The organism is Clostridium sp. (assembly GCF_017888565.1).
Lineage (GTDB): Bacteria > Bacillota > Clostridia > Clostridiales > Clostridiaceae > Clostridium.
Genome location: NZ_JAGHFX010000094.1, coordinates 1 through 57,671 on the forward strand (window position 1 = coordinate 1; position 57,671 = coordinate 57,671).

Below are 57,671 nucleotides of genomic sequence, written 5' to 3' on the forward strand. Positions count from 1 at the left end.
ATTATTTCTATTGAATCTCTAGTGTAATTTTTCTCATAAAGTTTCTTTCTTGATATTGTTGTTTTAGTATACTCCATAAATAGATATTCCTCCCTTGTATTCATTATTATGATATATACTTATTAATTAAATTTATTACTTTTAAATAGGGTGGTTAGGTGGCAAGGTGGATGATTATTTAGAATTGATATTAAGATTAATTCTAAATAAAAATATTTATTTTAATTACTCTACCACCTAGCCACCTTGTCCACCTATTGAATAAATGTATATTTATTTTCTTTAGATGGTAATTTAGAATAGTCTATTCTAAAATTTTTAAGATGAAGTGTTCCTTTTATCTTTTTGTACTCTAACTCTTTATTCAAAACTATTTTTGAAGCATTAGTTAGTCCCTTCCAAAATCTTTGTGGTGAATCAGTACCTCTAGCAGAGATATTCTGACCTTCAATCCACAACTTGTACCCATCTAAAATTGCTTTTTTAGTTTCACTCACTCCTTCTTCATATATTAAAACCTCTTTAAAGTAAGCTTCTATTGGGTTTTGTTCTTCTTTATAGGCTTTAGTTACCTTTTCAATTGCTTTGCACTCTGTAAACTTATAATCATTCCTTATAAGCCTTTCAGCACCTTCTAATGCCCAATTAAGTATTCCACTTAATTCTTCACTAACTTTTTCTGGTAAATCTTTATCCATCTCATCACATTTGAACACTCTATTAAATGGTATTATAAGTATCTTTCTATAATATCCATGAGTATTATCTAATGTATCTGGTAGCGTATTTAATAGAAAAATTAGCTTTATATTAGATTTAACATTAATTGCTTTCTTAAACTTTCTAGAAATATTTATTGGGTCACCACTTATTAATGCTTTTAAGCTTTCTGTACTTATAGCCCCTCCTAGTTCATTTTCATTTGCTATATTAAGGCTCTTGTCTACAATACCCTCAATACCAAATTTTTCTGAGAACTTAGATAGTGGTATATTACTAACATTCTTTCTTCCAACAAGGTTTGTAAGAATTTCAGCACAAAAACTTTTACCATTAGAACCCACACCTACAAAGTAAAAAGCTCTCTCCCCTTTAGTATTATTTATTAATACATATCCAAATATTTCTTGAATACACATTAATAATTCTTCATCATTACATACTATTTCTCTAATAGCCTTAATAAATTGGGGACATACTGCTCCTTTTACAAAATTCACTGGTGACTTACTCATGAATAAGTGATTTTTATTGTATGGTACTAACTCTTTAGTTTTTAAGTTATAAACACCATTATTCAAAGCAATCAACGAATCATCAACTATATCCCCATCTAATCTAGGTATTTCTCTAATAAGACCATCTAAAATATCTTTTTCATAGTACTTCTTCCAACTATCTGGTATAGCATTATTCATTAGATATCGTAATATTGTACCAATTAACTCCTCATTTAGCTCTTCATAAATTCCTTCCTTCTGATTTAAGACCATTAAAGAACCATTTTTAACAACACACTCTAAAACTTGCTGTAGATAACTAATACATCTATTAGTATTTAACTTCAATTTATTTTTATCATCATAGAAAAATCCTATTGTTGTAGCTTTGTTATGTTTAATTAATCCTTTTAGCTCATTAACTAATACATCATCATGTATTATATCTATATCAGATTGAGATAATTTTTTATAATTAATAGTAACTCCATCAATTAAAGTATCAACTATAGATGAAAATAAATTTTCATCTATAGTATCACAATGATACTTCAACTCTTTACAAGCCTTCTCATCACCTCTTTCCTTAATAAGACTAATCAATGTAGTAAGCTTGTACAACGAAGCTGGACACTCCTTAATTATCACAATATTTTTAACATATTCCATAACTATGTCCTTAACTTTTTTTCTTATCATTGTCATTCCTCCTTAGTCAAACTTTCTTTCTACTATATTGGCATATATCTTGCCATCATCAGTTACATTGTGCTTTATTGTAATAACGCATCTTCTTCCTTCCCAGTCATTAATGTTAATCTCCTTTGGAATATTTCCTTTATATAACTCTAATAAAAACTTGTAGCATTTAGAGTTTTCAGCCTGTGAAATCATAAACTTTTCTTTTTTCACTTGCTCTGTAACCCCTACTGAAACACTATAAGTAATCTCAAGGAAGTCTCTATAACCCCAATCAGTTTTGCATTCATTTAAAAAGTCTACCTTTTTAATTTCTGATTCGTGGTTCCCTTCTTCTAAAATTGGAATAGTCTTTACAGTACCTAGTACCTTTTCACCATTTGTAAATATCATTTCTTATTCCTCCTTCTATTTGCACCAATTATTACTTATTGAAGTCTCAACAATAACTGGAATATCTCTAATAATTTTTTTCATACCTTCAATCATACAGTTTTCTAAAACCTCTTTAGCTTCTTCAGCATCATCAGTAGGTACTTCTAACAGTATTTCATCATGCACTATAGCAACTAACTTCCATGTCTCTTTAATACTATTTACAAGTAATGCTAATGCTTCTTTTAACCCTTCAGCTGCTGAACCTTGAATAGGTAAATTTAATCTTTGTGTCATTGATAAACTACCACCTTGCCACCTTCTTCCACCTATTGTTTTTATATAATCTGCTCTTAATAAAGCATCTTGAATTGCTCTAACTCTTGGATATACATTAAGAAATTTAATTCTATATTCTTCTGCTTCATCTAAAGTAACATCTAGTCCTGACTTTCTTAAGTTCTTTTGAATACCATAGGCAGTAATACCATAGATAATTCCAAAGTTTAAGCTTTTAGCGACTTGCCTTTCTTCATTAGTTATCTCGTCTAATGGCTTTTTAAAAATTAAGCTTGCTGTACCTCTATGTAAGTCAACTTCATTATTAAAGTAATTCATTAAAGTTTCATCTTTAGAAATACTTGCTAGAACTCTTAATTCAATTTGTGAATAATCAGAACACACTAACTTATATCCATCTTCTGCCACAAAAAATTCTCTACTATTTCCTGGCATAGCTTGAAGTGGAGGATTATTACAAGACATTCTCCCAGATTTTGCACCAATCAATCTCCAATCTGCTCGTATCCTTCCATCATCATCAATAGAAGATTTAAGCTTTTCTCCATATGTTTTAATTTTAGTTTGTAGCTTTCTATACTTTCTAATGAGTTTTATAACCTCATGTTCATCAGAATACTTTGCAAGTTCATCATCAGATGTTGAATGTAGCTTTATACCATACTCTGCAATAGCTTCTACCAATTGTTTTGGTGAATTAAGATTAAGTTGTGAATTATTCAATAGATTTCTAATAGTAGATTCAAGCTCTTGGATTAATTCTCTATCCTCATCTAATCTCAAATTCCATTTATTAAACTCCATCTTGATACCATTGTTTTCAAGCATTATAATTGCAGACAAAGCTCTTCTTTCTCTTTCATAGGTCATCCATAGGTTCTTACTAATAAGCAAAGCTTGTAATCTATAGAATAAATCTCTAGTGTTTTCAACATCTTTGATTGCATAATCAATATGCTTCTGAGTAATTTCTTCTTGCCAATTATCACTATGTTGCATAGACTTATCCATATCTACTCCTAGATATTTTTTAGTCAGCTCCTTAAGACTTAGCTTTTCTTCACCAAGAACTTGAGCCATGAGTAATGTACAGTGATAGTTGTTAACTTCACATCCATTATTAACTAAGTATTCAACATCAAACTTAGCATTATGGAATACTTTAAGAATATTACTATTTTTTAAAAGACCCCTAAAATCATCGTCTATAAACTTCCTATATGAAACTTTTTCATTACCAATTGCTGAAACTACTAACTTAATTACTCCACTCCTAGGATTTAATGAATCAGTTTCTAAATCAATAAATGCTATTTTAGTCTTATCCATTGTATAACCTCCCCTTAATATCTACATCTTACATAAGTTTATTCAAATTCTTTTTTGGTAGATGTCATTTGCTACATCCTTATCTTAACTCGAATCCAAAAAATCTTTATCAAGTTAATGTAAACCTTTTCTGGTGAATTTTTAGATATTTTTTAAAAAAAATAAGAAATACTCAAATATTCTTGAATATTTCTTCTATGTTTATCTTTTAGAATTTACTTTCTTAACATTATCTACAATTTTAGCTAGTTGATATTGATTTATTAAATGTATCGTTTTACTATATAACTCAACATCTTTAGCACTATAATCTTTCTTAATTTTATAGTTATTTTGAAACTCTCTTATTTTTTCATTTTGATTATATATTTTTTTAAATTCTTTAATATCATTAGGTGTAAAAAATCCATATCTTGTAATGTCACTACCCAGAAGTTTCATTTTTTCCTTTATTCCATTAACTAGCTTCTTATCAACCTCTTGAGCTTTTTCATAATAGCTTACTTGATTTTCAATTGCTTCTAATGTTGCTAAGTCCTCTCCAATTACCTTTAATGCCTGCTTTATACTTTTATTCACTAACTCATTAATAATTCTAACCTCTGATTCAAATTGTTTAATAGAATACCTAGAAGTTTTATCTATTGCATTATACAGCTTATTAGATAAGCTTTCTCTTATGGTTAATACTGGAACGGTTGTTAAATGTACTACTGAATACACAATGTATTTAACCTTATTTTCTTCAGTATCAAGTTTATTAATATTTTTAAATATTACCTTTCTCAATTCATACTGTTGCTTTCTTTCTAATTTATAGTAATAAATATTTTTAAATTCTTCATCCATAGTATCTATATCTTTACTTAATAATGAATGTATTTCATTATAGTTTTTATCTGTCATAATGTTCACTTTGTTTCCTCTTATTTTTTTATATGCTTTTTCTGCTTCCTTAGCTTCATCTATACCATCTAATTTAGCTCTCCACATACTATTTAACACTTTCATTTCTTTAATACTATGTACTCTTATTTTTTTCCCCTCATAATTCTTACGCTTAGATATTCTTATCCCTGCTTGCTTAAAAACTTCTTTTTCAATAGTTGCATTAGAAAAATCTGTTGTCATCTTATCATAGAATTTTATGAAATCATCACACCCGTCTAACATTTTAGGATTATCATAAATGTCATCATAATCCAAGCCCCCCATTTCTTCATCTGTAAATTCATATATTCTAGCTGCTGTTTGTTTTAAATTTACTTTTTCTGCTTTATAAACCATTAAGTATGCTATTATATAGAACTTCAAAAATTTTTCTATCTCTTTAAAATATACCCTATCTATATAGCCCCTATATTGAACTTCATTATATTTCATCATTCCTTCAATATATTCATATACATTCCTACATTTAAATTGGTAATCTTCTTCCAAATTAATATTTGCTTTTAGAAACTCTACTACCCTTTCATGATTTATCATTCCCTCAACATATTTCACTATGTCTTCATTCTTATACTCCATAATCTCTACTCCTTCTTAAATATTTCAAAAACATACATATACTAGGTGACATAGGTGGAAGATATTTTTATAACTATCCTCCACATATCCTTCTTATGTTTTAAATTTTATAAAATTTAATCAAACTTTAATAGAGTATTTATTAAATATTTATCAGTTATTACCTCTAATACTATAACTACTATTTGTATTATTAAAATGACCTTAATCATTATCTCTCCTACATAACTAATTTTTAACATATGCATAATAATATGCTTGTTGACGTTTTGATTCAAACATTTCCTCTAGTTCATCTACTAAAGCTAAAGTCATATCTAAATCTTTAATCAATGTTTCTTTTATAGCATTATCATCTACCTTCTCCACTAAAACCTCTAGCTTTTCCACTATAACTTCATCAATTTTATTATACTTTTCAATCAACTTAGTTAGGTTATTCACAAACAATTTATTTAAAATTTTTGCTTCATTTTTTAGCATAACTTTACCCCCTCTTCCCCCTATAATAAAAGCACAAAAAAATAAAGTCTTAACTTACTCTATAAGTAAATTAAGACTCTATAGCTTTTAATTTACTGGTTCAGTTGGTTTAGCACTTCCTGGGTTAAACATATACGTCATTCCAGCATCCCTTATATAATCAAATGGTATTGATGTTTTATTATACTCTTCTTGCATTTCTTCCATTGTTAAGCTTTTATTTAAATGTGGTACAAAATATCTTGGTTCAGTTCCTTGTTGTGCTGCAAATTCCTCTGCTTTTTTATTATTCTCTTCTCTTAAAGCATCTTCTTGAGCTTTTTCTTCTTTAATTATAACGTCAAATCCCTCATTAACCATACGTAATATTTCTTCAACTTTGTTTCGTTGTCTTACTGGTAACTCAAAATAATATTTCAAATTACTCACCATATCTCTGGCTTTATTTAATGTATCTCTATCTTTACCTGATAATGCTAAATTCTCTGCTTCTTTTAAAACTTCATCAAATTCTTTTATGTAATCTTCTCTTGCTTTAATTTCTTCCCTAACTTTATCAACATCAGCTTTTAACTTTTCATATTTCTTATAATCATTATTCATCTTATCAAGATATTCTTTTGCTTTATCTATATTATTATATGAATATAATTGCTCACTAGCACTTTGATAACAAGTTACTATGTTCCATAGCTTATCCACCTTTTTATTATTACCTTCAACAACACTACCTAAATCTGTTCTTGCATATTCATAGTCACCAGCTTCTATTGCTTTAATACTGTTTTCTATCATTCTTTTTTCTTCATTATTTCCTTTTCCTATAAAACCAACTACAATAATTGCTATTATTCCTACTACAATTAAAACCTTTTTATTAACGTTAATTTCTCTACCCTTTATCTTCATAATATCTAAACTACTCCTTATTTCCTTTAAATTTATTATATAGATAGTACCCTATATAACCTATTACTCCTATCATTAAGGCTAGTCTTATTAAGAACCATAGTACAGAAAATACTCCTCCAACTAATCCTCCTAGGAAATTAACTATAAAAGCTCCTACTATACAACATACGACCCACATAGTTATCATAGCCCCAAATCCAAAATGTATAATATCAAAAATCTTATGTAGTAATATAAATATCCCTGTTCCTACTATTAAAGTAACTATTACTGCTATAACGCTTGTTAATCCACCTGCATCAAAAATATTCATTATTTCTTTTCTCCTCTCTCACTTTTGCTTATTCCATTTTTATTTATTACTTTTTGTAGCCAATTACATGTGTATCCTAATTTCCTTGATATCTGCTTTAAGTTCTTACCATTATAATTCTTATTTAAATAATCAATTATATATTTATCTGAATATAGCCTCATTGGAAAAGTTACCTGCTGACCTTTATAATTCTCATATACCTTTAATGTTATCTCATCCCCTAGAACTTCAACCATATCTTTATAGATACCTCTGTAATTTTCACTTCTTCTACTCATATCCTTCTTATCCATCATCTCCTTTTCTATCCCATTCAATATTACCTCCTTTAAAAATTTTTCATAAGATTGAAAAAACAAGTGATTTTACAATAGAAAATCACTTGTTTCTAATTAGAATTTATAACTTTTAACTGTACTTACTCCTTTCTTAATAATCGTCTATATAAAAAAGAGCTAATACTTCTTTTACTAGAAATATTAACTCTTTCATCAAATTTATAATATATATTTAAACATTGTAGTAAAAACAGTTGATTTAGCCTTGATTTACAGCTTTTCAATTTTAATGCTACTCTTATTCATATTTTATGTAATCTCTATTTTCTGCTATGTTATCATAGCTTTTTAAGGTATTTCTCCAACTGAATGGCTAGAATTATCTATTACTTTTTACATCTCTTATTTTCAACCTAATTTAATACAAAAAAATTTACCTCTATCTCAGTACAAACGTTTTATTTACTTTAGGTGGATAAGGTGGAAGATATTTTAGAAAAGTATTTTAGTTCCATCAACTTGAAAATTACTATTCTACTCTCTCTTCCACTCTGCCCCCTTTGCCCCCTGTTATTCTTTAGCTTTAATTAATTGCTCTACTTCTTATTTATTGCTTCTACAGAAGTTGCTACAACTGTTAGTATTGTACCAACTACTTTTATTACTGTTACAATATCCATGACTTTCTCCTCCTATCTTTTATAAGTGTATATATATGAATAAGTATCTAGTACAGGGATTAACTTTATTACATATTTACCTTCTTCAAGCTCTATATATACTAAAGTTTCCTTATCATATCCTGTACCATTGCATAGCTCTACAACTTTATTAAAGTCCTTTATCAATATAAACTGAATGTAATTTAGTTCTTCTTGTAACTTCTTTAGGTCTATTTCTTTTTTATTATTTAGCTCTCTTATCAGCTCTCTTGGATTCCATTGATTAGCTAGTTTTCCATCATAGAAATCAAAACGAATTACTCCTAGAAGCTCTTTACTATCATAATCAAAGGTCTTTTCTATACTTAATTTCTTCATTTTTTCCTCCATCACATCAATATTCACTAGGAAATAACATAGTAGAATATTCTTCACTATCAATTACATAGATTTTATTTTCATTACCTATTTCAACATCTTCTAGCTCTATTATATGTGTTTCTTTATGCTCTGGGACTTCTTGACTCTGCTTAATTATCACTTTATTTCCTTCTTTTCTTAGCTTGAAGACTTGCAAGTAATCTAACTCAACATTTCCTTCATCTTTCAACTTATCAATCATAGACCACATTATAAGTTGTAATCTTATATCAATTTCCTCATTTATTCCTCTAGTTACATATCTATTATTTTTCTTGAACATATTTTTCTATCTCCTTTTCATTACAAGTTTTTATAGTTATCTTTCCTCTTCTTATTAAACCTACACATAGAATTCTTTTCATTACCCTTTTCCTCCTAAAAATAATAAAAGCCTTAATCACTACATCAATAGTAATTAAGACTTTATACATTACTTATCTCCTCTTTTAACATCTTTATAAATTCCTCTGAAAATACTTTATTCTTTATTGATTCTTTTATTAGCTCTATTAGTTCTAGTTCTGTAACATCAAGACTTCTTGGAATGTAAGTTTCATCACCTCTTCTAGTAGACTTATAGACACAGAATCTTACTTCATTTCTTTTTAGCTCTTTGATATATATCTTTTCTATTGTATATGTGTATTCATTATCTCCAACTTTGCCTTGATTTATTATCTTACAGTACTTAGTTTCCTTGATTATCTTACCTTTCAATTAATCACTTCCTTTTTTATGAATAATCTATTACAATAATTATATTAGCTTTTTATTAATATAAATTATTGGATGTGCTTTTTCATGGAAAAACCTTTTGTTGATGCTGACGAAATGACATACTTTATTTTCGAAAAATGTAAATATTTAGGCTATTTAGCCTCTAAAGAATTAATAAACCTTATATTGGATTTAGAAGTAGATTTCTTAGAATCTAAAGGTTTAGTTACATATACAGAAGATTAAGAGGTTTTAACTAACCTCTTTATTCTTCGTTATTCTAATAAAAATTTAGAAAGTTTTTCGGTTGTTACTACTAGAATTGAAAAATCACTTGAAAGTAAGTATAAACTTGAAGTGTAATTCGTTCCATTTGAAACCTCAATCACATCAGTATATTCTGGTATTAAACCTTTTAACTTATCTACCTTCAACATTTTAATATCAATGATATTTTCTGCTATAAGTACATATCCACCTAAGTCATTATCTACCTTTCTATCAACTCCATAGTTATCATTTAATATTTCTATATCTCTTTCTATACTTTTAATAACTTCTGTGTCATAGCATTTTAGTTCTTTTAATTGTTTCTCTGAATAAATCTTCTTCATTATACATTTCTCCCTTCTAAATATAAAAACTCTTACCTGTATCTCTAAATACAAGTAAGAGCTTTACTATACTAAACTTTTATAAAATTCTATTTTTGGTGCATTGTTATTTATTAATAAATTTAACTTTTCGTATGTTGAATCATATAAGTTATTATCTTTAGCATATTTAATTACATCCTCATAAGATAATTCAAAAATATTATCTGTTATACTATAGTAGAAATCATCATTCATTACACCAAAGAAGTACTTAACTGCATCTTCATAAGTCATTCTTGGCATATCTTCTAAATCACAATTTTCATCTGTATAACATCCATTTCTATCGTTCCATTGTAAAAATTCTGTTATTAATATTTTCTTTTTTTCTGTATTCATTTTTCTTATCACCTATCATATAATATATATTTAATATTTTATTTATAATTAATATATATATATATTAAAAAACTATTACTTTCTATATTTCGTAATCATTTATAAGTAATTCACTTATTCTGTTCCAATTAAACCTTATTCCTTCTCTCTCAAAGAAATATCTTTTATTTTGATTATATATCAGCCCCAAATGATTCCAAAGTTTTGTTTCATCTCTAATATATGACCCTTTTGCATTTGTTGTTATTGCTGTTGGTTTTCTCTTCCCTATAAACCCCTTACTCTCTAAATAGGAATCTAAACTAATAAAATACTCATTTCTTTTCAACGAAACTATATCTGTATCTCTTTGAAAATTTTCAAACTCATGGATTAATTGCAAGTGTCTTCCATCAATTAGTATTAAATATGTTAAATAATCTATGAACTTTTTACTATTTGCCCCATAAATTTTCCCAATAGTTAGCAATTTGTATCCTTTAACAGTTAATCTACCTTCACTTTGAGACCATAATCCTAAGTGAAAAAGTGATATTTTATAATTTTGTTTTTCTGATTTTTTTGATGCTATGCTATATTTCTTTGTTCTAGGTGTTCCATCCCACATTTTAGTTTTTTTTGAAACTAACATTTGATAAAATTCTTCATAAACAAAATTTGTATAAATATCCCCAACTTCATCATTGTACTTATCTGCCAACCTCAATAATTCATATACTTCATAATGACTTGCATCTCTCCAAAAACACCAAAATGTTTTTGTAACAGAGCTTTCTCTCTTGTTAATAGGAGTTGAACCTCTTTCTGTATCTATCGACTTTAATAATCTTATTGAATCTGAACTTAAATCATCTTCATCATATTCTATAAGAGATATAGGTAAATGCTTAAATTCATCATTTTCTAAAATATTTAATATATATTCACATATCTTAAATCCATCATCAGCATATTTAGGTAAAATCAATCCTGAATAATCATGCTTTTGTAAGTATGCTATAGCTTGTCCTAATCCAGTTAAATATTCTCTCTTATTTTGTTTTGGTGGCTTAAATTCATTAGCATATGTTACTCCTTTAACATTATCTGCTAATACATAATCAGGTCTAGGCCAATCCCAGTCTCCAACTCTACATATATCTGATGAAAAAATTTGTTTCCACTTATCTTTTTCTGCTCTAACATTATCCAGAAGCACAGAACCTATAAATGATGCTAACTCATCATGTGTTTTTCCCAAAAAAATCCCCTCCATTCATACTATACAATATTATTATACAATATAAATGATGGGAATTATTTAATCAAAATAAATTTTATAGATATTTCTTTATATTTTTAGCCAACTCATATGCAAGCTTTACAGGAACTGCATTTCCTACTTGAATACATTGATTTTGTCTACTCCCATAAAATATAACATCGTCAGGGAAGGTTTGTATCCTAGCTGCCTCTCTTACTGTTAGGCTTCGATTCTCTGTAGGATGTAATGGAAATGCATTATGTCCCGGCACCATTGTAGAAGCAGGATAATCTCTATGCAATCTCTTGTATACATGACTAAAATTTTTCACTTTATTATCTTTAAAGTCAGCCCTAGCACCATAAATAAGATGTTCTGGCATTCCATCCTTTGGTAGGCCACTGCCCTCTGGTATATATTTCATTCTTTCTTTAACAATGGGTTTATGATTCATAGGAACATGATTCTCAATTTTATTCTCCTTACCTACTAAATCCATTATCGCATTACCTACAGTTATATAATCATTTTTATTTTCTATAATTTGCTTTGGAAAATCTACATCTATATCAATATCATTCCTTATTCCCATAAAGAAAACCCTATATCTAAGTTGAGGAACTCCGTAATCAGCAGCACATAATACCTTGCAATGTATATTATGATACCCTATATTTTCAAATTCACTTTTTATTATTTCTCTTAACTCTCCATTATGAGAACTTAATAATCCTTTTACATTTTCCATTAAAAATATCTTTGGCTGTATCACTTTCACAAATCTTATAAATTCAAATACTAACTCATTTCTTGGGTCTTTAACTATTCTTTTCCCTATTGTAGAAAATCCTTGGCATGGTGGTCCACCTATTATTACATCAATACCTTTATAACTCTTTAATTCATCATCTGTTATTTCTCTGATATCTTTATTAATCAATGGTACACTAGGATAATTCAATCTATGAGTTTCTATAGCTGGCTCCCACTTTTCTACAGAAAAAACTGGCTCAAACCCAGCATCAATAAATCCTCTTAAAAAACCTCCAGCACCTGAAAATAAATCTATAAATCTAGGTTTACTTTTTCTTTCCATAATATTCATCTAGTCCCTTCTTTATATGTTCAGCCCAAGCTTTAGCTAATAATGGCGGTACTGCATTTCCGACCTGCATACACTGTTTATGTCTTGCTCCTACAAACTCTAAATTATCATCAAATGTTTGAATTCTTGCCGCTTCTCTAACTGTAAGACTTCTATGTAACCATGGATGTATTGGAAATGCATTGTGACCTGGTACCATTGTTAAAGATGGCTCATCTCTGTGTAACCTTTTAAAAGTATTCCCAAAATTTTTTCTATATAATTCTGGTGGTAATTCATCTTCTGGTAATCTCCCTCCCTCTGGGATATATTTATATCTAAGTATATTTTTTTCTTTATGATTCAGAGGGATATGATTCAGTATCTGATTTTCTTTTCCAGCTAAATCACCTATTGCTTCGCCAACAGTTACATATGGATTATATAACATTCCTTCTCCATGAGTTTGCTCTGGTGGCTTCAATTCCATATTTATTCTATTCCCAAAAATAAATACTCTTTTTCTACGTTGAGGAACTCCATAATTAACAGCATCTAATATAAAAACATCAAATTTATAACCCATTTCTTTTTCCAATTTAGTAAATTCATTTTTTATCATTTCAAAATATGAACCATTATCTAATGTAAGTAATCCTACTACATTTTCCATTAGAAAAACTTTAGGTTTTAATATTTTTAACACTCTAATATACTCTTTAAATAATAAATTTCTTGCATCTTTTTGCCTTCTTTTTTTCTCATCTGCAGATATTCTAGAACCTATTGTAGAAAACCCTTGACATGGTGGGCCTCCAATTAGAACATCTACTTCTTCTCCATTAATATACTTATCTATAGTTTTTTTATCTAAGTCTTTTATATCACCATGTATAAATGGTATCCATGGTGTATTTTTCTGATTAAACATGGCACAATCTTTATCAAAATCAGTAGCTAACATAGTTTTATATCCAGCTTTTTCAAAGCCCAGATGAAAGCCACCCACTCCTGCAAATAAATCAACTATTTTATATTCCATTTATCTTCACCCTACTGTCTTATTATTTTTAAATTCAGAAAATCCTTTTCTAGATTATACAGAACTAATGTTCTTTTGTAAAGCAATTACTTTTTACCTATTCAACATATATTCGACATTATTTATTATATAACAAACAAATGAATATACCAACTACTGTAGGTATATCCCTTTCCCTATTATATTCAGTTTTTATTGAAAACTTATTACCATGTGATATGCCTCATTAATTCTTAACTATAAAATATAATAACCCTCGACAACACAATCTGTATTGTCGAGGGTTTCATGGTGGAGGCGAGGGGTATCGAACCCCTGTCCGAAAGCAGACCAGCCTGACTTTCTACGAGCGTAGTTTGTGACTAAAATTTCGGTCCTTAGTTCGCTCACAAACAAACTCCTAATTCCCTAGCTTCATGAATACCCCTTTAGCTCAAAGCTTTGCTAAACTTCGTTTCCCACTTCAATGACACCAGTGATCCAGAGCGTGGGCACCCTGGGCTGATGAGCGGCTATATTAAGCTGCTAATGCAAAATTGTCTTCTGCGTTTATCTTTAATGCATACTTTATTATCGAGGTGACATGCTTGCCTCGGCTCGCTTATCAAACCCATCTTACCCCCGTCGAAGCCAAAACGCCCCCAGGTTAAGAATTAGTTTAACGCGAAATATTCAATTTTGACTACGTGTAAATTATATATTATATAGATTTCTATGTCAACTTAGATTTAATCCTTGCTTACCATAATTTTCTTTTAAATTTTTAAAACTTATAATTAGATTATCACTATTAATTTAGAAATAAACAAACTAACATCAAAAAGAAAATCAAGCTTTTCTTATAATCTAAATTTAACTTTGTATAATACATAATTTCTACATACTTATATTATAACAAATTTCACTTAATTTAAACCTAATCTTATTAGCATTAAGGGAAAAAGCTTCTTATATTACTATTTTTATAATTAATTTCTTAGTAAAAAGTAGTTATATATAAGTTTGCTTATTTTGTAACCAATTTCTAAATAATATTCTTCACTGTAATAGGAAACCTATATAAACACTATTTCCATTGTCCCGGTAATATTAATTTTTTCATATAAGAAAATTACTTATCAAATTCTTCTACCTTCTCTGGATTTAGATTTTCAAATACTTTTGATTCAAAAAATTTTCCATGTACATCTTCAAGTCTATATAGTATTAATTCTATCATTTTTTCATTTCTTAATTATTATCAGCAGGATAAACTACTCCAATTTGCTTTCTTGCCTCTTCAATAACTTCAACCACATTTCTAGAAACTTCTAATGAATTAATCTTAGATTCTCTTTCTCCATTTTTAATTAAGTTAACAAATTCTTCTACTTCATAGCACATATTTGCTTCTTTATGTTCTAATGTTAAATCTTCTTCTCTACCATCTCTATATATTATTTTCACATTATTAAATGTATTAATTCTGTCTATTATAATGCTACCCTCTTCCCCTTGGATTTCTGATGGAAGATATGAATTACTTATCTTAGAGTATATTACAACTCCCTCCATATCATCATATCCAAAGACAACGCTACCTTCTCCATCGACTCCAGTTTCTAGCATTATTCCATTAGCTTTTACTGTATTCGGCTTTCCAAAAAGATTCACCATTGGTGCTATACAGTAAACTCCTATGTCCATAATAGCTCCATTTGATAGTTCTTTCTTAAAAGCATTTAACACTTCCCCAGCCTTATATTTATCATATCTTGAAGAGTATTGACAGTAGCTTGCAAAATACTTTCTAACCTTACCAATCTTATGAAGATTATCTTTAATAACTCTAAAGTTTGGAAGTAATGTCGTTTTCATTGCCTCCATTAAGACAACATCATTTTCCTTTGCTACTTTTATCATTGCATCAGCTTCCTTGGTATTTGAAGCAAAAGCCTTTTCTCCAAGCACATGCTTTTTATGATTTAAAAACAATATAGCTTGCTCAGCATGCAAAGAATTAGGTGAAGCTATATACACAGCATCTATTAAGTCACTCTTAGCCATTTCCTCTAAGTCTGTAAATATATTTTCTATATTAAACTTATTCGCAAACTCCCTTGCTCTTTCTTCAGTTCTTGAATAAACAGCAGATATATTTACACCTTCAACTTCCCTTGCTCCAGCTATTAACCATTCAGTTATAAAATTAGTTCCTATAACACCAATATTAATCATTAACTATCCCTCCAACTCATTTATACCTTTTATTTGCTCATTTCAATTATATATTATATTACTAATATTTTCTATCAAGACTTAAACTCTCAATTATGTATTAACCCTATACTTTAACTTTTCATAATTCAGCTTGTTTGAATTATTTCCTTAACCATCTATTACCAATTATCCATTGCATTTATGCTCATCTGAATTATTCCCTCAATTCTTTCACCTTTTAACTCTTTAATTCTTCACTTTTCATAATTCAGCTTGTTTGAATTATTTCCTTAATTCTTTCATTTTTTCATTATTTCATTTATCATAATATTTTTTTTCTAACTGCACATACTACTATTATTAAATTCTTGTATTTTATAATGTGTATTATTTTAAAAGACGAGAAAGCTTGATTATATTTTATATGGTCACTAATAGGGAGGTTTTTCATATGCGAAATATCTTTAAAGATATAGATAAAAAAAAGATATTAAAAGCAAGTAGTTATATACTGTTTCCAATTTTTCTTATAAGTAATTTTGTATTTTTTATTTCTAAGACCTCAAGCTCATCTTTTGTTCCTTCTGTATTTTTTAGTGAAGTATATGAAGGTGAACCAATTGCAAATGTTGGTACCTTTATAACAGATGGTGATGAAAATTTAGAATCTTCTATAATCTCATTTTTGAATGATTTATATAGTACTCGTAATAAATCTTTTACTACTGGTAATGTTGAAGATCTTTATAAATTTTATGATACTTCTCAAACCTTTAGTAGTTACTCATTAAAGCATGAGTTTAAAAGGATTGCTTTTTTAAGGGATTGGGCAAGTGCAAGAAATATAAGCTTTAAAAATATAGAATCTACACCTAAAATATCATCTTTAAAAGAAGAAGATAACACATATAGTCTAACGTTAAGTGAAGAATATAAATTTGATTACATATACAATGATGCAGCTGAAAAAGTTAATAGCTTTGGTGTTTCTTTAATACATACATTAGAGCTAAAAAAATTTGGCAACTCTTTTATAGTTAGTAAGGATTACTATCAAGATTGCTTTGAGGGTGGTCTAGACGAATATGATTTTAATTTAACTGAAAAGAATATTCCAATAACTAAATATAGGGCTTATAATTTAAACTTTAAAATTAATTCCACGCCTGAAAATAGCTCTACTTATAATAGAAACGCCGCTGTAAATTATGCTGATAAGTATTCTGGAATATCTTTTTCAACTAACTTAGATAGTAAATATAATTCAAATTATTATACTTATGTTGCTGGCTCTGGAAATTCTACTAATTTTATATCTCAATGCTTAGCTGATAGCCTTGAAGGTGGTGGGATACCACAAGATAAAGATTGGTCTTATAAATTTAATGAATCTAAAGGAGTAATGGCAAGCGAAACTTGGGTTAATTCTGCTAAACTTTTAGAATATCTTCTATCTAGTAATAAAGCATTTATAACTTTTTCAGGATCTTTTAATGAAATTTTAGATAGTATGTCTACAGCAAGTAATGAAATAAACCTAGGGGATTTAGTTATATATAAGCAAGGTGATTATATTGAACATAGTGCTATAATCACAGGATTTGATAATGCTGGATATCCTTTAGTTAATTCTAATTCTATTGATAAGTTTAAAATGCCTTTTGATTTAGGTTGGAGCAATGATACTTCTGAATTTTACATAGTTTCTTTAAAATAATTTATTAAAATAAAATAGGCTAAAGTTAAATTTAAATTTAACTTAAAGCCTATTTCTCACATTATAATTTTAACAATTGGACTTTTTAACTTTTATTTAAGCAAATCTTGTAATGTATACCTTGAAAATTCATGAAGAAATGCACTTAAAGATTCACTCATTATTCCTTTTAACTTACAGCCTGTAGTTATAAATGGGCAGCAATCTTCCTTACTAAAGCATTGTGCAATATTTAGGTTATCCTCTGTTATACGAACAACTTCACCTAAATTTATATCTTGAGGCTCTAAGCCTAACTTTAATCCACCAGTTCTACCTTTCATAGATATAACTAAATCTGTTTTAGCAAGTTTGTGTATTATTTTCTTTAAATGATGCTCTGAAATCTCTAACTTTTTTGCTAACTCTTCAACAGTACATAGCTTGTCTCTATTCTCAGCTAAATATACTAAAGCTCTAAATGAGTAATCAGTAAATTTTGATAAGTACATGAAAATTCCTCTCTTTCGTATAATTATTGTAATAACCCCATTAATAATTTATAGTAACCTTTTATATGGTATAAAAATAAACATTTATATTTAAACAATATTTAACCTTTATCTTTATATTTTATACAAAGATTACTCTATTGAATTATACTATATTTCAACCTAAAATTACTCAAAAAAATGTACAATATTTACATTTATTTAACAAAGTTTATTATTTATTAACATAATCAAGGATTACTATATAGGAAAAGAGTTATTTCCTAACATATTAGACTATCAAGCCTAATAAATTTCATCGAAAATAACTCTTTAATATTATTTACTTAAATATTCATCTATAGCCTCAGCTGCCTTTTTACCAGCTCCCATTGCTAAAATAACAGTTGCTGCTCCAGTTACAGCATCTCCACCTGCATAAACTCCCTCTTTTGTTGTAAGTCCATGTTCATCTGCAACTATACATTTCCACTTATTAGTTTCAAGACCTTTTGTTGTTGATGATATAAGTGGGTTTGGTGAAGTTCCAAGTGACATAATTACTGTATCAACATCCATAACATATTCTGAACCTTCCTTAACTACTGGCTTTCTTCTTCCTGATTCATCTGGTTCACCAAGCTCCATTTGAACACATTTCATTCCCTTTACCCAACCATTTTCATCTACTAAAATTTCTGTTGGATTAGTTAATATATCAAAGATTACACCTTCTTCTTTAGCATGATGTACTTCTTCAACTCTTGCTGGAAGCTCAGATTCACTTCTTCTATAGACAATATGAGCTTCTGATCCTAGTCTTAAAGCAGTTCTTGCTGCATCCATAGCAACATTTCCGCCACCTACTATAGCTACCTTTTTTCCTACCCTAACTGGCGTATGATATTCTTCTTTAAATGCCTTCATTAAGTTTACTCTTGTTAAGAACTCGTTTGCAGATAAAACTCCATTTGCGTTTTCACCTGGAATTCCCATAAACTTAGGAAGTCCTGCTCCTGATCCTATAAATACTGCTTCAAATCCTTCATCTTCTATAAGCTCGTCTATAGTTATAGTTCTCCCTATGATAACATTAGTTTCAATCTTCACTCCAAGCTTCTTTATATTATCAATTTCAGCTCTTACTACATCATCTTTAGGTAGTCTAAATTCAGGAATTCCATAAACCAAAACTCCACCTGGCTCATGCAAAGCCTCAAAAATAGTTACATCATATCCCTTTTTAGCTAAATCTCCTGCACAAGTTAATCCAGCTGGACCACTACCTATAACTGCTACCTTTTTATTTTTATCTTCTTCTCTCTCTGCTAATTCTACGTTATTTTTTCTTGACCAGTCTGCTATAAATCTTTCTAACTTACCAATTGAAACTGGCTCTCCTTTAATTCCTAATACACATTTACCTTCACATTGACTTTCTTGTGGGCATACTCTACCACAAACAGCTGGTAATGCGCTATATTTAGCTACTTCTTTAGCTGCTTTTTCAAATTCTCCACTTTTCATGTATTCTATAAAACCTGGAATATTTATTGATACCGGGCATCCATCTACGCATTTTGGATTTTTACAAGTTAAACATCTATTTGCTTCTTTTATTGCTTCTTCATCTATATATCCTAAACATACTTCTTCAAAGTTTTTTGCTCTTACTTCTGGAGCTTGTTCTGAAACAGGTATTCTTTTCATTCTATCTTGCATATTCATAACTATTCCACCTTGCATCCACAACCGCCGTGATTATGAGTGTCCCCTTCTTCAATTTTTAGCTGAGCTCTTCCTTCTTCACTCTTATACATTGCTTGTCTTCTCATTGATTCATCAAAATCAACTAAGTGTCCATCAAATTCTGGTCCATCAACACATGCAAATTTTACCTTTCCTCCTACAGTAACTCTGCATGCTCCACACATTCCAGTTCCATCTACCATTATTGGATTTAAGCTTACTGTTGTTGGTATATTTAATTCCTTAGTTAGCATAGCCATAAATTTCATCATTATCATAGGCCCAATTACTATAGCATGATCATATTTATTACCTTTTTCTTCAACTAAGTGCTTTAAACAATCTGTTACTCTACCATTAAATCCATATGTTCCATCATCTGTTGCTATATATAAATTGCCTGCAACTTTTCTCATTTCATCTTCTAATATTAATAAGTCCTTAGTTCTACTACCAACTATTACATCACAAGCAATACCATTTTCATGCATCCATTTAACTTGAGGATATACCGGTGCTGCCCCCACACCACCTGCTATAAATATTATGTTCTTATTTTTAAGCTCTTCTAGGTCTTCATGTATAAATTCACTTGGTTGTCCTAAAGGCCCAACAAAATCACTTACATAATCTCCTTCTTCAAAATTAGCTAATTCTTTTGTCCCTCTTCCTACAGCTTGGAATACTATAGTAACAGTTCCTTTAACTTTATCATAATCAGCTATTGTTAGAGGAATTCTTTCCCCTTTTTCATTATTTTTAATAATTATAAATTGACCTGGCTTAGCAGATTTAGCAACTCTTGGCGCTTCTATATCCATAAGATATATATTGTCAGTAAGTTCTCTTTTATTAACTATCTTATACATGATTGTTCCCCCCTGGCTTATTTTCATATCAATCTTATCTTACCATTTTTTAAATATTCACACAATTATTTAATGTAAATATTGTTATTTATTAGTAAATATTGTTTTTTTGATTGCATTGTTTTATTAATCATCTTATTTTTATTTACTATCTTATTTTTATCTAAATTATATTTATTTACTTTCTCAAATTAAGGTTACCTCAAAAAGAAAATTATTTCAGTTTAAGATAACCTAAAAAATCAATCTATTAACTTATAAAACTTAAAGTATTTTAGAAATTAACTTTAGTTCCATAATATGTGCATTCAAATAATTTTTCCATTGTTGCATCGTCAATTTCTCTTGGATTAGATCCAGTACATGCATCTAAAACTGCATTATGAGAAATAAACTCTAGATTAGCTTTAAAGTCTTCTTCTGTTACTCCATATTCTTTTACTGTATGTGGAATATTTAACTCTGTATTTAAATCATTAATCATTTCTATTAATGAATCTGTTAACTCTGTATCATTTTCACCTTTTAATTTTAATGCTCTAGCTATGTCTGCATATCTATCTTCACATTCAACTCTGTTATATTGAATTACAAATGGTAAGAAGATTGCATTTGCACATCCATGAGGAATATGGAATACTGCTCCTGTCTTATGAGCCATTGAGTGAACTATTCCAAGTAGTGCATTAGAGAATGCCATTCCTGCTAAGCATTGAGCTTCATGCATTAAATTTCTAGCTTCCTTGTCTCCATTGTATGAAGCAACTAAATTTTCTTTAACCATTTCAATAGCTTTCATTGCTAATGGATCTGAGAAGTTTGATCTTAATGATGCAGTATAAGCTTCTATAGCATGAGTTAATGCATCCATTCCAGTATGTGCTACAAGTTTAGCTGGCATTGTTTGTGCTAAATCTGGATCTACTATGGCAATATCTGGAGTTATGTTAAAGTCTGCTAGAGGATATTTAATTTTTGCCTTATAATCTGTTATAACAGAAAATGCTGTTACTTCTGTAGCTGTACCACTTGTTGATGGAATTGCTACAAATTTAGCTTTTTGTCTAAGTTCAGGTAATCCAAATGGAACAACTGCTTGTTCAAAAGTAAAGTCTGGATATTCATAGAAAATCCACATTGCTTTTGCAGCATCTATTGGTGATCCTCCACCCATTGCAACGATCCAATCTGGCTTAAATCTTCTCATTGCTTCTGCTCCACTCATAACAGTTTCTACTGATGGATCCGGTTCAACTCCTTCAAAAAGTTCAACTTCCATTCCTGCTTCTTTTAAATATGTTTCAACTTTATCTAAAAATCCAAAGCGCTTCATTGAGCCTCCACCAACTACAACAAATGCTTTCTTTCCTTTTAATGTCTTTAATACATCTAATGATCCTTCCCCATGATATAAGTCTCTTGGTAATGTAAAACGAGCCATAATAATACCTCCTAAAATTTATATAATTTATTTCTTACTTATTTACATAAATATAATAAGCAAAACTCATGCCAAATGTTTTTTATTTAACAATATCGTTAAAACATTAACCTTTATGCAAAATCCTAAAATACTCAAAATAAAAATGTCCTAAAATAAAACAGTTTATTTATTTATCACTGTTTTATTTTAGGACATTGTCTTATTCTGTTACATAATTCTATATCTCAATCTTATACTTTTTAACTTTAAGATAAAGAGTATTTCTACTTATTCCTAAAGCCTTTGCTGTTTTAGTCATATTATATTTATTATGTTCTATAGCGCTTCTTATTGTTACCTTCTCAATTTCCTCTAAGTTAAAAGTTTCTTCTTTTAACTCATCTGAAATAATATTTTTGCTATCTATATCTAATATTTCATTTATTTTTTCTTCTGATTCTTCTAATATATCATCTGATAACTCTCCATTTAAATTCACTATATTTTCTATACAGTTTTCCAATTGCCTAATATTTCCCGGCCAATTATATCCTTGTAATCTATTAAATAAATCTTTAGTTATCTCAGGAATTTCCTTTTCTAATTTTATTGATTTCATACTAAAGAAATATTCTATAAGCTTTCTTATATCGCCTTTTCTTTCTCTAAGAGGTGGTAGTTTTATTGGAATAACACATAATCTATAATATAAATCTTCTCTAAAAGTTCCTTTTTTAACTTCATTCTTTAGATTTTTATTTGTAGCTGCTATTACTCTCATATCTACAGGAATCTCTCTGCTACCTCCAAGTCTAGTGACTCTCCCCTCTTGTAATACTCTAAGTAGCTTTACTTGCATATCAAGTGGCATTTCGCCTATTTCATCTAAAAATAAAGTTCCACCATTAGCAAGTTCAATTTTCCCTATTTTCCCGCCTTTTTTTCCTCCAGTGAAAGTTCCATCTTCATATCCAAAAAGCTCACTTTCAATTATATTAGCAGGTATGGCTCCACAATTTATAGCGATAAATTTATGATTTTTTCTTATACTATAATTATGAATTGATTGAGCTAATATTTCTTTACCTGTCCCACTTTCTCCCTGGATTAATACTGTTGAAGGGCTATTAGCTATAATCTTACAATTTATTATAACATTTTTTATAGCATCGCTTTCTCCTATAATATCATTAAAAGTAAAAAATGCTCCTGTAAAATTATTTTCTTTATTATTTTCTTTTAACTTTGTTAAAGTTGCTACAATCCCAATCGTTTTTTCGTTACATTTAATCCCTTTAAGAATTATTTCAGTTTTATATTTGCTTGCATGGCTTAATTTTATTTCTTTTGTTATAGTTTCATTATTATTTGATATTCTGTCTACTATGTTTTGAAAATTTGGGATTATATGATTTATATATTCATTAATTAAATTTTGATTTCTTTTATCTAAAATATTTAATCCTAATTCATTTATATTTATAATTTTTCCATGTATATCAATAATCATTATTCCTTTATCAACATTTTCTATGACAGTTTTCATATAATTATAGGTTTGATTTAAGATATAATTAGTTTTTACTCTGTAAAGTTCATTTTCTATTGCGGTGACTCCAAAAATAACTAACCCTAAGGTGTGGGGATGCTTCATATTACTTTTTCCAGTTAAATTTAAGGTTCCTATTATTTCGCCCTTACTGTTATGAATAGGAGCTGCTGAACAAGTTAAGCTTTGAAATATAGTGGCATAATGTTCATTTGCAGTTATTTGAATACATCTATTTTCTGTTATAGCTGTCCCCATTGCATTTGTCCCTATATTTTTTTCATCCATATAGGCACCAACTTTTAAATTTAATTTCTCTAGTTCATCTTTAATAGCATCAGCGCCCTTTATGTAAAGTATGCATCCATTATTATCTGTTAAAATTATAATAAAGTCATTGTCTTCTACAGACTCTACTACCATATCTATATATGGCTTAGATATTTCTATTAACTCTTTATTTATCTCTAGTACCTTTTTAAGTTTTTCTCCATTTAACATAGTCTTTGAATGATCACTACTTTTTTCAACTCCGTAATCTTCACTTCTTTTATGGGAGTTTTCGATTAATAAACTTTTATTATACATAGCACTATACCTCTTGACCCTTTTTTCTTTAATTTTTATTCCATATAATATAAGTTTACTATTAGATTGATAAATTTTCTACAAAATAATAAGACTATAATCTTATTTTTATAAAAAATTAAGATTATAGTCTTCTAAAGTTGCTTTTTTATTAATATCTTGTAGAGTTTTTTAATTGTCTTTCTATATCTCTCTTATGAGCTTTTTCTAACATAGAATCTCTCTTATCGTAATTCTTTTTACCTCTGCATAAACCAAGTGCGACCTTTACCTTACCATCTTTTAAATATAATGATAATGGTACTAAAGTAAATCCTTGTTGTGATACTAGTCCTGCAAATCTTGATATTTGCTCTTTATGAAGTAAAAGCTTTCTTTCCCTTAACGGATCAACATTAAATATATTTCCTTGTTCATAAGGACTTATATGCATACCTTTTATTGTAATTTCACCATTTTCTACATCTGCATAAGATTCTTGTAAATTACATTTTCCTGCTCTTATTGATTTAACTTCAGTTCCAACTAAAGCTATTCCAGCTTCTATGGTTTCTTCTACAAAATAATCGTGCCTAGCTTTTCTATTTTCAGCTAATGTATTACTATTTTTCTTCCTTACCATACTCTCACCACTCATTTAATTTTTCTTTTAGTATAACAGAATATTTATAAATTGTGAATATAAAGGCTACGATAACTAGATATGCTTATTCCACATATTCTATTTATCTTCGCCAACTTATGTTTATCATTTAAATTAATAACTAAAAAGTGAAACAATTTAGGAAAAATCACTAAGTGACTTTTGAATAGAAACTGCTTCGCACACTGTTTTTTTAATTTTGTGTAGCAAAAACATCTAAACTTTTCATCGATAAATTACTTCGCAATTTATTACAGCTCTTCATTATCCTCTTCATTATCTTCATTAACTAGTTCGCTTTTCATTTCATCTTTTGCTTCTTGAATTTTCTCACTAAGTTTTTCGCTTGGAACTATTTCTTCTTTAGGTTGTTCTTCTTCAATTAAATCAAAATATACTTCTCTATTATCTATATCAACTCTAGTACACTTAACTTTGATTTCGTCTCCTAATCTATATACTTTTTTAGTTCTTTCACCAATTAAGCATAAATGAGCTTCATCATAAATATAGTAATCGTCATCTAAAGCCGTTATATGAATTAATCCCTCTATTGTATTTGGTAGTTCTGCAAATAAACCAAAGGATGTAACTGAAGATATAATAGCTGAAAACTCCTCGCCAATTCTTTCTTGCATATATTCTGCTTTCTTTAAATCATCAACTTCTCTTTCAGCTTCTTGAGCTAATCTTTCCATTTCTGATGATTGTTTTGATGCTATTTCAACTATATTAGTAAGTCTTCCTGCTCTCTTTTCATCTATCTTTCCGTTTAATTGCTCCTTTATAATTCTATGAATTTGCAAATCTGGATATCTTCTTATTGGTGATGTAAAGTGACAGTAATACTTAGCTGCAAGACCAAAGTGTCCTACACATTCTGGTGAATATTTAGCTTGCATCATTGAACGTAATAAAAGAGTACTTACTACTGTTTCTTCCTTTTTACCCTTTACTTTTTCTAATATATCTTGAAGAGCTCTTGGATGAGCTTCTTGACCCCATCTTACGATATAACCTAAGTTATATACAAACTCTTTAAATTTTTCTAATTTTTCTTCATCTGGCTCTTCGTGAATTCTATATACAAATGGAAGATTAGTCCAGAACATATGCTCAGCTATTGTTTCATTACATACAAGCATGAATTCTTCTATTATTCTATTTGCAATAGCTCTATCATAAGGCTTAATATCTACTGGTTTTCCTAAATCATTTAATATTATCTTAGATTCTTCAAAGTTAAAATCTATAGCTCCTCTTTTTATTCTCTTTTCACGAAGAATATTACATAGTTCTTCCATAGCTTTAAAGTCATCTACTAAGTAATCATATCTTTTTATAAGTTCTTCATCATTATTTTCTAAAATATTTGTTACATCTGTATATGTCATTCTTTCACTAGTCTTAATAACTGATTCTTCGATTTCATGTTGAATTACTTTTCCATTCTTATCAATAACCATAAAGCAGCTTAAAGCTAATCTATCTACCTTAGGATTTAATGAACAAATACCATTTGATAATTTCTTAGGTAACATTGGAATTACTCTATCTATTAGATATACTGAAGTACCTCTTTTTAGTGCTTCTTTATCTAGAGGATTCTTTTCTCTTACATAATGAGATACGTCTGCAATATGAACTCCTAATCTAAATTTGCCATTATCAAGTCTTTCTATTGAAACAGCATCATCTAAATCCTTAGCATCTTCGCCATCTATTGTTACCATTCTTAAATTTCTAAGGTCTTTTCTTCTTGCATATTCTTTATCTTCTATTTCCTCTTCAATGTTTTCTGCATAATTAAGAACCTTTTCTGAGAACTCTTCTGGTAATCCATACTTCTTAATTATTGTAAGAATATCTAATCCCTTATCTCCCTTTCTACCTAATACTTCTTTAACTATTCCTTCTGGACTTCTTCTTTTATCTGCCCACTTAACTATTTCGCAAATTACTACATCTCCATCTTTAGCTCCATTTCTATCTTTTTTTGAAATGAAGATATCTTGATTTAATCTTGTATCTTCTGGAACTACAAAGCCGAAGTTTCTACTATCTTCATAAACTCCTATGATTTTATTATTAGATCTTTCTAAAACTTCTCTTACTTCCCCTTCTCTCTTTTTACCATTTAAATCTTCTCTTGTTATTTGAACTAAAACCTTATCTCCATTCATAGCTCCATTCATAGCTGAACTTGGAATAAAGACATCCTTTTCTCCTTCTGTCTCAGGAAGTAAGAATCCAAATCCTTTTTGATGCACTTGTAACTTACCAGTTATTAATCCAAGTCTTTCAGGCACACCAAACTTATCTTTTTTAGTTCTAACAATTAGACCTTCTCTTTCCATTGATTTCAAAACCTTTTTAAAGGATTTATATTCATCAGGATTTATATCAAATACTGCAACCAACTCTTGGATATCCATTGGCCTGTATGCTTCCTCTCTCATAAAACTTAATAACGTTTGTTTAATTCCCATATATACGTTTCCTCCATATACTTTAAATCTATTTTAATCTTGCTCTTTTGATAGTTTATATATTTATTATATGTAAATTCTTAAATCTATATAATTTATAAAACTACAGAACATATATAATTAATTCTTTCATTTTCTATAATTCAGCTCGTCTAAATCATTTTCTCAACTTTTCACTCTTTATTTTCACTCTTCACTATTCTCTAGTTTATCCATCTTCTCTTTATATTACACAACTTCAAAGTACTTTCCTATTCACCTTACTAATTTTCCTATAAATGATTTAATTACCAATATATATTAAATCAAAAAAATGGACATTCAACAACCATCATTGTCAATTGTCCACACCAATTATCAATTATAAATTATCTCTTAATGCTCTGATTATTGTAGGTTTATCCTACAAGCAACCCCTTCTCCATAACTCAGCGAAGGTGAATTATTTCTTATACTATTTCACGCTTTTTTTCTTTCACTTTTCCCATTTATCTTAGGCAATATTCTGCAAGTACAGTCTGTAACTCATAAATGCTCAAGCTACTATTAAATTGCTTTTCTATTGGCAGAGCTGTTCCTGAAATCCATATCTTTAATTCTGCATCTAAGTCAAAATGTCCAGCAGTTTCAATGCTAAAATGAGTTATTGATTTGTATGGAATTGAATGATATTCAGTCTTCTTTCCTGTCATTCCTTGCTTATCAACTAAAATAAGTCTCTTATTTGTGAAAATAAACATGTCTCTTACTAACTTATAAGCTTTTTCTATAGTTTCAGTTGATGTTAATATTTTTCCATATTCCTTTTTTAAAGCTTCTAAATTAACTTCTGAAGCATTTCCCATTAATCCATTAAATATACCCATAAAAACACTCCTTCTATTTTAAGTAGCAAATAAATATAAAGAGCTACCTATTATGAAAAGCAGCTCTTGTTATAACATTATATTAAGTTTAATACTACTGTATTCACAGCAAATAAAGTCATTGTTATAATTGTTACTTTTAATAACATAGCTTCCTTTGTTCTAGCTTTATTCTTTGAAAAGAAAGTTTCATTTTTGCTTCCTTGAATAAGTCCACTTAATGCATCTGTTTTACTTGGTTGTAATAATACTGATACTATAATTGCTAACCCTAAGATTACTTCTAATACTAATAAAACATCTTTCATTTTTATATACCTCCCATGGTTACTCAAAACGGTCATATTTACATAACTTTATATTATCATATTAAATGACACATTACAAGTCAATAGTTACAAAATTCTACCTTATAAAAAATAAGGATAAGATTATAAAATCTTATCCTCATTTATTAAAGTTTAATTACTTCTTAATGTTGAAGAATGCTTTTCTTCCTCTGTATTCAGCTACATCGTCTAATTCTTCTTCAATTCTTATTAATTGGTTGTACTTAGCAACTCTTTCTGATCTTGCAGGAGCACCAGTCTTGATTTGACCAGCATTAACAGCTACAACTAAATCAGCGATTGTTGTATCTTCTGTTTCACCAGATCTGTGAGAAATAACTGCTGTATAACCAGCTCTGTTAGCCATTTCGATAGCATTTAAAGTTTCTGTTAAAGTACCGATTTGGTTTAACTTGATTAGGATTGAGTTACCAACTCCCATGTCGATTCCTCTTTCTAATCTTTCAGTGTTAGTAACAAATAAGTCATCACCAACTAATTGAACTTTCTTACCTAATCTTTCAGTTATTAGCTTCCAACCTTCCCAGTCTTCTTCAGCCATACCATCTTCGATTGAGATAATTGGGTATTTGTTAACCCAGTTTTCTAAGAAGTCAACCATTTCAGCTGCAGTTAAAGTTTTTCCTTCATGTTCTAATACATACTTTCCATCTTTGTAGTATTCTGATGAAGCAGCATCGATAGCAATGAACATATCTTCTCCAGCTTTGTAACCAGCTTTAGTTATAGCTTCTATAATAACTTCAATAGCTTCTTCGTTTGACTTAAGGTCTGGAGCAAATCCACCTTCATCACCGATAGCTGTTGAATATCCTTTATCATGTAGTGTTTTCTTTAATGTATGGTAAACTTCAGCACACATCTTTAATGCATCGCTAAATGTCTTAGCTCCAACTGGCATAACCATGAATTCTTGTAAATCAACTGAGTTATCAGCATGTGATCCACCATTGATTATGTTCATCATAGGTACTGGTAAAACTTTTGCATTTACTCCACCTACATATTGGTATAATGGTAAGTCTAATGACTTTGCAGCTGCATTAGCAACAGCAAGTGAAACACCTAATATAGCGTTAGCACCTAATTTTGCTTTGTTTGGAGTTCCATCTAATTCGATAAGCATTTTATCTATATATGGTTGATCATATACGTTGCATCCAATTAATTCTTCAGCAATTGTATCATTTACGTTTTGAACAGCCTTTAAAACACCTTTTCCTAGGTAGTTATCTTTATCTCCATCTCTTAATTCAACTGCTTCATACATACCAGTTGATGCTCCTGATGGAACTGATGCTCTTCCTACAGTACCATCTTCTAAATATACTTCAACTTCTACTGTAGGGAAACATCTTGAGTCAAGAATTTGTCTTGCTACAACGTCTACTATTTCACAATAATTTTTCATTACTTTTTCCTCCTTATATTTGAAATGTTTAATTTCCTTCACCTATATCTATACCTTTATATTATATCTTATGGATAATAATTTATTCATAAATCGACATATATCTAGGTTTTTATGAAAGAAATAACATTTTCTAGCAACTAATAATCATTATCACATTTTCATTATTATTATACCACTTTGACCATAATTTTCAATATTTATTTGTTTGTGTAATCATTTAAAAGTAATTATTTTTACTTTTAATATTTTATCTATTGTAAATTTTACTATTACTACTTTACTTTTTAATATTATATATATATTAAAATAATTTAACTTTGAAATTTTTTTTACAATCCTTATTGTTATATGATAAACTATAACTATCCATTTAAATTTCTCCTTTTGATTTTTAATTAGTACCGAAAGTAATTGATTATCAAAAGGAGTTTTTTTCATAATTGTTTTAATCTTTATATATCCCAGTATGAAATTCTTTAATAAAATAAAAAAGAGCCTGTCTAGACTCTCTTTACTATAATTCATCATTTTGTAAGTATTGATTATATTTCTTTTCCCACTCTCTTGCAGTCTTTTTATCAATTAATCTAATATCCTCTAAAAAACTTTCTAAAACTCCGATTTTATCAAGTCCCTTCATTAGGTGCCTTGGATAGTGTACCTTTCTTTTATAGCACTGTTTTGGATCTATAACCATAACCTTATTATCCCTTGTTATGTAAATATCTCTACATCTAGCATCTAATTTAGTGAACTTAAGTCTTTTAAATTCTTCTATTAAATAATATAGATTTTCTGCAATTTCATAATTAAAACCTTTTTTCTTGATATAATGATCTAACCTATGTCCTTCAACTTTATCTCTCACTATATAAAACTCACCTATATTATATACCTTTGGAAAATACTTAGATCTACTTACTTTTTTAAGTATCTCCCCTTCTTCTTTGCAACATTTCGATTCTTGAAATATCTTTACTGCTTTATTATCAGGTAGTTCATAAACAATACCATTATGACCCTCTCCAAGAAAAACAGCTCTCTTAAAAAGCTCTTCAGTTTCAGCATCAAAATTTGCTGAATAAGAATAAGTCCTAGCCATATAACTCTCTCCTAAAAAATGTTATCATTATATATTATTATTTATATTCAAATACTATTACATGTTTCTGGTTTTATTTACCAAGAAATGCCTTTTAATAAAAATATATAATTTTTTAATTTATTTATAAAAATATTCATTTTATACAACCACCCTATGGAAATATACCCCATAAGTTATATGTAATGATCTTATACATAGATTTATAATTATTCGTTGTTAGTCTCTTTTAGCACAGCAAGTTAACCAAGACTTTTACACAGTAGCTCTTCCATATATTAATAAACCCATCTACTTAAGACACCCTTTAGTAGATGGGTTTTTATATTAAATCCAAATTTAGAACTCTACACTTTACTAATTATTCAACTAGTATTTCGTGAACTAACATTCAATTAGTGTAAATTACTTTTAATAATTCTTCATAATTTCACGTAGGAGAATTATTTCCTTAATTTTTCATTTTTTCATTATTTAAATATTACCGTTTCTGGTTTTACAGTGTCTCCATAAACTGGTGCAAGTGTTACATCATAAGCTTCTTTAAAGAATCCTTCTTTAATAAGTGTATCTATTTCATTATTAACCCATTCTAATAACTCTGCATTTCCTTTTTTAACAGCTGGAGCTATTGCATCTTCTTCTCCTAGACTTGAAATATAAGTGTCATAACCTTCATTTTCTCTTGCCCAAGCAAATAATAAAGTATTATCATGAGCTAATGCAGCTCCTCTTCCATCTTTTAATGCAGCAAATGTTTCAGTATTTTGTTCAAATTTAACTAGTTCAATATCAGGATAATTCTTTGTAAAATAGCTTTCTGCTGTTGTTCCCTTATTTACAAGTAATTTCTTACCTTTTAAGTCATCTACTGATTTTATCGGTGCTCCATCTGGTGAAACCACTCCTAATGAAACCTTCATATATGGAGTTGCAAAATCTACTTTTTCTTTTCTTTCTGGTGTAACTGTAAAGTTAGCTAAAATTATATCAACTTTGTTTGATTGCAAATATTCTACTCTATTTGCAGCTTCAACTAATACAAATTCAATCTTATTTTCATCCCCTAATAAATCCTTAGCTAATCTCTTTGCTAAATAAACGTCATACCCTTGGTTTGCTCCTTTTTCGTCTACATAACCAAATGGTGGCTTATCGCTAAATACTCCAATTCTTATTTTTCCAGCTTCTTTAATTGCATCTATTGATGACTTACTTTCTTCTGATTTACTTCCACATCCAACTAAAGCCCCCAATACTATTACTAATGTTAAAATTAATGATAGAAGTTTTTTCATTTTATTTACCCCTTCCTTTTTATTATTTATATAAATCAAATGACGATAAAAAGCTTTTTGCTCTTTCTGTCTTTGGATTTTCAAAAAACTCTTTTGGAGAAGATACTTCCACTATTTTACCTTCTTCCATAAATACAATTTTATCTGCTACATGTTTTGCAAATTCTAATTCATGAGTAACTACAACCATAGTCATACCATTTTGAGCAAGTTCTAATAATACCATTAAAACTTCTCTAACCATTTCTGGATCTAAAGCTGCTGTAACTTCGTCAAAAAGCATTATTTCTGGATTCATACACAAAGCTCTAACTATTGCTATCCTTTGCTTTTGACCCCCTGAAAGTTCTCTTGGATAAGCATATTTTCTATTAAACAATCCAACTCTTTTTAAAAGTTCATCTGCCTCTTTTTCAACCTCTTCTTTATTTCTATTTTGAGCTTTAGTTGGCCCAAGCAAAATATTATTTATAACATTCATATGAGGAAATAATTCATAGCTTTGAAAAACCATTCCTATCGTTCCTCTTACCTTTTCAAATTCTACCTCTTTACCTAAAATCCCATAATTGTTTAAGATGATTTCTCCTTCAGTTATATCTTCCAATCCATTTAGACATCTCAAAAATGTACTTTTACCACAACCTGAAGGTCCCAAAATTACTACTACTTCGCCTTTTCTCACTTCTAAGTCTATTCCCTTTAATGCTTCTATTTCCCCATAACTTTTCTTTATATTTTTCACTTTAAGCAATATTTCTTCACTCATAAAATCCCCCTAATTTAGTTTTTTCTCTAAAGCCTTTGCTCCCAATGAAATTGGAAAACAAATTAAAAAGTATATTATAAGCAATAATCCATAAATCCAAAATGATGCTAAAGGCTCTGTTAAGACTGTTCTTTCTATAATTTGCTGTCCAACTTTAACTAAATCAACTGAACCTATTAAAGTCATTAAAGTTGTTGTTTTAATCATTCTAGTACTTAAATTTATAATACCTGGCAGAACTCTTCTTATACTAATTGGAATAATAATATACCTATAAGTTTTTATCTTGTTTAAAGATAAAGCCATGGCTGATTCATAATATATTTTAGGAATAGAAGTAATTGCTCCTCTTACTAAATCCCCAATTTCTGCTGTTCCCCATAAAATAAAAACAATATATCCAACTATTGTGGATTCTAAATGAACATTTAAAAGTGTAGGTACTCCAAAATAAAACAAAAATAACCACACCATTAATGGAATCATTCTTATACTTTCTAAATATATAGCTGATATTACTTTTAAAATCTTTCTTTTACTTGTCATAATTATTCCAAATACGAATCCTAATACTGTTGATAAAACAACAGATACAATCGCTATATTTAATGTTACTAGTAACCCCTCCATAAGCCTTTTCATATTGTCCACATTAAAAATTATATTATTGCCCAAATTCTCCATGCCTTAACCTCCTCTCTAGAATCCTACTGATTATTGAAATCGGAAGTAATATTATAAGATAAAATATCACAACTAATATTAATGCTTCATTTGTTTTATAATACATCCCTATAACATCCTTAGTAACAAACATAAGCTCTGCAACTGCTATCGAACCTATGATAGATGTTTCCTTTACTAAGAATATACAATTTGCTACTATAGATGGAATTGATATAGAAAAGCTCATTGGCATTACTATATATTTTAGAATTTGTTTTTTACTTAATCCTAAAGCTTGTCCACTTTCTATCTGTGATTTAGCAACTGCATCTACTCCTCCCCTAAAGGATTCTGCCATATAAGCTCCACCTAAAAATGATAAGCCTATTACCCCACAAGCAAATCCACTTAACTTTACTCCAAGCTTAGTTAATCCATAATAGAGAAAGAATACTTGTATTAAAAGCGGTGTATTTCTCGAAAATTCTATATACCCTTTAGATATTACATTTAACCATTTTATATTAAAATATCTGGCAATTTCTATTATTACTCCAATTAAAATAGATACGATAATCGATATAACTGCTAATTTTATAGTTACAACTGTTGCTTGAAAAAAATCTGGTAAACTACTAATAATAAAATTGAAATCTAGCTCCATAAAATCCCCCCAAATCTTAAAGCCTTAATATACACTTTTTTAATATTAAATTTCCTTAAATTTATCAAAAGTCATATCGGATTTAAATATAGTACACTTAAGGAAATTTATATACAAAAAAACTCCCTCCCTTATACTTTATAAGAGACGAAGTTATACTCCGCGGTTCCACTCTAATTGAACATAGTTCCACCTTAATAACTCGCTATAAACGGCGATCCGTTAAAATGCTACTAATATTTCACACTTTAAACTCCGAAGTGCACTTCATATATTACTTTGCTAAAGGCTCTCAGCAATTCCTTCTCTCTGTAAGCATCATTAATACACTACTTTCTTCATCTTAGCTTTTCCTACTATTCCGATATGTTTAATTCAATTATACTCTTTTGGTTTTATTTGTCAATATGTATTTTTTATTACTACTATTTTATTTGTAGAATTTTATTCTCATTTTTTTATTTCTAATATTTTTATTTCTAATATTTTTATTTCAATGTATGTTTATAGAATTAAATTGTTCAAGTGTATAGAATAAATTTTATAAAAAGTTATCTAAATAATAAACTTTTCTATAATTTCTACCAAAAATAAAAAAGTTGCCAAAAGGCAACTCTTTATTTAAAATTCATTGTTTTTATGGGGTTAAAAACAAATTGATTAATCTTTTATCTTTGATTTCCTATAAATACTACTCCTAAAGTTCCAGGTCCACCATGAGTTCCTATTACTGCACCTATAGAATTAATAATAACATCTTTAACTTTAACTTCCTCAAGTATCATTCTTTTTATATCTTCAGCATCTTCTAAACAATCTGCATGACATATAAATATTACTTGATTCTCTGGATTTATTACTTTTTCTTTTAATTGTTGAACTAAAGATTTTAAAGCTTTTTTTCTTCCCTTTATTTTATCTCCTGGAATAACCTTTCCATCATTATCTATTTTTAAAGTTGGTTTTATCCCAAGTAATCCTCCCACTGCTGCTACTGTACCTGAAATACGTCCCCCTCTTTTTAAGTGATTTAAATCATCTACAGTAATTGCATGAATAACATTCTTTTTAATAGATTCTATATACTCTACAATTTCATTAATATCTATATTATTTTTTATCATTTCATTTGCTTTATAAACTAAAGAACCTTCTCCAACAGATACACTTAATGAATCAATAACTTTTATATTTGCATTTGGATATTCTTCTAATATCATTTCTTTAGCAGTATAAGCACTATTATAAGTTCCACTTAATGCTGAAGATAATCCTATATAAATTATCGACTCTCCTTGCTCTACATACTTCTTAAATACTTCTAAAAAAGTTCCTACATTTACTTGAGTAGTAGATGGCATTGCACCTTCTTTTATCATTTTATAAAAATCTTCATGCTTTAAAGTTTGTCCTAAGTCATCAGGTATAAATTCTCCATTTATATTAACCATAAGTGGTACTACTTCTATATTATTTTCTTTTATATAATTTAAAGATAAATCACATGCCGAATCAGTTATAAGTTTAACTTTCATAATATTCAACTCCTACAAATACTTTCGTTTTAGTAATTGATATTATACCGTCAAAACTTTTCATTGTCAAATCCTTTGAATATCAAAATATTTTACGGATATATATTATCTTTATTGCTCAACCCCAAAAGGAAGTCAGCAAAGGATAATATATATCTCTAATATACTAAACAATATAATTCTTTAGCTCTTAAATTTATAAATTTCTTAGGTATTTTAAATTAAATAAACTATGCATACATAATAACAATAATTAATAAATTTTTTTAATTACTAAACAGTTCCTTACTTAGATTAGTGCTAAAATTTATCCTATGTTGTCTTAAGTTATTGCTAAACATTATACTTTTCTTTTCTGGTTCAGTATAAGGAATTCTAAAAGGATGATTATAATGCATATAATTTACTAGATTTGCTCCAGCTAAAGTTTCTTGAGTAATATCTATTTTATAGAAAATATACCCTCTTTGTTTTTGAGATTTATAAGGATAACTTATAGCACCTGTAATTTTTTCTTCTTGCCTTTCATCTCCAAATATATCCGCACTTGTAACCATTCCTCCATTTAACCTAGGTATTTCGGCTGAATAATTAATTCCATCTTTTTCATATAATAGTATTCCATTAACAACTTCTAAAGGCCAGGTATTACTAATTTCAAAACCATCTTGCCAATAAGGACCTTCTTCCCCCCAGTTAAAATATTCAATTGCATACATTTCATTATCGTTAAGTTCAAAAAATATGGTTGTTACTTTCAAAGTTATTACATTATCATTTAATATAGAATTAAATTGTAAGTCTTCATTAAAAGCTTCAATATTTATAAAGTTTTTTATTTTACTAATATCCTTATCTTCTATATCTTTAACAATATCAATTGGAATTCCTTTATCAATCAGCATATTTCTAACTCCAAACTCCTTAACAGCAACAACTTCATTTGAATCTAGACTAATATGATTAGAAAATATACAACACACTCCAACTACAAAAGTGCAAAATAGCATATATGCCCAAATAAGTTTTTTCTTATTGAATATTTTAATTTCATTTGAATATATATAATCAATATCTTTAAGTTCATAATTTAATTTATATAGAGACCTAAATACATAAAAGTAATAAATAATTATCGGGATAGCTATAAGCCAAATTTGTCCTAATTCTGTTAATGCACAAATAATTATTACAACTTTCCATATAATTATCTTCAAAATAGGATCCTTTTTAGGTATAACCCCTTCTCTATGAAAAACCTTCTTTATCCCTGATCTAAAAATAAAAAGAAAACTTAATTGAAAAATTGTAGACATAACTGCTAATATACTACTATTTTTAAAGTTAACATTTAATGGCGTATTCAAATATATCAAATTTAATACTTGTAGTATCATATTTATTATTGAAAATATCCAAGCTAAATTAAGAGCTTTATTTTCTTTTCTCAAATTACAAAATCCAATATATAAAAGTACTGCTCCTATTAAAGGCAAAATATATTCCAAATACAAAAAATCAAAAGTCATTATAGTAACCATAAAACCAATTGTAATGTTTTTTATAGACTCTTGCCAAAAACACTTTAAATCTTTTTCTTCTAAAGCTATTGAACCATCATTAAAGTACTCTTTATCCAAATTACTCATTCCCTATACCCATTTCCTCTAATTTTTCTATTTCCTTCTAAATTAACATTAATATTAATAAAAATTTAAATAAACTCGACACTTACATTAGTAAATTATATCATATTTTCCTAAATAAATTGTTACCTAATCTTTTAATAATAAATTCTAAAATAAAAAGCGTAGCATTTTGCTACGCTTTTTATTATTTATTTACTATTAAACATTCTCCAGTCATTTCTTCTGGTTTTGAAAGACCCATTTCATTTAACATAGTAGGAGCTATATCTGCTAGCTTACCTTCTTTTAATGTTCTTCCTTCAGTTCTGTTTGAAACCCAAATGAATGGAACTGGATCTGTAGTATGTGCTGTAAATGGATTTCCTGTTGAGAAATCAATCATAGTTTCTGCATTACCGTGGTCAGCAGTTATAAATAAAGTTCCGTCTTTTTCTAGAATCTTATTTGCAACCTTTCCTAAGCATTCATCTACAACTTCGATAGCTTTTACAGCTGCTTCCATTACTCCTGTATGTCCAACCATATCTGGGTTAGCATAGTTTAGAATAATCATATCATACTTATCTTCATTAATTCTATTAATTAATTCTTCTGTTACTTCATAAGCACTCATTTCTGGCTTTAAGTCATAAGTAGCAACCTTAGGTGATGCTATAAGAGCTCTATCTTCACCTGGATTTTCCTTTTCAACTCCACCATTAAAGAAGAATGTAACGTGAGCATATTTTTCTGTTTCTGCAATTCTCAATTGATTTAATCCATTGTTTGATACATATTCTCCTAAAGTATTAGTAATACTTTCTGGTCTGTATGCAACATGTACTCCTTCTAAAGTCTTATCATATTGAGTCATTATAACAAATGTTAAGTTTAAAGTTTCTCTCTTAAATCCTGCAAAATCTTTATCATTTATTGCCCTAGTTATTTCTCTAGCTCTATCTGGTCTAAAGTTAAAGAATATTACTGAATCTCCATTTTTAATCATTCCATTTGAATCTACAACAGCCGGTAATACGAACTCATCTGTTTTATTATCGTGGTATGATTTTTCTATTGCTTCTACTGCTGAAGCTGCAATTTCACCTTTTCCAAGTACCATTGCATTGTAAGCAAGTTCAACTCTTTCCCATCTGTTATCTCTATCCATTGCATAGTATCTTCCTGCAACAGTAGCTATCTTACCTACACCAATTTCTTTCATGTAGTTTTCTAGCTCTATTATAAAATCTTTTCCTGATGATGGTGGAACGTCTCTTCCATCCATGAAGCAGTGAACATATACATTTTGTAATCCTGCTTCTTTAGCTAGCTTTAATAATCCTTTTAAGTGATCTATATGTGAGTGAACTCCACCATCTGATAATAATCCCATTAAGTGAAGTGCTGCATTATTTTCTTTAGCATTGTTAACAGCAAGAGTTAATGCATCATTTTTGAAGAATCCACCTTCACTAATTTCTTTAGTTATTCTAGTTAATTCTTGGTATATAATTCTTCCTGCACCTATATTTAAATGACCAACTTCTGAGTTACCCATTTGTCCATCTGGTAATCCAACATATAATCCACTAGCTTGTAATTGAGTGTGTGGATATTTTTCCATTAATCCACTAAAGTTTGGTTTATTAGCTGCTTCAACAGCATTTCCATCTGACTTTGGAGCTATTCCAAAGCCATCTAATATCATTAACATTACAGGTTTCTTCGCCATAATTCCCTCCAAATTTTTATCAAAATCTATATTTGACAATATTCTAATATTATCTTTCTTAATTTATATCTATATTATACTATAATTAGTGACTTTAAACAATAAAAGCACTGATGAGGTAAACCTTTGCAGAGAATTATTTTAATCCCCTAAAAAGCATTTTATTGAATATTTTCTAAAAATTTAAAAAATACTCTTCTATTGCTTATTTTTACTATATATTTATATATTTTAAATTATTTTTAATTATTATAAAAATATATAGTTTATAGTATTTTTATAATAAAAATACGTAAGTAGATAAACTACTTACGTATTTATTAATATTAATAATTAACTATTTGTGAGAAATCAGCAGCTACTAAGCTAGCTCCACCAACTAAAGCACCATCTATGTCAGACATAGCCATTTGATCTTTAATTGTATTTGGCTTAACTGATCCACCGTATTGAATTCTTACTTTATCAGCAACTTCTTTGCCAAACATTTCAGCAACAACGCCTCTGATAGCCATTATTGTTTCATTAGCTTGTTCATTAGTAGCAGTTTTACCTGTTCCTATTGCCCAGATTGGTTCGTAAGCAATAACTACTTTTTCAGCTAATTCATTTGATAATCCTTCTAAATCAGCTTTAATTTGAGCTCCAACAACTTCATTAGTTGTTCCGTTTTCTCTTTGCTCTAAAGATTCTCCACAGCAAAGAATTGGAGTTAAATTATGAGCAAATGCAGCTTTTACTTTCTTGTTTAAAGCTTCATCAGTTTCATTGAAGTATTCTCTTCTTTCACTATGTCCTAAAACAACATAGCTAACTCCCATAGCTTCTAACATTCCTGGAGCAACTTCTCCTGTGAAAGCTCCTTTTTCTTCAAAATGCATGTTTTGAGCAGCAACCTTAATATTTGATCCTTCTACTGCTTTTAATACAGCATCTAAACAAACAAAAGTAGGGCATACTACTACGTCACATGTAGCATCTTTTACTAATGGCTTTAATTCTTCTATAACTTTTACAGCTTCTGCCGGAGTGTAATGCATCTTCCAGTTTCCTGCTATTATCGCTTTTCTCATTTAAATCACCTCTTATTTTTAATGGGAAGAATGAAGAAATAAAAAATTCTTTCATTTATAATTAAAAGTGTAACTTTTAATTACTTTTATTTTCATTCTTCGCTTTTTCAATCCAACTTTGTCTGGATTATTTCCTTAATTATTCCATTATAGTTAAAAGGGCAACTTCTAACTATAACTTCCATTTCTCTATTTTTTCATTAAATAAATAAACTTTTTTTATTTATTATTTAAAGCTTCTATTCCTGGTAATGCTTTTCCTTCTAAGAATTCTAATGAAGCTCCACCACCTGTTGAGATGTGAGTCATTTTATCTCCGAATCCTAAGATATTAACAGCTGCAGCTGAGTCTCCTCCACCGATAACTGTTGTAGCATCTGCATCAGCCATAGCCTTAGCAACTGCTATTGTTCCTTTGTTGAAGTTTTCGAATTCGAATACTCCCATTGGTCCGTTCCATATAACTGTTTTAGCATCTTTAATTGCATCAGCATATAAAGTTTCTGTCTTTGGTCCGATATCTAATCCCATGCTTCCTGCTGGAATATTTTGATCTTCTGTAACTACTGGTTCAACATCTTTAAATTCTGCAGCAACTCTGTGGTCAACTGGTAATAAGAATTTAACTCCTTTTGCAGCTGCCTTTTCGATCATTTCCTTAGCATATTCAATTCTATCAGCTTCTACTAATGATGATCCTACTTCGTATCCTTGAGCTTTTAAGAATGTGTAAGCCATTCCACCACCGATGATTAATGTATCAACTTTTTCTAATAAGTTATTTATAACAGCTATCTTATCTGAAACTTTAGCTCCACCTAATATAGCAACAAATGGTCTAACTGGATTGTTTACTGCTTCACCTAAGAATTTTAATTCTTTTTGAATTAAGTATCCACATACAGCTGTATCTAAGAATTCAGTAACTCCAACTGTTGAACAGTGAGCTCTGTGAGCTGTACCAAATGCATCATTTACAAATATATCAGCTAATGAAGCTAATTCTTTTGAGAATTCTTCAACATTCTTAGTTTCTTCTTTTCTGCATCTTGTATTTTCTAATAATACAACATCTCCATCTTTCATTTCTGCAACAGCAGCTCTAGCATTTGCTCCTACAACTTCTTCGTCTCTTGCAAACACTACTTCTTTGTCTAGCATTTCGCTTAATCTCTTAGCAACTGGAGCTAATGATTTTGATGCATCTTTTCCTAAGTGTGAGCAAAGTATAACTCTAGCTCCGTTATCAATTAAGTACTTAATTGTTGGTAATGCACCATTTAATCTATTTTCGTCAGTTATAACACCATCTTTTAGTGGCACATTGAAGTCACATCTTACTAAAACCTTTTTACCTTTAACATCTATATCTTCGATAGTTTTCTTATTAAAGCTCATTGATTTCACCTCTTAAATTTATTTCATTAATCTATAAAAAATATAAATTAATAATTTCTGTTAATTTAAAATTGGTCTGGCCTCATAGATTTTCTATAAAACCAGACCAACAATTAATGTTTCTTTAATTATTCATTTAACTATTTAATTATCTAGTTACGAAGTATTTTAAAGTTCTGATTAATTGGTTAGTGTATGACATTTCATTGTCGTACCAAGCAGCAACTTTAACTAATTGCTCATCTCCAACTGTCATAACTTTAGTTTGAGTTGCATCGAATAATGAACCGTAAGTGATTCCGATTACGTCTGATGAAACTATTTCATCTTCAGTGTAACCAAATGATTCGTTAGCAGCAGCAGCCATAGCAGCGTTGATTTCTTCTACAGTTGTTTTCTTGTCTAAAGTTACAACTAATTCAGTTAATGAACCTGTAGTAACTGGAACTCTTTGAGCACCACCATCTAATTTTCCTTTTAATTCTGGAATAACTAAACCAATTGCTTTAGCAGCTCCAGTTGAGTTTGGAACGATGTTAGCAGCAGCAGCTCTACCTCTTCTTAAATCGCCTTTTCCGTGAGGACCATCTAATGTGTTTTGGTCATTAGTGTAAGCGTGGATTGTAGTCATGAATCCTTTTTGAACCCCAAACTTGTCGTTTAATACTTTAGCCATTGGAGCTAAGCAGTTTGTAGTACATGAAGCACCTGAAACAACTGTTTCAGTACCATCTAATATATCATTATTTACGTTGTAAACAACAGTCTTGATGTCTCCAGTTGCAGGAGCTGAAATAACAACCTTCTTAGCACCAGCTTCTAAGTGTAAACCAGCTTTTTCTTGAGAAGTGAAGAATCCAGTACATTCTAAAACTACGTCAACGTTTAATTCTTTCCATGGTAAGTCAGCAGGATTTCTTTCAGCTGTAACTTTTATTTCTTTTCCATTAACAACGAAAGCTCCTTCTTTAACTTCGATATCTCCGTTGAATCTTCCTTGTGAAGAGTCATATTTAAATAAGTGAGCTAAAGTCTTAGCATCAGTTAAGTCATTGATTGCTACCACGTTGAATTCTGGGTTTTCAATCATTAATCTTAATGCTAATCTTCCTATTCTTCCAAAACCATTAATTGCTACATTTACCATTTGCAATTACCTCCTAAAAATAGTTATATTTAAAATTTTAAAAATTTTAAGCTTGTTTAGTGTGTTCCTTAATAAATTCTACAATTTTTCTACCAGCTGCTTCGTCTGTTATTAATACTGCATTTTGATTTTTCATCATTGTTGCAATAATAGCATCAACTTTATTTTCCCCAGCTGCTACAGCAATATGTGTGTTAATTTTTCTTGCTTCATTAATATTTATTCCAATTGAAGTATTTTCTGAAACTACTTTGGAATCTTTGTTAAAGTAACAACCAAAAGCTTCACCAACAGCTCCAAGAGATTTGAGTTTATTAAAGTCTTCTTTTGAAACATCTCTTTTCTCTGCCATAACTAAAGCATCACCAATACCATAAATTAAAATATCAGCTTTATGTATATTATCTATAACTTCCTTTATTTCCTTTTCTTTTAGTAAAGTATCTAAAAGTTCTAAACTAAGATTTTCAGGAAGATGAAGCAATTTATAAGCACCATTTAACTTTTTCGCTAAGGATGCAGCCAATGTACTAGCTTGTATTTCAACTTTTCTTCCCATACCTCCTCTTGCTGGAACTACGAGAATATTTGAAACATTATTTATCTTAGGTAATGCCTCTACAAACTCTTTTATAGTATTTCCCCCAGTTATAGCTATTATATTATTATCCTTAATAATCGCTTTTAGATAATTAGCTGTAGCTTTACCAAGTTCTTTTAAAATTATTTCGTTTGTTTCTACATCACCTGGAACAATTATTACATCTCTTAACCCAAGGAAGGACTTAATATTTTCCTCAATATCTGATAAACCTTTTATTTCATGAATGAAATCTTTAAGCTTATCCACCACTTCTTGTCCCTCTTTGGTAACTGTCATTCCTGGAGTATTAATCTCTATCAAATTTTGTGATTTCAAAAAACTTATTTCAGTTCTTACGATTCTTTCTCCAAGATCTAACTGATTGGCTAAAACACGTCTTCCGATAGGCTGATTGTAATATATAGTCCTAAGAATGCTATATCTTTTCTCTAGGACTTCTACAAGTTCAGGAACTATTTTTTTCTGTAAAGACAATATTTCCTGCACTTTTAACCCTCCTTTGGTCTAAAAAGGTCCCGCATATAATTTATATGTCCCACATTTATTATTATAAAACACTTCTATGAATTTTAAAAGTACTTTCTTCAAACTTTTCTAAAAGTTTTACAAGTTTTTAGCATTATAGCTTTATATATCCTACAAAAGTATCATATGTAAGTTTACTTATTACTATCTTTCTCAAAATCAATTATACCTACATGTATCTACTTGAGAACTGAAGGAAATAACTTATAAGAGAAAGCTAGCTTTTATTTTAAATATATTTAATATATAAACAGCTAGCTTCTCTATTATAAATTCCCCTTTATAATCCTTTTTTATTCTATTTTTTATAATCCTTTTCTGTTCTATTTTCACTCTTTTTTATAATACTTACTTTACTCTATTCTCTTTCTTTTACTTGATGATTTTATACCTATTTCTTCCCTATACTTTGCTACTGTTCTTCTAGATATATTCAAACTCTTCTTATTTAATTCATCACATATTATTTGATCTGATAGAGGTTTCTTCTTATCTTCAGCATCTATCATTTCTTTTATTTGCTTTTTAATGTTAACTACAGCAACATCTTCACCATCGCCTTGAGATTTACTTAAGCCTGTTGTAAATAAATCCTTTATTTTAACAGTTCCAAAGCTTGTTAATATATATTTGTCCTTTATAGCTCTACTCACTGTTGACTCGTGAATCCCAAGCTCTTCTGCCATTTCTTTCATTGTCATTGGCTTTAAATATTTTTGTCCTTTATCAAAATACTCTTTTTGCTTCTCTACAGTTTTTTCTAATATTCTAAGTAAAGTACTTTTTCTTTGTTCTATACTTTTTATTAAAAACATAGCACTATTCAATTTTTCTTTTACATAATTTTCTGTATTTTTATCTTCCTTATTATTTAAGATATCTTTATATATATTGCTTATTGATAATCTTGGTATAACTCCATCATTCATAATAACAAAATATTGTCCATCAATATTTCTAATTGCTGCATCCGGTATTATAAACTTAACCTCATCTCCTGTATAAAATCCCCTTGATGGCTTTGGCTCTAAGCTTTTAATTATATCTCCTAAATCTTGAGCTTCTTTTGGAGTAATTTTTAAGTTTTTTGCTATAACACTATATTTATTATCTGCTATTAAATCTAAATATTCATCTATTATTATTTCCAAGTTATCATCCAATATTCCCATCTTTATTAGCTGTATCTTTAGACATTCTTTCAAATCCCTAGCCCCTATACCATCTGGCTCTAAATCTTGAAGTATCTCTAATGACTCTTGTCCTAAATCAATTGGAATATTTAGTTCTTTACATATATCTTCCAGAGGCATGTCCAAATATCCTCTGCTATCAATATTCTCAATCATATATGATACTATTGCCTTTTTTAATTCATCTTCATCACTTTCAAGTAATTGTTCATGCAAATACTCTGTTAATGACTCTTTTTCTGATATAAAATTAAAAGGTGATATGTCTTCATCCTTATTATAATCTCCATAACTTTGAGATCCATAATTATCGAACTCTAAGTATTTTATCATTTCTTTATAATCTATTTTATCTTGATAATCCTTATTTTCTTGAACAAAATCAAAATCACCTTCAAGTATTGGATTTTCTACAAATTCATTTTCTATATATTCTCTTAAATCATAAGTTGACATTTGTAAAAGCTTTATAGATAACTGCATTTGTTGGGTCATTATTAATTTTTGCTCTTGTGTGAGATTTAAATTAAAATCTAATTTCATAAAGTACACCTTCATTTCCAAAACTATGAACTATAACTTTTACTTAATATACTAGTATTAAGGATAGTAATCCTTAATACTAGTATAAACCTTAAGTAAACGTTATATCAAGTCATTATTGTACTTTAAATTCTAATACTTCTTCTTTTATCTTAGGAATTTCAAATTTTTCTCTAATTACTTCACTTTTATAATTATTTATTAATTTAATAGTTTCTTTATCTAATATTGACTCGTTCATAATTACTTCAATAGTATTTTCTTTTAAACCTTCATTTATTTTATTAACTTCTCCACTCTTAAACATTCCATCATTTGCCTCTGATATACTTTCATAAAGAATATCATCAAATCTAATTACTAAAGATGCAAGTGAATTATCTTTATAATCACTATAAACCTCTTGTGCATTCATACCGCTATTAATTACATACTTTCCTTTTTCCTTAGCTGCTTTAAAAACCCCTTCTGAAGCTCTACCTGCAGCTGTTAGAATAACTTCACAACCTTTATCATAAAGTTCTATTGCTTCCTCGTATGCTAAATCAATATTTGCACAATCTTCAACATATCTTACATTTTCTCCTGATAATAACTTTGGTAATGCTTTTGAATTAGTTACTTTAACTCCTGCCATATACCCTGATAATAATAATTTATTTCGTTCATTATCTTTAATAGCTATATAACCAACTTCTTTATTAGAGCTTCTTTTTCCCGCAATAGCTCCTACCAAAAATCCACCCTCTTCATATTTAAAATCCACATTTTGTACATTACTTTCTCTTATTTTATTTGTAGTAACTACAAACCTCTTGTCTCTATAATTGGTGGCAGCTTCATTAACTATATTTTTAAACTCTTCACCAACTACAATTATTAAATCATTACTTTTAGCTGCTTTTATAAATTGCTTTTGAAAATTTGCCTCATCGTCTTTATCTATTTCTATAGTAGTTAATCGAATATTATCTTCTATAATAGATTTATTTATTCCATTTAACCCTAATTGATTAAGCCCTTTATCTTCTAAGCAACCTTTATTAACAACATAAGCTACTTTTAATTTATCTAAATCTATTATGTGACTATTGAGAACTCCACAACCTGTAAGCATTAAAGTTAAATATATGCTTAGAGTTAGTAAAAATAGTTTTTGTTTTTTCACTGAAACCACCTTCCTTTTTACTTTATGTTACCCAAATAAATATATAAAAATTCAGTTTGTATTTTTGTAAATAAAAAAAGATAAAGAATTTAATCTTTATCTTTTTGATTTAATATTAAAAATTATTTATTGTTAAAAATTATTTATTATTCCACAAAATCATTTTATAACCTTAGAATTTTAACTTTAAATTTTAATTTTTAAAGTATTCATGGATACTTTAAACTTATTTACTCATAAAAAACAATCCGCTTACTTTTGTTCCAGAGTGTATTCCAACTGCACAACCTGGTTTTGTTTCAATATATTTTATATTGTTATCAACTAAATATTTCTTAAGTTCACCCTTCATTTCTGGGCTTTCTATTTCAATTAATATAACTGGTTCATTTTTATCTGGATTACTTGATTCATAGTCTGATATTATTTTCTTTAATGCTTTTTTATTTCCTCTTACTTTATCTTTTGCAGTCATCATCCCATTTTCGAATCCAATTATAACTCTAAGACCTAATGCAGTTCCAATTGCACCTGCTGTCTTTGATATTCTTCCGCCTCTAACTAGATTTTCTAATGATTCAAAGCATAATGATGCATTCATTTTAGGTATCATAGTTAGTAATTCTTCCTTTATATCTTCCGCACTTAAACCCTTATCCCTGAGTTCACAAGCCTTTAGAACAAAAAATCCTTGAGCAGATGTTATAACTTGTGTATCTACTATAACTATGTCCTCAGACTCAATCATATCTTTTGCAATACATGCAGAATTATATGTTCCACTCATATTAGATGACATAAGTATCGCTAAAACTTTATATCCTTCATCTAAATGCTTTCTAAAAATTTCTTCAAATCTAATAGGAGTTATTTGTGCTGTTGTTGGAAGTATTTTCTCTCTTTGTATTTTTTCTTGCATTTGTTCTAAATTAATTTCTTCTCTATCAATATAACTTTTATCACCAAAATTAATTAAAACGGGTATAACTTCTATATCATTTTGTCTAATTAACTCTTCTGGAAGATCTAAACAACTATCTGTTAATATTTTTATTTTTTCCACTTCTATTCCCCCTAATTTATTTCATTTCAGGAAAACCTATTTGCCTTAAAGCTTCATATGTAACAATTGCAACTGTATTTGAAATATTTAAGCTTCTAGTACTTGTTTTAATCATTGGCACTCTTATTCCTTCATGATTGTTATGTACTTCTTCTGGAACTCCTGAAGACTCTCTACCAAACATTATAAAATCTCCTTCTTTAAATGAAGCTTCATCATAATGCACGCCACCATGAGTAGTTGCTAAAAAAATTCTTTCATTTCCATATTTTTTCATAAATTCTTCATAGCTTTCATGCATTTCAAGCTTTAATTCGCTCCAATAATCTAATCCAGCACGTTTTACTTGTTTATCATCTATCTTAAAGCCCATAGGTTTAATTAAATGTAGTGTTGAATTCGTCAAAACACAAGTTCTTGCAATATTGCCTGTATTTTGTGGTATTTCTGGTTGGTATAAAACTATATTTAAATTCAATTTTCTTACCTCCGATTAAAAAAGCAAGATGAAATCATCTTACTTTAGTAAAACTATATAAAAAATGATACTATATGAAACTTCATTAGTCAAAGTATTTAGTATTTATTAACAGAATATTTTCTTTATATTATATACAAAATACTATCATCTCCAAATGAGCTTTTAATTCTTTCCGCAAAAAAATCTTTTATTAATTTAATTTCTTCATCTTTATAAATATATTTTCCATATCCAAATTGACCATATTTAAACTTTCTCATTTCTTTATCCATAGGTAGTGTAGAATTTTTGTATATTTCTAAAATATTATTTTTAGCTCTTTCAGTAAATCTATGGGATATTACTTCAAATTTTATATCCTCACCTTTAAATTCGCTTTCTATTTTATCTAAAAGTTTACTATAATCTTCCTTCCAAGTATCATACAAAAATACTGGAGCTATTATAAATCCCACATCATATCCATCATTTCTAACTCTTTTAGCAGCTTCTATTCTCTTATCTGCACTATCAGTTCTATGTTCGTATTTTTTTACTATCTCTTGTGAGTTTATGCTAAATCTAATTGTCGTATGATTATTATGCTGTAGTCCTATAAATGGTTCTACTTCTGAATACTTACTAACAAATCTAAAAGCAGTATTATCATTTTTCCCAAAGGCCTCAATAGCTTTACTTAATCCATGGGTATAAACTTCTACAGGAATTGGATCTGAAGTTGCTGAACCTTCAAAAATAGTTATGTATGGTAATCTTTCATTTGCATATTCAAAAGCTCTACTTAAAATATCCTCTATATCTACATAAATTTTAATATACGGCCTTTTACCTAGCTGTGTATTTAAATAGCAATACTCACACATTCCCATGCATCCACTAACTAGAGGAAGTTGATAGTGTGCAGAGGGTTTGCAACTTTGAAATTTAGTTTTCCCTTTGACCCCCACTACTAATGTCCTCTTACCATCAAAATATTTTTTTACATCATCATCCTTAGGTCCATTTACTCTTCCTGTCTTATTTACTTCAACCGTTATTCCTTGATTATTAAATCTCTCAAATAATTCTTTTCCCAACTGAAAATTTAACGCTTTCTCCTCGAAAACTACTCTTTGTGGTATAAACATAATATCACCTCGTAATTATTATGCTTATATAAAATCTTTAAATACTTTTTATATCTAAAGTTTAAAAAATTTTTTTATAGCTTTTTCCACCCCATTTTCAATATTAGTATCAGTAATGTAATCTGCTAATTTTTTCACTGGTTCTATTGCATTTCCCATAGCAACTCCAACTCCAGCATATTCAATCATAGATAGATCATTTTCATTATCACCTATACATATAATTTCTTCTCTTTTAAAACCATAATAATTTGCTAAGGCTTTTACAGCATTCCCCTTAGATGCACCTTTACTATTAATTTCAACGCTTCTTTTTCCTGCGCCATAATATACTATACCATTAAAATTATCTAGCTGTTTTTTAACTTTTAAAATTTTCTCTGGTTTTATTGAAAAAGCTATACATTTAGTTATTTTCCCATGATTTTTTCTAAAAAAGTCTTTCCACTTATCTATATTATTTATAACATAATAATTTATTTTTAAATTATCATATCCTATTTGCTTTGTCATATATAATTTGGTTCCAAGCTCTGTAATTTTATTACTACAATATATACTATCTAAAGTATAAAAATGAAAATACATTTTCATTTCATATAATTTTTCAACTAATTTAATACATTCCTCAGTTTCTATCGGCTTTTCATATATAACTTTGTTTGTATTTTTTTCTCTAACAATAGCTCCATTTGCAGCAATAACAGGTGATTCAACCCCCAAAAGATGTGAGTAATAGGCTGCATTATTATAAATTCTTCCTGTAGTTACTACTATTTCCACACCCTCTTCGTGAATTTTTTTTATTATTTCTTTACTTTCTTTAGATATTTCTTTTCCTTTACCTAGTAAAGTTCCATCCATATCAATACAAACCATTTTGTATTCCATAAAATGCTCCTTTATTCACCTTTTCATATTATTATAATATCATTCTGATGTATTTTCGACAATAAGCTTAACAGCTTAATAACATTTATTATTCCTATTTAATACAAAATAATAAAAAAAGAATGGATTAATAAAATGTCCTTAACATATGGGCCATTTTATTAATCCATTTTCTATTATTGATTTGGTTTTTGATCTCCAGCCGGAGCTTGTGGTTTATCAGTTGGTTTTTGAGGTGTCTCTTTCTTTTTAGTTCCTCTTTTTATAACTGTATCTGTTGTTAAATAAACATCTGTAGCTATAAACTCTCTATCAACTTCAACACCATTTTCATATGTTATTTGATAAGAGCTTGCCTTATATCCTGGCATTCCATAAGATACAACTTTTTCAGTGCCTGCTTCCATAGTTGGATCATCTTCATACTTAACTTCTGGATTATATTTTTCATGAACTTCATTTACAAGTTCATAAGTTTTTCCACCCATAGCTTCTACATTACCATATATATTAAATGAAGCTGTTCCTCCTCCTACATATCCTTGAATATAAACTGGAAAATCATATGAGTTCTTAAATTTATAATCTATAACACCATTTGCAACCGTTGCATCCAATCCAGGTTCTGAATAAGAAACTGTTAATGAGTGATTCATCCTCTCAGTTGATCTTAAGTTTGCTCTCATTGCTGCTCTATAAAGAGTTGTTGATATCTGACATATTCCTCCGCCGTAATCCGGTACAATTTCATTACCAATATATGTATTAGCTTTTTCATATCCCTTGTCTGGAGTTGTATCTCCAATTAATTCATTATAGCTAAACTCTTCTCCTGGCATTACAATTGTTCCATTAATAACTTGAGAGGCAATCTCCATATTTTTAACTCTACCATCTCCAGTATCTTTATAACTACTACTATAGCCACTTATCTTTCCAGTTATTTTATTTAAATCCTCTGCTTTTACTTTTGCTTGTTCTTCTTTTAAATCAAATGTTAATTCTACAATGCTAGTTGGATTTCCATTAATATTTTCTATTAATTTATTATGAAGTTCTTCTTCATCTATTTTCTTTCCAACAACTTCTGGTGTAACAACTATGTTTCCTGAATTTATTTCAATAGTAGCATCTTTAGGTGCAACATTTACTTCTGCCCTAACTTTTTCCTCAAAAGACTTTAAACTTTCTTCATCATATGTAATCTTAGCTTCTATGTTAATATCATCATTATTTTTAATTAATGAATTTTTAGCAAACATTCCACTATCTTTGCCGTAATTAAAAGCTTCTTCTGCTATCACTTCTGTGTCATACTTAGGATTTATTTCACTATAGGGCAATTCTAACTTCTTGTCACCAACCAAAACACTTAACTTCTTGTCCATAATAAGACCTGATAGTTTTTCATCTAAAGATTCGATAGCTTCTTCTTTACTTAAGCCACCTAAATCAACACCATATACACTAACTCCTGGATAAACTTTATTTTCCCATGCTGCTACTCTATTATTTACTGAAAAAATATAACCTATGATTCCTACTATAACTACTATAGTTATAGTTATTGCAGCTATTATTGTATTTTTATTTTTAGGAGATATTATTTTTTTCTTATCTTTTTTTTGTTCCTCCAACTGCCCCACTCCTTTTCTAAATCAGCATAATAAAAATTATAAAAATAATACTTTTTCCTATAATTATAGTATTACTATATCATTAATATTATATTATATTCTACAGTTTATTTTAATATATTTATATGAATAAAATAATTCACTTTAATTAAATACTTAACAAAAAAATTCATATTTTTTTATCAAATAAGTATAAATAATTAAAGCCTATAATATTATAATTAACTTTAATATTATAAGCTTTTTAAACTAATTTTATTTCTAATATTTTAATATTTTAATGTAAACCATACTATACAGTAACTCTACTTCTAATCCTTGATGTTTCTCCATCATAGTCAAAAGCTTCTATAGTTACATTTACAGGTGAAGTTGTTTTAACAGGTAATTCGGATAATCTTATTTGGAAACTTGTGTCGTCTTTTCCTACTGTTCCTATCCAATATCCATTTACAAAAATATTGTATCCTAATAAATCTACATCATCATTTTTTCTCCATGAAACCTTTAATAATCCACCTTCCTTAACAGCTCTTAAATCTCTTACTTGTCTTGGCTGCATAAGTAAATCTAAATTATCTGGTCCCCAATTGGCATCAACAGGATTGCCTACTCCATTAACAACTTGCCCTTCACTAAACTGCCATATTCTCCATCTTGTCCAACCACCTAAATTAGGAGGATATGGTGGATTAACTGGAATATTTGTATACATAGCTATCCATAAAGGCATATTTTTAAGTGGTTGTGATCCATTTGGTAATTTAAAATCATCATATAGTTCTATAAAAAAAGCTCCTGTATATAACATTAGTCTTCTTCTAGTTTTTCTCTCGAACCTCTTCCTAAATCTATCTACCCAATCAATTAATGCTTTTGTACTTATTTTGTTATCTATAGGTGCTTCAACGTCTACTACTGGAAATAAATCTCCGTAATCTTTTTCTCCAAAACCTTCCTGTAATATGTCTATGAAGTCATCACATTGGGAATCTGCAGTAGTCAAATCATACGAAGGTAAAGCATAATGATATGCTCCTACTGGTATTCCATAATCTCTAGCTGCTTTAGCAAATTCTAAGAATCTCCTATCAACTCTAAATCTTCCTGACCCTGAACCTGATGATCTCAGATACAAAAAATCTATTGTTCTTGCTAGAGTTTGAAAATTAACATCTTGTGTATATTCATTTATGTCTATTCCAAATCTACTATTAGGGTTTTTATTTTGCATTTTTCCTCCAAGAAAAATATTCTCTATATTAGTTTATTACGCTTATTCCTAAAGGTTACTTGTATTTATTATCTAATTACTTTTAACTTTATAAAGAAGCTTACATCATTACCAACGCATTCAGCCCATATATTACCATTATGCAGATCTATTATATTTTTAGATATGGCAAGACCTAGCCCGCTTCCTTTTGTATTAGAGTTTCTTGCTTCATCTACTCTATAAAACCTATCAAACAATCTTTCTACTTTTTCTTTCGGTATATGTTCCCCTCTGTTTCTTATAACAATATTTACAAATCCATTATTTTCATATGCAGATACTATTACATTTCCTGGCTTAAATGAATACTTAATTGCATTTGAAAACAGATTTTCAAATACTCTAACCATTTTCCCTGCATCGATTTCTACCATACATTTTTCATCTACAAACTTTTTAACTACTTCTACTTCGTTTTCTTCAAATACAGGAATATATTCTTCTATTATTTGAGATAGAAATTCAACTATATTTACTTTGTTTTTTTCTAAAACTATTCCTTTATTATTAAGCTTTGTATATTCAAATAAATCTTCTATTAATTCCTTAAGTTGATTTGATTTGTTAAAGGCTATATTCAAATACTCCTTCATCATATTCTCATCTTCATATTTGCCATCTTTAACAAGTCCTATATATCCCATTACAGAGGTTAAAGGAGTTCTTAAATCGTGGGAGACATTTGTTATAAGCTCACTTTTAGTCTTTTCAGCTCTTCTTTCTCCTTCAATTCTATTTTGTATTTCAGATGCCATATTATTTATATTTTCAGCTAATTTCTTTATTTCATCTTTTCCCTTTTCTTCTATCCTATATGATAAATCCCCATTTGATATAATTCTTAACCCTGACGCTATTTCTTCTATATACTTCATTTTCTTATTTGTTACTATAATAAATACAGATATAAACATAATAACAGCTAATACTAGCGCTAAAAATGAATTTTCATCTACATAATAGTCATATGATATATAAGGTACAGGTATCTTTGAATATATAAGATAAGCCCTATCTGATCCTATATTTACTGGATAAAGAAATACTCGTTCACTTCCGTCTTCTGCTACAGAATTGCTTTTATCTATAATTGCATATATATCTAATTTTTCTTGAAATTCACCATTAACCTTAAATAATATTTTTCCATCTAAATCAGTCAAATAAATTTTAGCTTTTCCATCATTATATCTATTTAATACTTCTTTTATTTTCTCTTCTTCTTTAATGCTTTCTATTTCATGGCCATATTCTCCACTTAATTCCTTTGCAATAGAGTTAGCCTGTGATTGAACTTCTCCAGTATCATATTCAAGATTTGTTATTGTTTTATTTTTCGATAAGACATTGTTAGCAAATCCATAAAACATAAAAGCTGCAAAAAAACATATAGCAAAAACAAGCATTAATTCAAACCTTATACTTTTTTCTATTCTCATATAGATCCACTCTAAAGTTTCTCTAATTTTAATTCCTAACCTTGAATTATAGAATTTATAAAAAATTTTTAAGATTAAGTTTCTTATCCCCTTTATCAGCCCAACTCTTTCTTTCTTAACTTTCTCTTTTTTCGTTTTCTTTTTACCTATCAATTTTATAGCCTACCCCCCATACAGTCTTTATGAACTTTGGCTTTCTTGGATCCTCTTCTATCTTTTCTCTTACCTTTCTTATGTGCACCATAACTGTATTATCAGACTGCATAAACTCCTGCTTCCAAACGCTATTATATATATTTTCAATACTAAATACTTTTCCTCTGTTTTCACCAAGTAAAACTAATATATCAAATTCTGTTGGTGTAAGCTTTATTTCCTCGCCCTCTTTAAAAACTTCATGAGTCTCTAAATTTATACTTATCTCATCAATTTCTAATACATTCTCTTGCTTAACTACTAACGCTTCCTTAGCTAATGTATTATTGAATCTCTTATATCTTCTAAGTTGTGATTTTACCCTAGCTACTAATTCTAATGGATTAAATGGTTTCGTTAAGTAATCATCAGCTCCAGTATTTAATCCCAATATCTTATCCATATCCTCAGACTTTGCAGATAACATTATTATTGGCATTTCTCTTTCTTCTCTTATTTTTAAACAAGCTTCAATTCCATTCACCTTAGGCATCATTATATCTAAAATTATTAAATCCACATCATTATTTGAAAGGATGTTTAATGCTTCTTCACCATTTTCAGCCTTTATTGTATCGTATCCTTCACCCTTTAAATATATATCTATTAAATCTCTAATTTCCTTTTCATCATCAACTATTAATATTTTCTCTTTACTCAAAAAAATCCACTCCTCTCTACTTCTAAAATTAGTTTACCATAAAAGAAGAATTCTTTTAATTTACACTCTCACTGTTTATCTATATTTTAGTTAAAATATCTTAATTTTAAACTTTATAATTTCTTAAAAAAACCTTAATATATCAGTACCTATTAATAAATAATTCTGAAATATTGTTGATATAATTTTATGTACATAAACAAATAAATAAATTAGAAATTAATAATTTTAATAATAGAATTTATTAATAAATATATAGATAAATTTAATTAATAAGAAATATATAATGATAATTTTTCAAAAAATCACCTTAAACAATTTTAAAAATTAATATCTAATTTATATACAAATCTTATTTGCTATTAGTCTATTAAGATTTCATAATTAGCCCTCTGAGTAAACATCTAATTACTCATATATGTTTTTTATTACTATGGTAATCTGTTTTAAAAAATTGTTGTTTTCAAAAATTAATTTCAAAAATATCACGCTTCCCTGATTAAAGTTTAAATTTTATGTTGAAAATTTAAATATATATATTATATATATATTTATTTTAACCTTGGTTCAAATAACTTTTAATTAAAGGAGATAAAAATATGGGAGTACCATCCGCACTATGTATTTATAATAATAATAATAATAATAATAATAATAATAATAATAATAATAATAATGGTGATAATGATGAAACTAATAATGAGATTAATGATAAATTTAAGCAAGTCGAATCATATCTTAATGAACTTTCCATAATTGATATTCTAAAGGATAAGAAAATAACAGCTTGTCCTAATTGTAATTCTAATAATTTTATAAAGCATGGAAAATATAGGGGACTACAGAGATTTAAATGTCTCAATAAAGATTGCGGTAAGACCTTTTCTCAAAAAACAAACTCCTTATTCAGCAATTCAAAAAAGCCTTTGGAGCTTTGGTTAAAATATTTAATTCTCATGAATAACAAATTTTCTTTAAGAAAGTGTTCATCTATTTTAGGAATCAATTTAGCTACTTCTTTCTATTGGAGACATAAGTTCTTAATCACTCAAATATCAAATAACTATAATGTATTAAAAAATTATATAGAAGTTAGTAAAATAATTATTAAAGAAAATTTTAAAGGGGATAAAAAGGCTAAGTATTATAATAAAGAAAATATCTTTATAGCTTGCGCAATGGATAGTAACAAATCACTTATTTCAAAAGCAATTAGTAGAAGAACCATATCTTTAGTAGCTATAAACAAAAATTTTACTCAAAACATCGATAAATCTGCAATTATATCTGCTTATAATGATAGGTACTTTGATATCTATGCAAAAAATCATAACCATACTGTCTTTCCACTATCATCACAAGTTATTTTAAATGTAATTAACCAGTTAGCTTCAAACAATCTAACGAATTCAAACGTTTTATCAATAAAAAATATAAACAAAACTTTACCTTCCAATAGTATCTTTATACATACTTTTTCCTTAAATATAAAAAGATGGTTAGTAAGATTTAAAGGTGTTGCAACTAAGTATTTAGAGAACTATTTAAATTGGCATATACTTGATTTCAAAAATGATTATAAGATTTATTCATTAAACCAACTTTTACTATTTAAAAACTTATCTTTAAAATCAATTTATATAAAAGTAAAAAGCTTTCCTAACTATAAATTAATATATCAGTATACTTCAACTAATAACTGTTGATTTTTTACTTACAATGCTGTAATTATCTTCTCTAAATATTTAGTCGGAGTATTCATTCATTTTTTTATTTTTATGTAAAACAATTGTATATTAATTCATTGATTTAAGATATTTCTACATTAATTTGAGATATTTCTTAATTTTCTAAAAGTACACTAGTAATAAATAATAAACTTTTTTAAAACAATTTTTTAAATTAAATAATACTCTATCCCA

52 protein-coding genes, 1 other RNA gene and 1 other annotated feature are annotated in these 57,671 nt (G+C 28.5%); of the genes, 3 read left to right on the plus strand and 50 right to left on the minus strand.

Going from position 1 to position 57,671, the window contains the following annotated elements; genetic code table 11:
- Positions 1-254 precede the first annotated feature (254 nt).
- The 11 genes from J7M87_RS17830 to J7M87_RS17880 form a co-directional block, all read right to left on the minus strand.
- A complete protein-coding gene (locus J7M87_RS17830; protein WP_195624329.1) occupies positions 255-1,919 on the minus strand; it encodes a phage/plasmid primase, P4 family in 1,665 nt (554 codons plus the stop codon).
- A gap of 12 nt (positions 1,920-1,931) precedes the next feature.
- Positions 1,932-2,312: a hypothetical protein gene (locus tag J7M87_RS17835; RefSeq protein WP_195624330.1), complete on the minus strand. Its 381-nt coding sequence runs from the start codon at positions 2,310-2,312 to the stop codon at positions 1,932-1,934.
- A gap of 15 nt (positions 2,313-2,327) precedes the next feature.
- Positions 2,328-3,923 carry a DNA polymerase gene (locus J7M87_RS17840; RefSeq protein WP_195624331.1) on the minus strand — a complete coding sequence of 532 codons (1,596 nt, stop codon included), beginning with the start codon at positions 3,921-3,923 and terminating at the stop codon, positions 2,328-2,330.
- A 201-nt stretch (positions 3,924-4,124) separates the two neighbouring features.
- Complete coding sequence (locus J7M87_RS17845) at positions 4,125-5,453, minus strand: hypothetical protein (protein WP_195624332.1); 1,329 nt, start codon at positions 5,451-5,453, stop codon at positions 4,125-4,127.
- A gap of 228 nt (positions 5,454-5,681) precedes the next feature.
- On the minus strand, positions 5,682-5,936 hold the full coding sequence (locus J7M87_RS17850; protein ID WP_111928397.1) for a hypothetical protein: 255 nt from the start codon (positions 5,934-5,936) through the stop codon (positions 5,682-5,684).
- A gap of 87 nt (positions 5,937-6,023) precedes the next feature.
- On the minus strand, positions 6,024-6,845 hold the full coding sequence (locus tag J7M87_RS17855) for a hypothetical protein (RefSeq protein WP_195624333.1): 822 nt from the start codon (positions 6,843-6,845) through the stop codon (positions 6,024-6,026).
- A gap of 10 nt (positions 6,846-6,855) precedes the next feature.
- Positions 6,856-7,161 (minus strand): hypothetical protein, encoded by a 306-nt coding sequence (locus tag J7M87_RS17860; protein ID WP_111928395.1) that lies wholly within the window; start codon positions 7,159-7,161, stop codon positions 6,856-6,858.
- Positions 7,161-7,481 (minus strand): Mor transcription activator family protein, encoded by a 321-nt coding sequence (locus tag J7M87_RS17865; RefSeq protein ID WP_243278466.1) that lies wholly within the window; start codon positions 7,479-7,481, stop codon positions 7,161-7,163. The genes J7M87_RS17860 and J7M87_RS17865 overlap by 1 nt, the downstream gene beginning before the upstream one ends.
- 653 nt (positions 7,482-8,134) lie before the next feature.
- Positions 8,135-8,482 (minus strand): hypothetical protein, encoded by a 348-nt coding sequence (locus J7M87_RS17870; RefSeq protein ID WP_195624334.1) that lies wholly within the window; start codon positions 8,480-8,482, stop codon positions 8,135-8,137.
- A 16-nt stretch (positions 8,483-8,498) separates the two neighbouring features.
- Positions 8,499-8,807, minus strand: coding sequence for a DUF960 family protein (locus J7M87_RS17875; RefSeq protein WP_195624335.1), 309 nt, complete (start codon positions 8,805-8,807; stop codon positions 8,499-8,501).
- Positions 8,808-8,950: 143 nt separating this feature from the next.
- On the minus strand, positions 8,951-9,244 hold the full coding sequence (locus J7M87_RS17880; protein WP_195624336.1) for a hypothetical protein: 294 nt from the start codon (positions 9,242-9,244) through the stop codon (positions 8,951-8,953).
- A gap of 84 nt (positions 9,245-9,328) precedes the next feature.
- Between J7M87_RS17880 and J7M87_RS17885 the strand changes: the two genes are divergently transcribed.
- A complete protein-coding gene (locus tag J7M87_RS17885) occupies positions 9,329-9,490 on the plus strand; it encodes a hypothetical protein (protein WP_195624337.1) in 162 nt (53 codons plus the stop codon).
- A 29-nt stretch (positions 9,491-9,519) separates the two neighbouring features.
- On the opposite strand, the gene J7M87_RS17890 is transcribed toward J7M87_RS17885, so the two are convergent.
- The 7 genes from J7M87_RS17890 to J7M87_RS17920 form a co-directional block, all read right to left on the minus strand.
- A complete protein-coding gene (locus J7M87_RS17890) occupies positions 9,520-9,858 on the minus strand; it encodes a hypothetical protein (protein ID WP_195624338.1) in 339 nt (112 codons plus the stop codon).
- Between the two features lie 66 nt (positions 9,859-9,924).
- Positions 9,925-10,239 carry a hypothetical protein gene (locus tag J7M87_RS17895; protein ID WP_195624339.1) on the minus strand — a complete coding sequence of 105 codons (315 nt, stop codon included), beginning with the start codon at positions 10,237-10,239 and terminating at the stop codon, positions 9,925-9,927.
- Between the two features lie 82 nt (positions 10,240-10,321).
- Entirely contained in the window at positions 10,322-11,479 is a 1,158-nt protein-coding gene (locus J7M87_RS17900) for a hypothetical protein (RefSeq protein ID WP_195624340.1), read from the minus strand.
- A 76-nt stretch (positions 11,480-11,555) separates the two neighbouring features.
- Positions 11,556-12,587 (minus strand): DNA cytosine methyltransferase, encoded by a 1,032-nt coding sequence (locus J7M87_RS17905; protein ID WP_195624341.1) that lies wholly within the window; start codon positions 12,585-12,587, stop codon positions 11,556-11,558.
- A complete protein-coding gene (locus J7M87_RS17910; protein ID WP_195624342.1) occupies positions 12,562-13,608 on the minus strand; it encodes a DNA cytosine methyltransferase in 1,047 nt (348 codons plus the stop codon). Before J7M87_RS17910 ends, J7M87_RS17905 begins: the two co-directional genes overlap by 26 nt.
- A gap of 289 nt (positions 13,609-13,897) precedes the next feature.
- Positions 13,898-14,251: a transfer-messenger RNA gene (gene ssrA / locus J7M87_RS17915) on the minus strand.
- Positions 14,252-14,838: 587 nt separating this feature from the next.
- Entirely contained in the window at positions 14,839-15,825 is a 987-nt protein-coding gene (locus J7M87_RS17920) for a Gfo/Idh/MocA family oxidoreductase (RefSeq protein WP_291653195.1), read from the minus strand.
- 433 nt (positions 15,826-16,258) lie between these two features.
- On the opposite strand from J7M87_RS17920, the gene J7M87_RS17925 reads away from it, so the two are divergent.
- A complete protein-coding gene (locus J7M87_RS17925; RefSeq protein ID WP_291653197.1) occupies positions 16,259-17,524 on the plus strand; it encodes an amidase domain-containing protein in 1,266 nt (421 codons plus the stop codon).
- 92 nt (positions 17,525-17,616) lie between these two features.
- On the opposite strand, the gene J7M87_RS17930 is transcribed toward J7M87_RS17925, so the two are convergent.
- The 32 genes from J7M87_RS17930 to J7M87_RS18085 form a co-directional block, all read right to left on the minus strand.
- On the minus strand, positions 17,617-18,015 hold the full coding sequence (locus J7M87_RS17930) for an Rrf2 family transcriptional regulator (protein WP_291653199.1): 399 nt from the start codon (positions 18,013-18,015) through the stop codon (positions 17,617-17,619).
- Positions 18,016-18,333: 318 nt separating this feature from the next.
- Complete coding sequence (gene gltA / locus J7M87_RS17935) at positions 18,334-19,722, minus strand: NADPH-dependent glutamate synthase (protein WP_291653202.1); 1,389 nt, start codon at positions 19,720-19,722, stop codon at positions 18,334-18,336.
- A gap of 2 nt (positions 19,723-19,724) precedes the next feature.
- Entirely contained in the window at positions 19,725-20,612 is an 888-nt protein-coding gene (locus tag J7M87_RS17940) for a sulfide/dihydroorotate dehydrogenase-like FAD/NAD-binding protein (protein WP_291653204.1), read from the minus strand.
- A 274-nt stretch (positions 20,613-20,886) separates the two neighbouring features.
- On the minus strand, positions 20,887-22,053 hold the full coding sequence (locus tag J7M87_RS17945) for an iron-containing alcohol dehydrogenase (protein ID WP_291653206.1): 1,167 nt from the start codon (positions 22,051-22,053) through the stop codon (positions 20,887-20,889).
- A 220-nt stretch (positions 22,054-22,273) separates the two neighbouring features.
- Positions 22,274-24,172 carry a sigma 54-interacting transcriptional regulator gene (locus J7M87_RS17950; RefSeq protein WP_291653208.1) on the minus strand — a complete coding sequence of 633 codons (1,899 nt, stop codon included), beginning with the start codon at positions 24,170-24,172 and terminating at the stop codon, positions 22,274-22,276.
- A 151-nt stretch (positions 24,173-24,323) separates the two neighbouring features.
- Positions 24,324-24,794: an SsrA-binding protein SmpB gene (smpB, locus tag J7M87_RS17955; protein ID WP_291653210.1), complete on the minus strand. Its 471-nt coding sequence runs from the start codon at positions 24,792-24,794 to the stop codon at positions 24,324-24,326.
- Positions 24,795-25,066: 272 nt separating this feature from the next.
- On the minus strand, positions 25,067-27,304 hold the full coding sequence (rnr, locus tag J7M87_RS17960) for a ribonuclease R (RefSeq protein ID WP_291653212.1): 2,238 nt from the start codon (positions 27,302-27,304) through the stop codon (positions 25,067-25,069).
- Between the two features lie 488 nt (positions 27,305-27,792).
- On the minus strand, positions 27,793-28,170 hold the full coding sequence (locus tag J7M87_RS17965) for a PH domain-containing protein (protein WP_291653214.1): 378 nt from the start codon (positions 28,168-28,170) through the stop codon (positions 27,793-27,795).
- Between the two features lie 77 nt (positions 28,171-28,247).
- Positions 28,248-28,478 carry a preprotein translocase subunit SecG gene (gene secG, locus J7M87_RS17970; RefSeq protein WP_291653217.1) on the minus strand — a complete coding sequence of 77 codons (231 nt, stop codon included), beginning with the start codon at positions 28,476-28,478 and terminating at the stop codon, positions 28,248-28,250.
- Between the two features lie 157 nt (positions 28,479-28,635).
- Positions 28,636-29,931, minus strand: a complete 1,296-nt coding sequence (gene eno, locus J7M87_RS17975) for a phosphopyruvate hydratase (RefSeq protein WP_291653218.1) — start codon at positions 29,929-29,931, stop codon at positions 28,636-28,638.
- A gap of 517 nt (positions 29,932-30,448) precedes the next feature.
- Positions 30,449-31,036 (minus strand): protein kinase, encoded by a 588-nt coding sequence (locus tag J7M87_RS17980; RefSeq protein WP_291653219.1) that lies wholly within the window; start codon positions 31,034-31,036, stop codon positions 30,449-30,451.
- Between the two features lie 470 nt (positions 31,037-31,506).
- Complete coding sequence (locus J7M87_RS17985; protein WP_291653220.1) at positions 31,507-32,334, minus strand: cysteine ABC transporter substrate-binding protein; 828 nt, start codon at positions 32,332-32,334, stop codon at positions 31,507-31,509.
- 22 nt (positions 32,335-32,356) lie between these two features.
- On the minus strand, positions 32,357-33,103 hold the full coding sequence (locus J7M87_RS17990) for an amino acid ABC transporter ATP-binding protein (RefSeq protein ID WP_291653221.1): 747 nt from the start codon (positions 33,101-33,103) through the stop codon (positions 32,357-32,359).
- A gap of 9 nt (positions 33,104-33,112) precedes the next feature.
- On the minus strand, positions 33,113-33,787 hold the full coding sequence (locus tag J7M87_RS17995) for an amino acid ABC transporter permease (protein ID WP_291653222.1): 675 nt from the start codon (positions 33,785-33,787) through the stop codon (positions 33,113-33,115).
- Positions 33,768-34,433 (minus strand): amino acid ABC transporter permease, encoded by a 666-nt coding sequence (locus J7M87_RS18000; protein WP_291653225.1) that lies wholly within the window; start codon positions 34,431-34,433, stop codon positions 33,768-33,770. The genes J7M87_RS17995 and J7M87_RS18000 overlap by 20 nt, the downstream gene beginning before the upstream one ends.
- A gap of 140 nt (positions 34,434-34,573) precedes the next feature.
- Positions 34,574-34,787: a binding site (T-box leader), on the minus strand.
- A 314-nt stretch (positions 34,788-35,101) separates the two neighbouring features.
- Complete coding sequence (locus J7M87_RS18005; RefSeq protein ID WP_291653227.1) at positions 35,102-35,968, minus strand: DegV family protein; 867 nt, start codon at positions 35,966-35,968, stop codon at positions 35,102-35,104.
- A 266-nt stretch (positions 35,969-36,234) separates the two neighbouring features.
- The gene (locus J7M87_RS18010; protein WP_291653230.1) at positions 36,235-37,617 is read right to left on the minus strand and encodes a hypothetical protein; all 1,383 of its coding nucleotides are present in this window, start codon (positions 37,615-37,617) and stop codon (positions 36,235-36,237) included.
- Positions 37,618-37,801: 184 nt separating this feature from the next.
- On the minus strand, positions 37,802-39,328 hold the full coding sequence (gene gpmI / locus J7M87_RS18015; protein WP_291653231.1) for a 2,3-bisphosphoglycerate-independent phosphoglycerate mutase: 1,527 nt from the start codon (positions 39,326-39,328) through the stop codon (positions 37,802-37,804).
- 326 nt (positions 39,329-39,654) lie between these two features.
- Positions 39,655-40,401, minus strand: coding sequence for a triose-phosphate isomerase (tpiA, locus tag J7M87_RS18020; RefSeq protein ID WP_099346766.1), 747 nt, complete (start codon positions 40,399-40,401; stop codon positions 39,655-39,657).
- Between the two features lie 219 nt (positions 40,402-40,620).
- Positions 40,621-41,799, minus strand: a complete 1,179-nt coding sequence (locus J7M87_RS18025; RefSeq protein WP_291653234.1) for a phosphoglycerate kinase — start codon at positions 41,797-41,799, stop codon at positions 40,621-40,623.
- A 148-nt stretch (positions 41,800-41,947) separates the two neighbouring features.
- Positions 41,948-42,946 (minus strand): type I glyceraldehyde-3-phosphate dehydrogenase, encoded by a 999-nt coding sequence (gap, locus tag J7M87_RS18030; RefSeq protein WP_291653236.1) that lies wholly within the window; start codon positions 42,944-42,946, stop codon positions 41,948-41,950.
- A gap of 46 nt (positions 42,947-42,992) precedes the next feature.
- On the minus strand, positions 42,993-44,036 hold the full coding sequence (locus J7M87_RS18035) for a sugar-binding domain-containing protein (RefSeq protein ID WP_291653238.1): 1,044 nt from the start codon (positions 44,034-44,036) through the stop codon (positions 42,993-42,995).
- A 392-nt stretch (positions 44,037-44,428) separates the two neighbouring features.
- Positions 44,429-45,811: an RNA polymerase factor sigma-54 gene (gene rpoN / locus J7M87_RS18040; protein WP_291653240.1), complete on the minus strand. Its 1,383-nt coding sequence runs from the start codon at positions 45,809-45,811 to the stop codon at positions 44,429-44,431.
- Between the two features lie 115 nt (positions 45,812-45,926).
- On the minus strand, positions 45,927-46,979 hold the full coding sequence (locus tag J7M87_RS18045; protein WP_291653242.1) for a BMP family ABC transporter substrate-binding protein: 1,053 nt from the start codon (positions 46,977-46,979) through the stop codon (positions 45,927-45,929).
- A gap of 226 nt (positions 46,980-47,205) precedes the next feature.
- The gene (locus J7M87_RS18050; protein ID WP_291653244.1) at positions 47,206-48,042 is read right to left on the minus strand and encodes a DegV family protein; all 837 of its coding nucleotides are present in this window, start codon (positions 48,040-48,042) and stop codon (positions 47,206-47,208) included.
- Positions 48,043-48,058: 16 nt separating this feature from the next.
- Positions 48,059-48,520, minus strand: a complete 462-nt coding sequence (locus J7M87_RS18055; protein WP_291653246.1) for a tRNA (cytidine(34)-2'-O)-methyltransferase — start codon at positions 48,518-48,520, stop codon at positions 48,059-48,061.
- Positions 48,521-48,645: 125 nt separating this feature from the next.
- Positions 48,646-49,650, minus strand: a complete 1,005-nt coding sequence (gene splB, locus J7M87_RS18060) for a spore photoproduct lyase (RefSeq protein ID WP_291653249.1) — start codon at positions 49,648-49,650, stop codon at positions 48,646-48,648.
- 54 nt (positions 49,651-49,704) lie between these two features.
- The gene (locus J7M87_RS18065) at positions 49,705-50,541 is read right to left on the minus strand and encodes a Cof-type HAD-IIB family hydrolase (protein WP_291653251.1); all 837 of its coding nucleotides are present in this window, start codon (positions 50,539-50,541) and stop codon (positions 49,705-49,707) included.
- A 176-nt stretch (positions 50,542-50,717) separates the two neighbouring features.
- Positions 50,718-52,178: a VanW family protein gene (locus tag J7M87_RS18070; RefSeq protein ID WP_291653253.1), complete on the minus strand. Its 1,461-nt coding sequence runs from the start codon at positions 52,176-52,178 to the stop codon at positions 50,718-50,720.
- 292 nt (positions 52,179-52,470) lie between these two features.
- Entirely contained in the window at positions 52,471-53,412 is a 942-nt protein-coding gene (locus J7M87_RS18075; protein WP_291653255.1) for a glycoside hydrolase family 25 protein, read from the minus strand.
- A 68-nt stretch (positions 53,413-53,480) separates the two neighbouring features.
- Positions 53,481-55,046 (minus strand): ATP-binding protein, encoded by a 1,566-nt coding sequence (locus tag J7M87_RS18080; RefSeq protein ID WP_291653257.1) that lies wholly within the window; start codon positions 55,044-55,046, stop codon positions 53,481-53,483.
- Positions 55,036-55,749 carry a response regulator transcription factor gene (locus J7M87_RS18085; protein ID WP_291653259.1) on the minus strand — a complete coding sequence of 238 codons (714 nt, stop codon included), beginning with the start codon at positions 55,747-55,749 and terminating at the stop codon, positions 55,036-55,038. The genes J7M87_RS18080 and J7M87_RS18085 overlap by 11 nt, the downstream gene beginning before the upstream one ends.
- A 599-nt stretch (positions 55,750-56,348) precedes the next feature.
- Here J7M87_RS18085 and J7M87_RS18090 point away from each other — a divergent pair.
- A complete protein-coding gene (locus J7M87_RS18090) occupies positions 56,349-57,455 on the plus strand; it encodes a hypothetical protein (RefSeq protein ID WP_291653261.1) in 1,107 nt (368 codons plus the stop codon).
- The last annotated feature ends 216 nt before the right edge of the window (positions 57,456-57,671 follow it).

Bases quoted from the DNA above. Each gene is read 5' to 3' on its own strand.
- J7M87_RS17830 (WP_195624329.1), bottom strand. From the start codon at position 1,919: ATGATAAGAAAAAAAGTTAAGGACATAGTTATGGAATATGTTAAAAAT.
- J7M87_RS17835 (WP_195624330.1), bottom strand. From the start codon at position 2,312: ATGATATTTACAAATGGTGAAAAGGTACTAGGTACTGTAAAGACTATT.
- J7M87_RS17840 (WP_195624331.1), bottom strand. From the start codon at position 3,923: ATGGATAAGACTAAAATAGCATTTATTGATTTAGAAACTGATTCATTA.
- J7M87_RS17845 (WP_195624332.1), bottom strand. From the start codon at position 5,453: ATGGAGTATAAGAATGAAGACATAGTGAAATATGTTGAGGGAATGATA.
- J7M87_RS17850 (WP_111928397.1), bottom strand. From the start codon at position 5,936: ATGCTAAAAAATGAAGCAAAAATTTTAAATAAATTGTTTGTGAATAAC.
- J7M87_RS17855 (WP_195624333.1), bottom strand. From the start codon at position 6,845: ATGAAGATAAAGGGTAGAGAAATTAACGTTAATAAAAAGGTTTTAATT.
- J7M87_RS17860 (WP_111928395.1), bottom strand. From the start codon at position 7,161: ATGAATATTTTTGATGCAGGTGGATTAACAAGCGTTATAGCAGTAATA.
- J7M87_RS17870 (WP_195624334.1), bottom strand. From the start codon at position 8,482: ATGAAGAAATTAAGTATAGAAAAGACCTTTGATTATGATAGTAAAGAG.
- J7M87_RS17875 (WP_195624335.1), bottom strand. From the start codon at position 8,807: ATGTTCAAGAAAAATAATAGATATGTAACTAGAGGAATAAATGAGGAA.
- J7M87_RS17885 (WP_195624337.1), top strand. From the start codon at position 9,329: ATGGAAAAACCTTTTGTTGATGCTGACGAAATGACATACTTTATTTTC.
- J7M87_RS17890 (WP_195624338.1), bottom strand. From the start codon at position 9,858: ATGAAGAAGATTTATTCAGAGAAACAATTAAAAGAACTAAAATGCTAT.
- J7M87_RS17895 (WP_195624339.1), bottom strand. From the start codon at position 10,239: ATGAATACAGAAAAAAAGAAAATATTAATAACAGAATTTTTACAATGG.
- J7M87_RS17905 (WP_195624341.1), bottom strand. From the start codon at position 12,587: ATGAATATTATGGAAAGAAAAAGTAAACCTAGATTTATAGATTTATTT.
- J7M87_RS17910 (WP_195624342.1), bottom strand. From the start codon at position 13,608: ATGGAATATAAAATAGTTGATTTATTTGCAGGAGTGGGTGGCTTTCAT.
- J7M87_RS17920 (WP_291653195.1), bottom strand. From the start codon at position 15,825: ATGATTAATATTGGTGTTATAGGAACTAATTTTATAACTGAATGGTTA.
- J7M87_RS17925 (WP_291653197.1), top strand. From the start codon at position 16,259: ATGCGAAATATCTTTAAAGATATAGATAAAAAAAAGATATTAAAAGCA.
- J7M87_RS17930 (WP_291653199.1), bottom strand. From the start codon at position 18,015: ATGTACTTATCAAAATTTACTGATTACTCATTTAGAGCTTTAGTATAT.
- gltA (WP_291653202.1), bottom strand. From the start codon at position 19,722: ATGAATATGCAAGATAGAATGAAAAGAATACCTGTTTCAGAACAAGCT.
- J7M87_RS17940 (WP_291653204.1), bottom strand. From the start codon at position 20,612: ATGTATAAGATAGTTAATAAAAGAGAACTTACTGACAATATATATCTT.
- J7M87_RS17945 (WP_291653206.1), bottom strand. From the start codon at position 22,053: ATGGCTCGTTTTACATTACCAAGAGACTTATATCATGGGGAAGGATCA.
- J7M87_RS17950 (WP_291653208.1), bottom strand. From the start codon at position 24,172: ATGTATAATAAAAGTTTATTAATCGAAAACTCCCATAAAAGAAGTGAA.
- smpB (WP_291653210.1), bottom strand. From the start codon at position 24,794: ATGGTAAGGAAGAAAAATAGTAATACATTAGCTGAAAATAGAAAAGCT.
- rnr (WP_291653212.1), bottom strand. From the start codon at position 27,304: ATGGGAATTAAACAAACGTTATTAAGTTTTATGAGAGAGGAAGCATAC.
- J7M87_RS17965 (WP_291653214.1), bottom strand. From the start codon at position 28,170: ATGGGTATATTTAATGGATTAATGGGAAATGCTTCAGAAGTTAATTTA.
- secG (WP_291653217.1), bottom strand. From the start codon at position 28,478: ATGAAAGATGTTTTATTAGTATTAGAAGTAATCTTAGGGTTAGCAATT.
- eno (WP_291653218.1), bottom strand. From the start codon at position 29,931: ATGAAAAATTATTGTGAAATAGTAGACGTTGTAGCAAGACAAATTCTT.
- J7M87_RS17980 (WP_291653219.1), bottom strand. From the start codon at position 31,036: ATGGCTAGGACTTATTCTTATTCAGCAAATTTTGATGCTGAAACTGAA.
- J7M87_RS17985 (WP_291653220.1), bottom strand. From the start codon at position 32,334: ATGAAAAAACTTCTATCATTAATTTTAACATTAGTAATAGTATTGGGG.
- J7M87_RS17990 (WP_291653221.1), bottom strand. From the start codon at position 33,103: ATGAGTGAAGAAATATTGCTTAAAGTGAAAAATATAAAGAAAAGTTAT.
- J7M87_RS17995 (WP_291653222.1), bottom strand. From the start codon at position 33,787: ATGGAGAATTTGGGCAATAATATAATTTTTAATGTGGACAATATGAAA.
- J7M87_RS18000 (WP_291653225.1), bottom strand. From the start codon at position 34,433: ATGGAGCTAGATTTCAATTTTATTATTAGTAGTTTACCAGATTTTTTT.
- J7M87_RS18005 (WP_291653227.1), bottom strand. From the start codon at position 35,968: ATGAAAGTTAAACTTATAACTGATTCGGCATGTGATTTATCTTTAAAT.
- J7M87_RS18010 (WP_291653230.1), bottom strand. From the start codon at position 37,617: ATGAGTAATTTGGATAAAGAGTACTTTAATGATGGTTCAATAGCTTTA.
- gpmI (WP_291653231.1), bottom strand. From the start codon at position 39,328: ATGGCGAAGAAACCTGTAATGTTAATGATATTAGATGGCTTTGGAATA.
- tpiA (WP_099346766.1), bottom strand. From the start codon at position 40,401: ATGAGAAAAGCGATAATAGCAGGAAACTGGAAGATGCATTACACTCCG.
- J7M87_RS18025 (WP_291653234.1), bottom strand. From the start codon at position 41,799: ATGAGCTTTAATAAGAAAACTATCGAAGATATAGATGTTAAAGGTAAA.
- gap (WP_291653236.1), bottom strand. From the start codon at position 42,946: ATGGTAAATGTAGCAATTAATGGTTTTGGAAGAATAGGAAGATTAGCA.
- rpoN (WP_291653240.1), bottom strand. From the start codon at position 45,811: ATGAAATTAGATTTTAATTTAAATCTCACACAAGAGCAAAAATTAATA.
- splB (WP_291653249.1), bottom strand. From the start codon at position 49,650: ATGTTTATACCACAAAGAGTAGTTTTCGAGGAGAAAGCGTTAAATTTT.
- J7M87_RS18065 (WP_291653251.1), bottom strand. From the start codon at position 50,541: ATGGAATACAAAATGGTTTGTATTGATATGGATGGAACTTTACTAGGT.
- J7M87_RS18075 (WP_291653255.1), bottom strand. From the start codon at position 53,412: ATGCAAAATAAAAACCCTAATAGTAGATTTGGAATAGACATAAATGAA.
- J7M87_RS18090 (WP_291653261.1), top strand. From the start codon at position 56,349: ATGGGAGTACCATCCGCACTATGTATTTATAATAATAATAATAATAAT.